Source organism: Uniformispora flossi (assembly GCF_049534875.1).
GTDB lineage: Bacteria > Actinomycetota > Actinomycetes > Streptomycetales > Streptomycetaceae > Yinghuangia > Yinghuangia aomiensis.
Genome location: NZ_JBMULZ010000018.1, coordinates 115,343 through 173,013, shown reverse-complemented (window position 1 = coordinate 173,013; position 57,671 = coordinate 115,343). Strand labels below are relative to the sequence as shown.

Genomic DNA, 57,671 nt, shown 5'->3' with positions numbered 1-57,671 from the left:
GCCGCCGGCTACCGGCGCTACGCCACCTACCGCCAAGCCGCCGTCGCGGGACTGTTCACCAACATCGTCTTCGGCGCGATGCTGTGCGCCATCATGCTCGCCGCCGCGCACGGCGGAAACACCCCCGGCGGCTACACCGCCGCCCAGCTCGTCGCCTTCGTCTGGATCGGACAAGGGCTGCTCAACGTCGTCTACATGTGGGGCTGGCGCGAATTCTCCGACCGGATCACCTCCGGCGACGTGACGTCGGACCTGCTGCGCCCGGTGGACCCGATCGCCGCGTACGCCGCCGCGGACCTCGGCCGCGCCGCCCAGGCGATGCTGTGGCGCTGGCTTCCGCCGGTGGTGTTCGGCCTGCTCGTGTACGACATGTACATTCCGCACCGCGTCGCCACCTACCCGCTGTTCGCGGCCTCCGTCATCCTGGCCGTCGTGGTCAGCTTCGGCGGCCGCTACCTGGTCAACCTGACCGCGTTCTGGCTGCTCGACGTACGCGGCCCGTTGATGGTGTGGGGCATCGCCTCGGCCGTGCTGTCCGGCAACTACTTCCCGCTGCGCTTCCTGCCCGAGTGGACGCAGTGGCTGGCATGGGTGGCGACCCCGTTCCCGAGCCTGTTCCAGGCACCGCTGGACGTCGCGGTGGAGCGCACGTCCGTGGCCGCCGCCTCCGCGACCGTCCTGGTCCAAGCGCTGTGGGCGGTCGTCTTGTACGCGCTGTGCGTGCGCGTGCAGCGGCGCGGCGTCGTACGGCTGGTGGTGCAAGGTGGCTGACAGCGTGCGCGTCTACCGCGCACTCGTCGGAGCGCAGATCCGCAGCCAGAGCCAGTACCGGGCGTCCTTCCTGCTCGACGTCGGCTTCACCACGCTCTTCTGCGCGATGGAAATCGTGTCCGTACTCGTCATCTTCCGGGTCACCCCGGGACTGGGCGGATTCGACGTCCGCGAAGTCCTGCTGATCGCCGCCCTGTGCCAATGCGGCTTCTACTGCGCCGACCTGCTCGTCGGCAACGTGGAACTCGTCTCCAAGTACGTGCGCACCGGACTGCTCGACTCGGTACTCATCCGGCCCCGCAGCAGCCTCGGCCAACTCCTCGCCCTCGACTTCCCGTTCCGCAAAGTCGGCCGCGCCGTGCAAGGCGTGGTGATCTACGCCGTCGCGCTCTGGTGGGCCGGGGTCGCCTGGACACCCCCGCGCGCCGTGCTGGCCGTCGTGGCACCGGCCGCCACCACGACGCTGTTCGCCGCGGTCTTCGTCGCGGGCGCGACGGTCGCGTTCTGGTGGATCGACTCCGGCGAATTCGCCAACGCGTTCACCTACGGCGGGCGGACGTTCGGCTCGTACCCGATGGGCATCTACCCGCTGTGGCTGCGCGACGTCTTCGCCTACGGCCTCGGCATCGCCTTCGCCGGCTACCAGCCCGCCCTCGCCCTGCTCGGCCGCCCCGACCCGCTCGGCACCCCCGCATGGGCGGCCTGGCTCAGCCCCGCGGTCGCCGCCGTCGCCTGGGCCGCGGCACTCGCACTCTGGAACACCGGCATCCGCCACTACCGCAGCACCGGCTCGTGAGGAGGACCCGACGATGACCACCACGACCACCACGAACACCCTCGCCGTCCACGCCCAAGGCCTGCGCAAAGACTTCGAGGTCAAACGCAAAACCGGTCGGCTGCGCCGGGAAACCCGCACCGTCTCCGCCGTCGACGGCGTGGACCTCGCCGTCGCCCACGGCGAAACCGTCGGCTACATCGGCCCGAACGGCGCCGGAAAATCGACCACGCTCAAAATGATGACCGGCATCCTCACCCCCAGCGCCGGCGACCTGCGCGTCTGCGGCCTGGAACCGGTACCGCGGCGCCGGCAGCTCGCCCGACGCATCGGCGTCGTCTTCGGACAACGCTCGCAACTGTGGTGGGACCTGCCGCTGCGCGAGTCGTTCCGCCTGCTCCGGCACGTCTACGGCGTTCCGGAAGCCGACCACGCCCGCCGCTACGCCCAATGCCGCGACATGCTCGACCTCGACGAATTCCTCGACACCCCGGTACGCCAGCTCTCGCTCGGCCAGCGGATGCGCGGGGAGATCACCGCGGCGCTGCTGCACGGCCCCGACGTGCTCTTCCTCGACGAACCGACCATCGGCCTGGACGTCGTCAGCAAGCAGTCCCTGCGGACCTTCCTCGGCGACCTCGGCGCGACCGGCGACGTCACCATCGTCCTCACCACCCACGACCTCGCCGACATCGAACGCCTCTGCCCGCGCCTGATCGTCGTCGACCACGGCCACGTCGTCCACGACGGCACCCTCGCCGCCCTCCACACCCGCTACGGCTCCCGCCGCCGGGTGGTCGTGGACCTCGACCGCCCCTACGACGAGCTGCCGCACGTCGCCGGGGTGAAGGTGGAGCAGGTCGAGGACGACGGCCACCGGCTGGTCTTCACCCTGGACGGGGTCCCGGCCGGCGCCCTCATCGCGAGCCTGGCCCAGCTCGGCGGCCTCCGCGACGTCGCCGTACAGGAGCCGGACATCGAGGAGGTGGTGGCTCGGTTGTATGCGGCGGCGTGAGCGGGCGGTGGCTCGGTGGTGTGCGGCAGCGGGGAGGGCGTCCGTGCGTCGGTTGTACGCGGGGGCGTGACGGCGCCGGGCTGCACTCGGCGGCGTGGGGAGGTCGCGGCTCGGCTGTATGTGCGGGCCTGGGAGGTGGCGGCGCGCTGATACGTGGCGGCGTGAGGTGGAGTGGTGAACGGGGCGTGGGGTGATGGGGCGGGTCGCTGTGGTGAGCGCGGGCGAGCAGGGGGAGTGAGGCGGTGCTGTCGGACGGGCGGCGGGCGCGGGCCGGAACGGTCCGCGTCGCCGCCCCCGCGTCGCCGCCCCCGCGTCGCCGCCCCCGCGTCGCCGCCCCCGCGTCGCCGCCCCCGCGTCGCCGCCCCCGCGCGCCCCGGAGCCCTGCCAGCCTCCGCCTGCCCGCACTGTCGAGCCGGTCGTGTCGGTCTCAGCGTCGGTGCCCGGTGTGGCGGGAAGTGCCCTACCTCCGCATGTGCCCGCGTCCTGGAACGGTAGGTTGGCCCCTTGTGTCCGGCGCCGGGGTCGGATGCCCGGAGGGCGGGGTGGTCCCGCTGCTCGGCGGTCGGGCTGCTGCCTTCGCCCGGGCGATCGACGACGAGGGAGAACCGCCGTGCTCATGAGGGACGCGCGCGCCGCGCTGTGTGATTACGGGCGGCGGGTGGTCGAGCGCGGGTACGTCGTCGGGAGTTCCGGGAACCTCAGCGTGCGGGACGGCGACCTGATGGCGGTCACGCCGACCGGTGTGCAGCTCGACCGGCTCCGGCCCGAGGACTGCCCGGTCGTGGATCCGGCGGGACGGGTCGTGGACGGACGGCTTGCGCCCTCGTCCGAGACGCCCATGCACTTGGCGCTGTACGACACCGCACCCGACGCGAGCGCGATAGTGCACACGCATTCGGTGTTCGGCGCGGTCGTCGCCACGACCCGCGAGGTCCTCCCGGCTATTCACTACAACGTGCTGCTGTTCGGCGGGCGTGACGTGCGGGTCGCGGACTATGCCACGTACGGCACCGCGGATCTCGCCCGCAATGTCCGAGGCGCACTCGCCGGCGGGCGTACCGCGGCGTTGCTGGCCAACCACGGCGGGGTCACGCTCGGGACGGATCTCGACGAGGCGTTCGAACGTACGAGCATCCTCGAATGGCTGTGCGAGGTCTACGTCCGCGCCTGCGGCATGGGCACGCCGCGGATCCTCGACGACGCCGAACTCGCGGACGTGGAAGCCCGGATGCAGGGCTGACCCCGCCACCCGCAGGGGTGAACCGGGACGAGTTGAGTACGCGTACCCAGGCGCCCCGACGCCGCCCCGGCACAGACTGGTCGCATGACGAAACACGCGGTCGGCGATGTCTACCGGGACCCCGCGCGCTTTGCCGACGGACCGTACGGCCCCCGCGACCCCGGCTCGCCGCCGCCCGGCGCGCCGCGGCCGCACGGCCACTACACCGTCGAATTCGACCCCGAGCGCGGAGCGTTCCTGGTCTATCCGGTGGACCCCGCACAGGCCTACGCCGATCCCGCGCACGACCACGCGGCGCCCGAGCGCTCCGGGAGCACCGGCGCCGTCGTCGCGACCCTGCTGGCCCTGTGGCCCGCCACGCTCTTCGAAATGCTCGTGCTGCCGATGCTCGCGGGACTATCCGCCGCGCACGACGGTGCGGGCAGCGGCGAAGTCGCCGCGATGACGGCCGCGTTGCTCGGCGCGCCCGTCGTCGCGACCTGCGGCACCATCGCCGTGTTCACGCTGCGCGGCACCGCGCGCCGGTGGGCCGTGTTCGCGTGGGGCGTGGCCCTCGTCATGATCTGGGTCGTCGTCGCCGGCGTCGCCTCGGGCGGTGGTTACCCGAACTGACGACGCCGGCTCGGGCGTGCCGCGGGGTCAGCGGTACACGTCGACGACGATCCGGCTCGGGTTCGTCAGCGGCATCGTGCGGACTTCCTTGACCGTGCCGCGGGTCGCGACGCCGACGTTGAGGTGGCCTTCGAAGTCGCACGTCACCGCGAAGCCGGTGACGCGCGCCAGGCCGGGCGTGAGGACCAGCCGCGGACCGGTGTACGTCGGGTTGCCCGACGCGTCGTGTGCCGTGCCCGCTGCCTGCACCTCGAAGAACTGGTCGCCGGGCAGCGGGATTTCGGCGCCGGAAGCACAGTTCGTGAGCGGGGCCGGGCCGCCCGAGATGCCGTACGCCGGGACGCCGCCGGAGAAGTCGAGGACGACACGGTCGAACGTCGGGTGCGCGCCGGAGCGGATGTTCGTCAGGTAGCTGTCCGCCGCGGCGACGGACACGGCCGTCCGGGCGGGCGCCGCGCCGGCCGCGGTGGGCAGGAACGCCGCCGCGGCGAGGGCGAATGCGGCCGCGGTACGGGGATCGGGTGCGGCGGGACGTGGGCGGGAGCATGAGTCCTCCTGCTGCGTGGTGCCGGTGGATTCCGACGGGGTCGCCGTCGGACGCGGAGGCCGTGGCGGGGCCCGCGTACCCGTGACGACGCGATGGCACCGCCGTCGGGTTGCTCCGGAGAATAACGATTCTGCACGGAATGTCCGCATGATCCGCGACGTGTCGGACGCACACGTTTTATGGGGCACGCGAACGATCACCCGCACTCACCCCTTGCGCCGAACGCCTCGTCACTCGTGCGGATGAATAGGGGCGTTCCGGCTGGCGCGGGGCGGGCGGGAGCGCGAGCGTACTGGCGGACGGGTCGCCGCCTGGCGTCCCGTCACTCGTATTTTCGGGAGGCTGTCTCATGGATCGGCGCCGCGTCGGATCCTGGTGTGCCGTGGTCCTGTTGGCCGCCGGAGGGGCCTCCGCGTGCGGCGGTTCGCGCGACAGCGTCGCCCCGGCAGGCAGCGTGCCGTCCGGCGCGACCCCGGCCGCGGCCGACGAGGGCGCCAAGGCCCAACTCCCGCGCGGCGGCGCCCCCGGACGCCCGGCGGGCCACCCGACGGGCCCCCAGCCTCTGCACAGCGGCGTCCCGCTCCCCCCGCAGGAAGCCGCGTCGGTACGCCCCGAGGAACCGTCGTTCGTCCCCGGCGAAGTCCCGCCCACCGCCCCGCCGGCAGGTGCCCCGACCCCCGACGCATCACCCACCCCGGCCGCACCTCCGCCGGCCCCCACGGCGGCACCCCCGACCCCGCCGGCCCCACCGACCGGCAACCCGTCGCCGGAACCGACGGGGGCCGGCCCCAAGCCGTCGGGGGCGACGGGCTGAGGCAGGGCGACGACGAGGCCGGGCTTTACGGCGGACTGACGTTCCACGCCGTCGGCAGGTCCGCCTCGCAGAACACGCAGACATAGAAGTCGTCGCGCACCACGTTGACTTCGCGGCAATCGACGCAACGGCGGAAGACCACCGCCGGGGTGAACCCTCCCGGGTGGGAGATCCCGAGACGCCCGAGTGCCGCTGCCACGACCGACCACGAGGTGATGTCAGGGCAGTAGCCCGTGGAGTGGTTCGTGACGTACGAGGCGGACCAAGCGCCGGTGAAGGCGATTTCCCCGGCCGCCCCCACCGGCTCGCCCCCGGCGCAGGCGACGTGCTCGCTGCGCCGCGGTGCCAGGCGCAGAAAGCCGTCGGTCGTGACGACGTAGGTGAACGGCTCGGCAAGGTCCTGCGGGGTCTGCGTCGACAGCCACTCGGCGAAGTCGCCGGGCTCGGCACAGCGGAACCCGGCGGGGCCGGGGGCGTGCCGGAGTTCGGGCGGACCGACGTAGGAGTAGCGCCGCACAGTGGCCGGGGTCGCGTCGTCGCCGAGCGCCTGCCGTTGACGCGTGGGCGCGACGAGCGGCCGAGGCGGTGGCGCGTGCGGCAGCGACGACCCGCCCGGCGGGTCGGCCGGCAGTCCGGCCGGCGAGTGCCCGTCCGCCGTCGTCACCCCGTCAACCCCTACAACCGCGGCCGGTCCGACCGCGACATCCAGTACAGCTGCTTGTGATGCCCGCCGGTTTTCTCGATCTCCTCGAGGCGGGTCCTTGCTTCGTCCTCGGTTTCGTACGAGGCGAGCAGGAACCGGGCGCCGTTGTCGTCCTGGCGCCATACCTGCCAGCGGATCGGTTTCTCCATGCACGGATTATGGACCGTCCGCGCCGCTGCCGGGCCAACGGGCGGCGGTCCCTCGTTCGGGTGATTCGGCTCAAGGCGTCGGGTCGGGGCCGTCGTGGTCGGCTTGCATGGATTCATGGGAAATCTTGTGAAGGTTCCGGTGAACGAACAGGCGCACCAGACGGGTTCCTCCCTGACGGCGGACGCCTTCGACGTCGCCCTGGCCGACCTCCTTGCTGCCGAAGCCGCCGTCGGCGACCGGGCCGCGCACCGCCCCGGTGTCGAACTCGTGCGTCTGGAGCCGGTGCTCGCGCCGGGGGCCGGGCCCGATCTGCCCGGGATACGGTCCATGGCGACCGCCTTGGCGGGGCCGGGCAGACGGGCGGACACGCTGCGCCGCGTGTCCGAACTGGCCTTCCTGCTGGCCGGGCTGGCCGAGTTGGGGCGGCACGCCCTCGTCGCCGACCTGAGCGAACTCGCCGTCCGGCACCTCGCGGCGAATCCGGCGCTCGCCGCCAACCCGCAGGACTGGGTGTGGGACGCCGCCGTCGACCTCGCCGACCTGCACGCTACGGCTTGCGCGCGGACCGGGCGTCCGCCGATGCGGATGCCGGCGCCACTGGGCTCGCCCCGCGCCGCAACGGCAGTTCTCGCAGGGACAGGGCCAGCACAAATCCGATGAGCGCGACCGGCACGCCGGTTGCGAACACCCAGGACAGCGCGTCCGCGAAGGTCGACAGCACCGCGGCGTGCGCGTCGGGCGGCAGCGCGTCGATCCGGTCGCGGGTCAGCGACGAATGATCGCCGCCGAGGGCGTCGGCCGCCGAATCCGGCAGGCCCGCCGCGAGACGATGGGTGAACACCGCCCCCAGGATCGCCACCCCGAACGACGAGCCGATCGACCGGCTGAACGAGTTCAGTGCGGTGGCCACCCCGAGATCGCGGTGCTCGACCGCGTTCTGCACGGCCAACGTGGTCACCGGCCCGATGGTCCCCAACCCGAGGCCCAGCACGACCAGCGCGATCAGCAGCCGCCAGTAGGGGCTCGCCACCCCGAGCGTCGTGAGCAGCGCCAAGCCCACCGCGGCCAGCAGCGTGCCGCCGACCGGGAAGCGCTTGTACTTCCCTATCCGCGTGATGATCCGGCCGCACACCGTCGAACACACCAGCATCGACAGCAGCATCGGGGCCAGCAGCAGGCCGGACGCCGTCGGGCCCCTGCCGTGCACGATCTGCTCGTACATCGGCAGGAACGTCCCCATGCCGACGAACAGGCAGCCCGTCACCAGCGTCAACGGGCACGCAATCCGCACCACCGCGTTGCGCGACAGCAGATGCAGCGGCACCAACGGGTCCGCCGCCCGCGTCTCCGCGAACACGAACAGGCCCAGCAGCCCGACCGCGCACACCGCCAGGATCACGATCGGGGCGGACAGCCACGGATAGGTCGTCCCGCCCCACGTCGTGCACAGGATCAGCGCCGCCGTCCCGCCCGCCAGCAGTAGGCCGCCGAGGAAGTCCAGGGGTTTGCGTTCGCGCCGCTGGGTCGGCGGGCGCAGGACGAAGCTCGTCACCACCAGCGCCACCGCGCCGAGCGGCACGTTGACGTAGAACACCCAGCGCCACGAGAGTTGCTCGGTGATCAGACCGCCCAGCAACGGACCGGACACCGACGACAGAGCGATCACCGAACCGATGAGCCCCTGATAACGGCCGCGTTCCGCGGGCGGCACGAGGTCGCCCACGATCGCCTGCGCGTTGCTCATCAAGCCGCCCGCACCGAGCCCCTGGAGGGCGCGGAACGCGATGAGCGCCGTCATGCTCCCCGCGACGCCGCACAGCACGGAACCCGCGAGGAACACGCAGATCGCCGTCTGGAACAGGTACTTGCGGCCGAAGATGTCGCCGAGCTTGCCGTACACGGGCGTGGAGATCGCCATGGCCAGCGTGTACGCCGTCGTCACCCAGGCCAGGCGGTCGAGGCCGCCGAGGTCCGAGACGATCGTCGGCAGCGCGGTGGCGACGATCGTCTGATCGAGTGAGGAGAGCAGGATGCCGAGCATCAACCCGCCGAACGTCAACAGGATCTGGCGTCGGGTCAGGGGTGGAGGCGGTGCCGTGACGCCGGCGGATTTCCCTGGGGGCATGGCCGCAAGCTAGTTGCAGTGTGCAACGAAGTCAACGAACCGATGCGGTGGCGCGGAACGGGGAAACCGGCGCCGACCTGCCGCTTCACTGGTGCGGGGACGGCCGCGTCGGGGAGGAGGCAGCCGTTCCCCGGACTACGCGGCGGCGGTGGGAGCGGGCTGCCAGCCCTTCTGGCGGAGCAGGTCGACGATGCCGTCGACACCGTCGCCGCGCAGCCGCTCGACGACGCGCACGCCGTCGATCCGCGCCTTCATGTCGGCCGGGCTCAGGCCGCGGGCGATGCATTCCTTGGCCAGCTCGTGCTGGTTCGGCAGCAGCCCGGCGGTCAGCCACGCGTGCACCTGCGCCGCGCTCAGGTCGAGGCGCACCCACGCGGCGGCCATCTCGGAGCGCCACTCCGGGGTCGTCCGCGGGTCGATCTGCTTGATGACCCGGCTGATGTCGAGCTGCCGGTTCGCGCGCAGGTCGGGGACCTGGTGCGAGACGGACGGGCTCGGGATCGACGCGCGGCCCGCCGGCGCGTTGCGCGGCTGATTGCGGCCCTGCGGCAGGTTCGCCTGCCGGGAATCGGAATTGCGCTGGGACCGCGGCATCGGGGTCGCGCGGCGGCGCGGCTGGCGGCCTTCGAGCAGGTTCGCCAGCATGAGCCGTTCGAGCGCGTCCAGGTTGTCGTCCACCCGCATCACCCTTCCGTGAGACTGAGCGGCGGCTTCGAGAGACCGCGGCGACCATCCTGGCCCCCGGCTCCGACACCGCCACGCGCGGCTATGGGCGCACCCTCCTGGATGCGCCGCCACATACGCAGACGCTCCGGTCTTGCCCACGAACAGTGAGGTTCACACACGCGATCGATCAACCTTTCGCGGACATGTGACGATCCGTCAATCTGCTTGCGCCCCGGCGCGGTCCCGCATGCGCCGTGGCGTACGCCCTGGCGCGCCCACACGCGCATTTTGCGGGCGATGCGCAGGCAACCGGTCACCCTACGTGCTGTTTCCTGCCGAACACCGCAGGTCTGGTGTCGGTCATGATCCGACCCCCGTTCGGGGCATTAGGCTGGACCACCGCGCGAGGAGGTGGGCCCCGTGACACTGGGATACGACAGGTCCTGTTGGTTCACGCTGCCTGCCGAGCCCGCCGCCGTGCCCCAGGCACGCCGGGCACTGGCGGACCATCTGGCGTACTGGGGCCTCCCGCAGAGCCACGACCTCGGGTACGGGCTGCGCCTCATCGCCTCCGAACTCATCACCAACGCCGTCGAGCACGCCGCCGTCGTGTCGCCGGAGATCGTCGTGACGCTCACCGTGCACGACGGCTGGCTGTGGCTCGGGGTGCGCGACCGCCACCCCTACCGCCCGGTGGCGCTGTTGGAGACCGTCGACGACACGTCCGGCCGCGGCCTGCTGATCGTGCGGCAGATCGTCGACGAGACCGGCGGGCAAATCCACATCGAAGCGCACCCGGACGGCAAGACCCTGTGGGTCATCCTGCCGTGGCCGGTCGCCTGACCCGCCGCCGCCGCACCCCCCCCGCCGCGCCCGGCCCACCCCCGCCGGCCCCCTTCCGCACCGCTTCCGACCCACCGATGATCCACCGGACGGGTGACTCTGCCGTTCCGCGAAACTCCTCGGCCCGTTCGGGCGTTGAGCCGTCGGGCACACGGCAGGTGGCTGCGGCTGATCGGCGGGGAAGGTATGGGTTACGGTTCTCCGAAGTCTTCGTCCGGTCACCGGCCGGTCACCCGTGCCGCACACGGGAGCCCGACCGCGACGCACGTGCGCCGAACGCCACTGCGCGAGATTTTCCGCACGCCCCCGTGAACACCGCCCCACCGCACGGCCGTTGTCGATCAGGGGAGGTCTGCAGCACAGATGTCGCTTTCCGGTCAGGCGCCGACGACCAACGTCGCGGCGGCCCCGCGTCCCGGCCCGTCCGCCGGTTCGCCCACGCTGCCCCCGCAACCGGACGAACCCGAAGTCGAGCGGCCCGCCGACGCGGCGCGCGCCGCGGACCGGGCCGCCGTCGAAGCGCTGCTGCGCTGCCGGCTGCGCGAAGAGAACACACCGGTGCCGGACGGCCCCGAGGTGCGCCTCGCGCTGGGCGGCGAGCGGCCCGGCGGCGCGCCGGTGGTGCTCGCCGCGGCGCTGGCCTACCGGTCGCCCACCGGATGGCACCGGTTCGGCGCGGTCCGGCGCGGCACCGAGGCCGGCGGCACCGCCGAGGTCGGCGCCGCGGAACTCGCCGCGCTGCTGGCCGCCGAGCACGCACCGCAGAGTGCCGCGGAGTTCGCCGCGCGCGTCGCGGACTCGGTGGCCCGGACCACGTCTCACCTGGTCGTCCGGCGCGCCGAATTCGCGCTCGGCGGGGCCGCGTCGGCACATGTGTCGGCGGCCGGATCCGAGTTCCTCGACGCCGAACAGGCGCTCGTGCTCGGGCACCCTTTCCACCCGACACCGCACAGTCGGCAGTACGTCGACGAGCCGGAGGCAAAACGGTTCTCCCCGGAGCTGCGCGGGCGTTTCCCGCTGCACTGGTTCGCTGCGGACCCGGACGTCGTGCGCCTCGACGCGGACCTCCTCGGCCCTCTTCCGGAGATCTTCGCCGCGCTCGCCGGGCCCGGTCTCGACCGCCCGCCCGGCACCGTGGTCTTCCCCGCGCATCCGTGGCAGGCGCGCGAAGCGGTGGTGCGGCCGGGGGTCCGGGCGCTCCTCGACGCCGGGCACCTGCACGACCTCGGCCCCGCCGGGCCCGAATGGTCGCCCACGTCGTCGGTCCGCACCCTGTACCGCGCCGACGCCCCGGTGATGCTCAAGACGTCGCTCGGCGCCGAGATCGCCGATTCGCGGCGCGAGAACCTGCACGCCGAAATGCGCCGCGGCCTCGCCGTGCACCGCATCCTGGACGCCGGCCTGAAACGCGTCCTGCACGGCGCGCACCCCGGCTTCGACGTGCTGCGCGACCTGGGCTGGCTCACCCTGCGCGGGCCCGGCGCGGAGGGCGAAAGCGGCCTGGAACTCGTGGTGCGCGACAACCCGTTCGGACCACGCGACCGCGTGCTGTGCGTGGCCGGGCTCACCGCGGCGCGCCCCGACGCGCCTTCCGGGCGGTCGCTGCTCGGGCGCACCATCCATGCCCTCGCGCTGCACACCGGCCGCCCGCTGACGGAGGTCGCGGAAACGTGGCTGCGGCGCTACCTCGACGTCGTGGTGGCGCCGGTGCTGTGGCTGTATGCCGACTACGGGCTCGGTCTGGAAGCGCACCAGCAGAACATGCTGGTCGTGCTGGACGGCGACGGCTGGCCGATCGGCGGCCGCTACCGCGGCAACCAGGGCCACCACTTCTCCGCGACACGCGGCACGACGCTGGCGCGCTGGCTGCCCGCCGAAGTCCGCGACGACCCCGCCACGTGGGCGACCGACGCGGTCGTCGACGAACGCCTGGGCTACTGCGTCGGCGTCAACAACGTGCTCGGCCTGGTCGGCGCGATGGGCTCGCAAGGCCTGGCCGACGAGGAGCATCTGCTCGGCCACGTGCGCGCGTTCCTCGCGCGGGTCCGCGCCGGGCAGGCGGACCGGGACGCCGGCGACCTCATCGCGACGCTCCTGGACGCGCCCACGATCCGCTGCAAGGCCAACCTGCGCACCCGCGTCGCCGGGCTCGCGCACCCGTGCGACCCGGCCGCGAACCGCACCGTGTACGTGGCCGTCCGCAACCCGATCGCGGAGGGCTGACCTGCCGAAAGCCCGTACGAGGGACGCGCGGCGGGAGGATTCTGGGTTACGTTCGGCGTGTGCCGACCGGCTCGCGCCGAACGTCCAGGAGGGTACGTGCCGCTGCCCGACTACCCCGAACTCAACGGACCCGCATGGCAGGAGGCCGCCGCCGGACTCCTGATCGCGCTGCTCGCCGAGTACGCCGAGACCGGGCTGCTCGTCCCGCAGCCGGACGAACCGGCCACGGGGACGGACCCGGCGGCGGACGGCGACGGGTCGGCGGATACGGCGGAAACCGGGCCCGGAACCGCGCCGGAAGCCGAGCCGGGCGCCGAGCCGGGCAAAGAACGAGGCAAAGAGCGAGGCAAGGAGCCGGGCAACGAGCCGGGAGCCGAGGCCGACGGCGCTCCGGCATCCGGCGCCCCGGCGGACTTCGCCCCCGGACCCGACCCGGATGCCGAGGCCGGCCCGGCCCGCTACCGCCTCCACCTCGCGAGCCATGCCGTCTACTCGTTCCGCGCCCGGCGAGGCGCCTGGGGCACGTGGCGGATCCAGCCGGGCTCGGTCCTGCGGGTCGCCGACGGCGGTGCGGCGGCCGCCGAGGACCCGGCCCGGTTCGTCGTCGACGCACGCGCCGAACTCGGCCTGGACGAGGGCGGCGCGGCCCGCCTGGTCCGCGACGTCAACGCCGCCGTGGTCGCCGCGGTCCGCGACACCGCCCGGGACCGGCCGAGCGCCGCCGAGGCGGCCGAACTCCCGTACCTCGACCTCGCCGCATGGTTGCGCACGCTGCCGCGGCCGGACGGTGCCGATCCGGCGTTCGCGGCCACCGACACGGCCCGCTGGGCGCCCGCCGCCCGCAACCCCGTCCGGCTGCCGTGGGCGGCCGTGCACCGCGGCATCGGCCTGTGGCGCGGCGGTGCCGAGGCCGACGAACAGCGGCTGCTCGGTGAGGAACTCGAACCGTCCACCCGCCGCCGATTCACCGCCAAGCTCCGCGACCGCGGCCTCGACCCGGCGGACTACCGCTGGCTGCCCGTGCATCCGTGGCACTGGGACGCGACCGTGCTGCCGCTGTTCGCCGCGGACGTGGCGCACGGCCGGATCGTGCCGCTGGGCGACGGCGGCCCCGACCGCTACCTGCCGCACGACGGCGGCCGGGTGTTCACCAACCTCGACCGGCCCGGCCGCCGCGACGTCGTCCTGCCGCTCGCCGAACCGGGCGCGGACCCGGCCGCCCGGACCGCACCGCCGCATCCTGCGGCGGCCGCGTGGTTCGCCGAACGCCTGCGCGCCGACGCGTTCCTGGCCGAGACCCGCACGGTCGTCCTGGCCGACCTGGCGTCGGCCGCGGTGCGCCACCCCGACCTCGATCCGCACGCCGACCTCGGCCTGTTCGCCGCCGCCTGGCGCGAACCGCTCGCCGCCCGCCTCGAACCGGGGGAGCGGGCCCGCCCGCTCGCCGCGCTCACCCACCGCGACCCGGCCGGGACCCCGCTGATCGCCGAACTCGTGCGGCGCTCCGGCCTGGCCCCTCGCGAATGGCTGCGCTGGCTGTGCACCGCCACGATGCCGCCGCTGATCCACCTGCTCTACCGCTACGGGCTGGCCTTCCCGGTCACCGGAACCTCGCTCGTCCTGGTGTCCGACGCCGCCGAAGTGCCCGCGCGCCTGGTCCTGCGCGGTGCCGGAAGCGCGCCGCTGCTCTGCCACGGCGCCGGCGGACTGCCCTTTCCGGAAGCCGCCGGACTGCCCCTGCCGGGCAGCCGTCCCGCCGACGGTGCCCGGCTCCTCGCGGCCGCCTTGTTCGACGGCCCCATGCGCCGGATCGCGGCCCTCGCGGTCGACGAACTCGAAGTATCCGAAAAGGACTTCCGGGAACTGGCGGACGACGAGATCGACGGGTACCGCAGCCGGTTCCCCGACCTCGCCGAACGCCATGCCCTCTTCGGCCCGATCGAGCCCTCCCGGGTTGCGGAAAGTCCCTTGGACGCAAGCCAATTCGGCTACCTACTCTGGGACGGCGTACCGCAACCGCGCGGGCACACCAGGGGGACTGCATGCCGTACACCGCCGAAATAAGCCGGGCGCACCCGGGCTGCCTGGTCTTTCTCGTCGACCAGTCCAGCTCGATGTCCGACCCGATCGGCACCGCGCCCGGCAGCGACTACGGCGCGGCGCTGCCGCGCAAGGCCGACGTGGTCGCCGACTCGCTGAACCGGCTGCTGTTCGAGTTGTCGGTGCGGTGCGCGAAAGAGGAAGGCGTCCGCGACTACTTCCACATCGCGGTCATCGGCTACGGCGCCGCCGTGCAGCCCGCACTCACCGGCCTGCTGGCCGGACGGGACGTCGTCCCGCTCAGCGAAATCGTCGCCTTCCCGGCCCGCTTCGACTCGCGGCTGAAGAAGGTGTCGGACGGCGCCGGAGGGCTCGTCGAACGCACCATCGAATTCCCCGTCTGGGTCGAACCCGTCGCGTCCGGCGGCACGCCGATGTGCGAGGCGCTCCGCTACGCGGGAAAGCTCGTGCAGGGCTGGGTCGACCAGCACCCCGACGGGTTCCCGCCCATCGTGCTGAACCTGACCGACGGCGAATCGACCGACGGCAACCCGGCCGAGGCCGCGACCCGGCTGCGCTACCACGTGACCGGCGACGGCGAAGCGCTCCTGTTCAACCTGCACATCTCCGGCAACCGCACCGACCCGATCCAGTTCCCCGCGCCGGGCGACCCGCTGCCCGACCAGTACGCGACGCTGCTGTCCACGATGTCCAGCGAACTCCCGCCCGGCATGCGCCGTTATGCCGCCGAACAAGGCCAGGACGTGGCCGACGGGGCGCGCGGCTTCGTGTTCAACGCGGACTTGTCGGCGGTCGTGCAGTTCCTCGACATCGGCACCCGCGCCGCCGACCTGCGGTAGCGGCATGCGCGCCCATGTGACGGTTCTGGCGCTGCACAAAGGCGGCGGCGAACCGCACGAATACGAGGACGCCGCGTGGGTCGGCAGCAGCACCGCCACCGGCGAGGCCCGGTCGATCATGCCGCCGCCGGGGCCGACGTGCCGGCGCGGCGGTGTCGGCCGGGTCGCCACCCTCCGCGCGGCGGTCGCGGACGGCGCGTCGTCGAGCCTGCTGGCCCGGCGCTGGGCGCAGTTGCTGGTGCGGGAGGCGGGCGCCGCGCCGAGCGGATTGCTGCGCACCGAGGCCGGGTTCGCGGACGTCCTCAACCGGGCGGCGGACCGCTGGCCGGACCACATGAAGGAGTACACGCGGCTGCGGGAGCTGCGCGGCAAGCCGATCACGTGGTTCGAACGCCCCGGCCTGGAACGCGGCGCGCACGCGACACTACTGGTCGCCCACTTGGCGGCGCACCGGTGGCAGCCGGGGCGGGGCACGTGGTCGGCGGTGGCCCTGGGGGACTCGTGCCTGTTCCACGTCCGCAACGACGCGGTGCGGGTGGCGATGCCGGTCGACGCGGCCGAGGACTTCGGCAACACACCACCACTGGCGGCGAGTTCCGGCCAAGACCGGGACCTGGCCGCGTCGCACGCGACGCTGGCGCGCGGCACGTGGCTGCTTGGCGACCGCTTCTACCTGGCCACGGACGCGATGGCCGCGTGGTTCCTGCGCCAGTGCGAACACGGGCGCAAGCCGTGGGACCTGCTGCGGGCACTCGACTACGCGACCCCGCGGGAGTGGACGACGTGGGTGGAACGGGAGCGTGCGTCGGGCGGGCTGCCCAACGACGACGTGACACTCGTGCGCATCGAGCCGCGGTGAGGTGAACGTGGCCGGCCAGGGGGAGGCTCGGGCATTTCCGACGGGCGCCGACTACAGCGAGTCGCTGCGGGACACGACGCTGTGCTTCGCCCATCCGGCGATCGCGCAGGGCACGGTCGAGATGGGGCCGCTGCGGATGCCGCGGGCGGTGTCCGGGAACTTCGGCAGCGTCTTCCGGGTGACGTCGGCGCGAGGGACGGGCACCTACGCGGTCAAATGCTTCACCCGCGCGGTGCCGGACCGGCTGCGCCGGTACCGCGCCATCGGCGACACGGTCGCGTCGTTGCCGGGGGGCTGGCGGGTCGACGTCGAGTACGTGCCCAACGGTGTGCTGGTGCGGGGGGACTGGTACCCGGTCATCCTCATGCGCTGGATCGAGGGCACGGCGCTGATCACATGGCTGGAAAGCCATCTCGGCGACGCTGCGTCGATCGACGCGCTGGCCGACCGGTTCGCCGCGGTCGTGGGTGAGCTGGAGGCCGCGGGGATCGCACACGGGGACCTGCAGCACGGCAACGTGGTGGTCGAACCGAACGGCGCACTGAAGCTGATCGACTACGACGGCATGTACGTGCCGTCACTCGCCGGACTCCCGGCCGCCGAGCAGGGCCACCGCAACTACCAGCACCCGAAGCGTGGTTCGGGCGACTTCGGCCCGGGCCTCGACCGCTTCTCGGCCCACGTGATCCACCTGAGCCTGAGGACTCTCGCCCGCAAACCGCAGCTGTGGAAGCAGTTCCACGAGGAGGGCGGTGAGCACCTCCTGCTGAAGGCGGAGGACTACACGTCCCCGGCTGCGTCGGACCGCTGGGCGGCGATTGCCTGCGCCGTACCGGAGCTTGCCGACGCCTACGCACGACTGGCGTTCTGGGCGGCGCGGCCGGTGGGAGAGGTGGGGGCGCTGGGTGGGGGTGGGACGCCGGACCTGCGGAGCGAGGCGGTGGGACGCGGGGGCGGACTCGGGGTTCCGCCTGTCCGAGCGGCGACGCCGGCGGCGCCGGGGTTGCCCGGGTGGCTGGCCCAGGCGACAGGGCTGGGGGAGCGTGGCGGTTCGCAGCCGGCGCGGGCGGCGGGGCTGGGGACGGCGGGCGGACGCCGGACCCCAGGGAGCGGGAGTGGCGGCGGTTCGCCCGCGTCCCCGGGCGGCTCGGGCGGCGAGCGAACGCCTGCGGCAGCGCGGGGACAGGGGAGCGCGCAAGCAGGGGCGGGGGCAGCAGGTCCGACGCTCCCCGCGCCCACGGCCTCGAATTCCTCGACGGCCAGCGGGCGTCCAAGCCCGGTGGCCGGTGGGCAAGGAAGCCCGGGGGGCGGGCCCGAGGCGGGGCCCCGGGGTGGTTCACCCGCACAAGCAGGCGAGTCGGGTGGTTCGTCGGGCCGGACGAGCAGTCATGTCGGTCCTGGGGCCGGCTCGACACCGGTCGGCGGCGCCGCTTCCCGGTCCGGTCCGCCGTCCTCGTCCGCCGGCTGGGCGGTTCCGCCGATTGCGCCTCGTCTGCGGGCGCCGGGAGGCAGCTCTGCCGGGCCCTCGCCCGCGGGCTCGTCCGGCGCGTCGTCGGCCGGTGCCTCCGCATCCCCGCCCTTCGTCGGCCGGTCCGCCGCGCCTTCCCCGCCCACCTCCTTCTCCCACATCCCCGCCTCCGTCCGCTGGACTGCCCGCCTTGCCGCCGTCGGTCTTCCCGTTCTCGTCCTGGCGGCGGTGTTCGCCATGGCCGGGGCCTATCCGTCGTTGGTTCTCGACATCGTCGTGATCCTCGCCGCGTCGGCGGCGGTGCCCGTGGTGCATCACCGGCTGCGGGCGGCCTACGTGGCGAGTTCCGAAATGCAGACGCGGGACGCCATAGCGGCCGAGCAGGCCGCCGCCGAGACCGACCACACGGTGTCCCTGAGCGTCGCGCGGCGGCATCGGCGCCTGCTGGACGAAGCGCAGGAGCAGTTCGACAAGACCGTGGCCCGCTTCGACGCCGAAGCCGCCGGACTCGCCGCGCGCAGCCGGACCGCGCGCGACGCTGCCCAAGCACGCCTCGACGGGCGGCTCCGCGACCTGCAGCGCCGGCGCGACGCCCTCGACGCGTCCGCCGCCCGCGAGGAACTCCAGGCCCTGCGCGACCTCCAGGAGCGTCTGCTGCGCGACGCGCTGGCTGCCGAGCCGCTGCCGGCGGACCTCCTCGGCGAACGCCGCACGGCCCGGCTCGCCGACGAAGGCATCTCCACCGCGGCCGACTTCACGCGCGTCACGTCCGTGGTCCCGACGCAGGCGAAAGAGCGCCTGCAAGTCGTGGTCACCGGACCGCGCGGGTCGGTGCGGGTCGACGGCATGGTCCCCGCGCTGGCCCGCGCCCTCCAGGAGTGGCGGGACAACCTCGCCGACGACATCCGCACCCGCCTCCCCGGCGCGCTGCCCTACGCCGACGCGCAAGCCCTGCACCGGCGCCGTGCCGAGCACCGCCTCGACCTCGCCCGCCAAAGCCACGACGCCCGGACCGCGGCGCTGCGCGAGTTCGCCGACCTGGACGCGGACGCCGACGACCGACAGCGGCATCTCGAACGCCTGCAAGTCGCCGAGACAAGCGCCGCCGCCTCCGTCGTGCGCGCCGCCGAAGACCGGCTCGCGGAAGCGCGAGCCGCGGTCAACCAGGCCCACGCGCGGCTCGGGCTCGCCTCGGTGGCGGTCGCCGCCTGCGGGCGCCTGACGTTCCGCCGCTATCTCGCCGACGCGTTCGTCGGACGCTGAACTCCCGCTCACCGGCACGGAACGCCGTCGTCTCGCCCGGGTAAATCTCTCAAGCGCTCGACTGAATCATGTCTTGTGTCACACGTGTCGACGCCACCAGGCTGCGGTGCGCACGGATACCCCGGAGCCGTCCCCATGCCCGAAGGAGATCGTCATGCCTCCCGGATCCGCCGTTCCCCGCCGACGTGTCGGCCTGTCCCTCGCGCTCGCCTTGCTCGCGTCGTTCCTCGGTCTGGGCACCGCGACGACGTCGCATGCCGCCACCAACGCCAATCCCGCATCGGTGGTGTGGGAGGCCTATCCCGACACCGACGCGTACCCGCACAACAGCACCGACCCGGTGAAGCGGGTCATCGACATCGGCATCAACTCGCCGTCGACCGACGCCGCCGTCAAGTGGGTACGCGTCCTGCTGCCCGTCGGCTGGTCCAAGACCGCCACCCGCACGTGGCCGACGCTGTGGCTGCTGCACGGCGGCGGGGACGACCACACCAGCTACACCACCAACACGCACATCGAGGAGATGACCGCGGACAAGGACGCCATGGTCGTCATGCCGCAGACCAGCAAGTGCAGCTCCTACACCAACTGGTGGAACTACGGCGACGAATCCCAGCCGCCCAACTGGGAGGACTACGTCGTCGACGAGGTCAGCCAGATCCTCGAATCCCAGTACCGCGCCAACGCCCAGCGTGCCGTCCTCGGCATCTCCATGGGCGGCGGCGGCGCGATGATGCTGGCCGGAAAGCACCCCGGCCACTTCAAGGCCGTCGCCGAACTCAGCGGCGCCGTCAACATGCTCCACTGGGACGCCGACGAACTCCTGCAAGGCCCGAGCGTCGTCAAGTGGGGCGCGGCGGCGTGCGACGTGCCGGTCGACTGGAAGCGCATCAACGGCGAACCCGGCTACCCGTTCTACACGACCGACCCCACCGACCTGCGCCAGCAGCGCCTGTGGAAGGAGAACAGCGCGATCGGCAACGCGGCCGGACTGCGCGGCACCCCGCTGTACGTCTACTACGGCAACGGCTCCGACGCCCCGCGCAACTGGACCTGGACCGGCACCGCCACCACACCCCGCATGCCCGCGGCCCGCTGCACGAGTCCGGCCGCCGGCAACGACGGCATCGCCGCGTTCGTCGAACGCAACATCCGCGCCCAGAACCGGGACTTCGTCGCCGAACTCGGCAGCCTCGGCATCCCCGCCACCGTCTGCGCCGCCGCCGGCCAGCACGGCTGGGACTACTGGGAGCCGGAGATCTGGACGGCCTTGCCGATGCTCCTGAGCGCCATCGGCGCGTGAACCGCGGCGGGGGCGGTGCGCTTGCCGCGCACCGCCCCCGCCTTGCCGGCGTGCGGACCTACAGGCCCGGTATCCGGTTGTTGCGGAACAGGTCGACGAACAGCGCGTGGTCCGCGCGCGTCCGCGCCGCGTAGTCGTGCGCGAACGCGGTGAGGTGCGCGACGAACGCCTCCTCGTCGGGCTCGATCGCGTCGCGGATCGCGTGCTCGGTGGAGAACGGCACCAGCGAGTGCCCGCTGCCCGCTTCGTCGGCCACCGCGTGCATCGTGGCCGTCGCGCGGGCGAGGTACTCGACGACGTCCCGGATCGCGGCCGGCTCGTTGAGCGCCGACCAGTCCAAGTCGTTGGCGTACGGCGACACTTCGGCGACAAGCTGGCCGATGCCGCCGATGTCCGTGTACCCCAGCCACGGGTCCGCGTGGGCTTGCAGCGCCCGCTGCGAGATCACCGTGCGGTGGCCCTCGTGCGCGAAGTAGGAGCGCACCGCCGGGTCGGTGACGTGCCGGCTCACCGCCGGGACCTGGCCCTGCTTCATGTACAGGATCACGTCGTTCTCGAGGGCCTCGGTGTTGCCCTCGATGAGCAGGTTGTACGACGGCAGGCCCGCGCTGCCGATGCCCACGCCGCGGCGCCCGACGACGTCCTTGACCTCGTAGCGCTCCGGCCGGTCCCGGGTCGAGTCCGGCGTCGTCGCCAGATAGCGCCCGAAGGCCTCCAGAACGGTCTTGCGGGTCTCGTCGTCGAGCGGGAACGCGCCGCCGGACATGGCGAAGCGGCGGTCGTAGCCGGCCACGACGGTCTGCTGGTCCAGCAGCCCGACCCGGGTCTGCAGCCGCGCCTGGTGCAGCACGTCGAGCAGCGGGCCGGACGCGGTGCTCAGCGTCAGCGCGGTCTGCGCGCTCGCCGGGTCGTCGGTGAGCAGGATGATCTGCTTGCGGTAGGCGCGCGCGTACGCGCCGACCAGGTCGCCGATCACCTCGTCGCTGAGCGCCTTCGCGTACCCGATCAGCGCGAGGCTCGCGACGAAACGCTGGACATCCCAGACAAAAGGACCGACGTAGGCCTCGTCGAAGTCGTTGACGTTGAAGACGAGTCGCCCGTCGGCATTGAGGTAGGTGCCGAAGTTCTCCGCGTGCAGGTCGCCGTGGATCCACACGCGGCCGGTGCGGTCGCCGATGTAAGGGTTGGCGAGCCCGGCGAGCCCGTCCATGTCGGCGTAGTACAGGCACGCCGTGCCGCGGTAGAACGCGAACGCCGACGCCGCCATCTTGCGGAACTTGACCCGGAACGCGGCCGGGTCGTCGGCTATCAGGCCGCCGAAGGCCGTGTCGAAGACCTCCAGTATCCGCGCGGCCCGCTCGTCGCTGCTTTGGTCGAACACCCGTCCACTGCCCCTTCCGGTCTGCCGGAGGCACAGCTTGTCACCGCGGGCGCGCCGGGAGAACGCCGGGGGAGACGCGCTGCCGGGTCACAGCCGGACGTCGACGCCGTCCCGGGTGCCCCAGCGGCTGATCCGGGTAGACGTCGCCATGGCGTACCGGTAGTGCCCGAGTGCGCCGTCCGGCCCAGCAGCGTGTGCGGACGGGCGCATGCGGAGGGCCCGCTGCGTGCGGACAGCACACGCAGCGGGCCCTCCGGCCGATCAGGCGGTCAGCCGTTCTTGCCGGCCCCGCCGTTCGCGGCCGCGCCGCCGGCCGCCGCCTTCGTCGAGTCCGGCAGGTCCTTGGTCTGCGGCCGGTCGCCCGTCTTCGGCATTTCGACCGCGGCCATGCTGCCCGGAGCGGCCAGGGTGTTCCACACCGGCGCGGTGACGATCGCCTTGAGCTGGTCGGTCGTCAGCGGCGGGTCGGTGCGGACCTCCTTGCCGGTCTTCTCACCCGCGGCGTTGCTGGTGTTCGCGTAGATGGCCACACCGTCGGTGCGGGACAGGCTCGCGCTCCACTCCTTGGCACCCCGGCCGTTGATGCCGGCCTTGCCGTCGGCGGTGCTCTCCGACGCCGGGTACTCGCGATTCTGCTCGAGACGCAGCGTGCCGTTCGGCAGGGTCTCGTTCTTGCACCAGATGCCGGTGCCCGCGGTGAACGTCCAGCAGGTGTTGTCGCCCGCGGTCGCGCCCGGACGCAGCGCCAGGGACAGCGTCGTGGCCTTGCCGTCGCCCGGGTCGACCAGCGCCTGCACCGACACGCTCGTGTCGCCGCGCGGCCCGGTGTCGGCGTCCCGCAGCTGCACGTCGGACACCGTGTACCCGGCCGGCAGCAGCTGCTTCAGCGCGTCCAGCGCCGCCTGCGCGGTGAGCTTGGCCGGCTGCGGCGCGGCCTGGGCGGCCGCCGGGGGCTGCGCCGCGACGGACGCCTTCTGGTCGCCGCCGCTGCTCGTGGAGAGCACGGCCGTGCCGACGCCCGCCGCCGCGACGACCGCGAACGCCGCCCCCGCCACCTGCATGCGGCGGAGCGACTGGAACTTCTTGCCGCGCGCCATACCGCCGCGCACAAGGGCGGCCGTCGGCGGCTGGAACGCGGACGTCGCCGCGTGCATGGCCGAGGACAGGCTTTCCGCCTCGGGGGTTTCGTACTGGTTGGTCATCGGGTCACCGTCTCCTGGGTGCGTCCGGATGCGTGGGTCGCGCGCTGCCGTACGGCACGGCGCGCGGAAGTGCTCGGGGTGTGGTCCCGCCGTACGGCCGTTCCGGCGGGCCCGGCCCGCCCGGAACCCGGGCCGCGGCCACTGCTGTCTCGTGTGGGGCGGTCGGCGCTCACGCCGCCGCCAGGTGCTGGAGGTCGGTGCCCAGGACGCCGCGCAGCCGCTCCAGTGCGCGCATCGTCCGGTTCCGCACCGCACCCTGCGAGCAGCCCATCTGCCGGGCCGTCTGCTCGACGCTCAGGTCCTCCCAGTAGCGCAGCACCAGGACCGTGCGGTCCTTGGGGGACAGCTGCGCCAGTCCCTTCAGCAGGGTCATCCGCAGTGCCGGGTCGAGTTCCCGGCCCGCCGCCTCGGGGATGCTGCCGTACGCGGTCTCGGTGCTGCTGCGCCGCCGCCGCCAGGACAGGTAGCTGCGGGTCAGCACGGTGCGTGCGTACGCGTCGGGGCTGTCCGCGGCCTTCACGCGCTTCCACGACCGGTAGAGCTTCCCGAGCGTGATCTGCACCAGGTCTTCCGCGAGATGCCAGTCGCCGCTCAGCAGCCACGCCGTGCGGAAAAGCTGTGCGCTGCGCGCCGTGGCGAATTCCAGGAATTCGTCCGGGTCTGTTGTCATCGCCTCGCCCTCGTCGCCGTATGGCTCGTTGTGGTGCTTTCTGGGCCGCTGTGGGCCTACACCCGTTCCGACGCTGCGACGGCGGAGGCGTGTCACACGGTCGGCGGAAATTTCTCCGCCGGGTCGTACGCTGGTGCGCAATCGATCATCCTCGAGGAGTCGCAGTGGGCATGCAGCCGGTGGCCGGACAGGACGTGGACCGCGTCTGCAGCCGCACCCGCGGATGGGTCAGCGAAGCGGTGCGCAAGGTCAACGCGGACGCGAACCGCTCGGCGGACACCCACCTGCTCGTCTATCCGCTGCCGCCCGAGTGGGGCATCGACCTGTACCTGAAGGACGAGTCGACGCACCCGACCGGCAGCCTCAAGCACCGCCTGGCCCGCTCGCTGTTCCTCTACGGGCTGTGCAACGGCTGGATCCGCGAGGGCACCACGGTCATCGAGGCGTCGTCCGGGTCGACCGCGGTGTCCGAGGCGTACTTCGCGCGCATGCTCGGCCTGCCGTTCATCGCGGTGATGAGCAAGAAGACCAGCCCGGAGAAGATCGAGCTGATCGAGTTCTACGGCGGCACCTGCCACCTCGTCGACGATCCGGCGACGGTCTACGACGTCTCCCGGCGCCTCGCCGAGGAGACCGGCGGCCACTACATGGACCAGTTCACGTATGCCGAACGCGCCACCGACTGGCGCGGCAACAACAACATCGCCGAGTCGATCTTCGGCCAGATGGCGGAGGAGCGGCACCCGATCCCGACGTGGATCGTGGTCAGCGCGGGCACCGGCGGCACCAGCGCGACGATCGGCCGGTACGTCCACTACCAGTGCCACGACACGTGCCTGATGGTCGTCGACCCGGAGAACTCGGCGTTCTTCGACGGCTGGACGGGCCACGACCCGGACTACACGGTCAACGCCGCCTCCCGCATCGAGGGCATCGGCCGGCCGCGCGTGGAGCCGAGCTTCGTGCCCGAGGTCGTCGAACGCATGCTCAAGGTCCCGGACGCGGCGTCCATCGCCGCGATGCGGCACCTGCACCGGCTGACCGGCCACAAGGCGGGCGGGTCGACGGGCACCAACCTGTGGGGCGCGCTGCAGCTCGTCGCGGAAATGCGGGCGGCCGGACGCACCGGGTCCATCGTCACGCTGCTGTGCGACGGCGGCGAACGCTACGCCCACTCCTACTACTCCGACGACTGGCTTGCCGAACAGGGCCTGGACATCGGCCCGTTCACCGATGCGCTGGAACACCTCCAGGCCACGGGGGAGTGGCGGGCACCCTGACGGGGAGCCCGAACTCGCCGCTACGCTGCCGGGTATGAGCGGGAATATCGCGTACGACCGGCGGGAACAGCTGGAGAAGATCCAGAGCGGCCTCATGCCCGGCGAGCAGGTGATCGCCGTCTACGACGCGATCGGCGTGGGCACCGGCTTCATCGGCCTGACCGACCGCCGCGTGATCATCCAGGACAACAGCTTCGTGGGGAAGAAGATCGCCATCACGTCGATCCCCTACTCCAAGATCAGCAGCATCTCGATGGTGTCGAACAAGTCCTTCGCGGGCTCGTTCTTCTCCTCCGGCCACATAGCGATCGGCGTCGGCCACCACAACTACGAGGTCGAGTTCCGCGGCGAGGAGAAGAGCAAGCACGTCCACAACGTGATCCTGCATTACATCTCGGGCTGAGGCCCGGGCGGGAAACCCCGGCGGGCGCAGGCGGCCAACGAAGGCTCGGGGAGCCGAGCGACGGGTGGACGGGGGATCGGCGGGGAGACCGGCGCGACCGGAGCGGGGCGGGGAGCCGAGAAGGCATCCGGGCGACGGGCGTCGCAGTGCACGCGGCCCGGCCCACGCCCTCGGCTCGCCAGGGGGCGCCGCCGGATGCTGCTGCGCTCCTGCGCGCACGTGATCGCCGGAGCGGAGCCGCGACGACGGCCGGGGCCGTCCGCGACCTTCCACCCAGCGCACGAGGTGCGGGTGTGCAGGCGACGCGGCCGGTCCAAGCCCCAGCGGCTGCGCTCCGGAGCTCCGGCGCCCGCCCGGCCGTCGCCCCAGACTGCTCACTGCCGCAGCCTTTCGCACCCGGCCTGACGTCATCGCCCCGCCGGAGTAGCCGGCCGCCGGCGGGTGGCGGCCGACGCCATTCCGCGTTCGCCCAACGCCGTCTGGTCTCGGTCGCTCGCCCGATAGGCCGTTCTCCGGGCGTCATCCGGTTCTCTGCTCCTCAGTTCGGCCGGCCCGCCACCAGGATCCGCAGCAGCTCGGTCAGCTGCGTGCGCTCGTCCGCGGTGAGGGCGGTGAACCAGGTGGACTCGCGGGCGGCGTGGGCGGTGAAGGCCTCGGTGATGGCTGTCCGGCCGGTAGGCGTGAGGGCCACGAAGACGGCGCGCTTGTCGGCGGGGGTGCGGCGGCGTTCGACGTAGCCGTCGCGTTCGAGGGTGTTGACGGCATTGGTGAGCGCCGAGCGGGACATGACCGACAATTCGGCGAGGCGGGCGGGCTGGGTCGGGCCGAGGATCCACAGCTTGAACATGATCCGGAAGCCCGGCAGCGTCCAGCCGCGCGGCCGGTGCACGGCCGCCTCCAGGTCGGCGATGAGCATCGACGCGAGGTGCAGCAGCTGGTAGCCCAGCTCGAACACGTCCGGATCCGCGCCCGGGGCCAGCGCCGGAAGGCGGTCGCGGGCATGCGCGGCGTAGCGGACGTCGGGCAGGTCCGGCAGTCCGGCGGCGGTCGGCGCGGGCTCGGGGAGCGGCTGGTCGGCGGGGGTGTCGTGGGGCACGCGTCTCATCCTGCCAACCGTGCTTGCGCAATCGGCGCGCCCGCACCACCATGGCCATGTTGTTATGGCTGAAACAAAAACCGCCGGACAAAAAACACAGTGTTCCAAGGAGGCTCCGTGCGCGTCGTCGTCGCCGGAGGTGGGATCGGCGGACTGACCGCCGCGTTGTCGCTGCACGCCGCGGGCATCACGGACGTGGCAGTTCTGGAAGCCGCTCCCGAGCTGCGCCCGCTCGGCGTGGGCGTCAACGTGCTGCCGCACGCGGTCCGGGAACTCACCGAACTCGGCCTGGCCGAGCGGCTGTCCGGACAGGGTGTGGCAACCGCCGCACTCGCCTACCACAACCGGCACGGGCAGGCGATCTGGTCCGAGCCGCGCGGTGTCGCCGCGGGCTACACGTGGCCTCAGTACTCGGTGCACCGCGGCACGCTCCAGATGATGCTGTTCGAGGCCGTGAACGAGCGGCTCGGCACGGAGTCCGTGCACACCGGCGCCGCGGTCACCGCCTTCGAGGACACCCCGGACGGCGTCCGGGTCAAGCTCGCCGACGGCCGCACCGTCGAGGGCGACGTGCTCATTGCCGCGGACGGCATACGCTCCGCGGTCCGCGCCCAGCTGTATCCGGACGAGGGCGCGCCCCCGTGGAACGGGCTGGTCCTGTGGCGCGGCACGACCCGCGTCCCCGCGCCCGCGTTCCTCGGCGGCCGCACGATGATCATGGCGGGCGACGGCGTCGAGAAGTTCGTCGCCTACCCGCTCACCGACACCCCCGACGCGGACGGCACCGTCCTCCTCAACTGGATCGCCGAGCGCCCCCTGGAGTCCGCGCCGCGTGCCCCGGGCGACTGGAACCGGCCCGCCGACCCGGCGGACATCCTGCGCTACTTCGGCGGCTGGCGGTTCGACTGGCTCGACATCCCCACCGTCATCGCCGGAGCCGAGGCCGTGTTCGAGTACCCGATGGTCGACCGCGACCCGCTGCCGCGCTGGACGCACGGCCGCGTCACCCTGCTGGGCGACGCCGCCCACGCGATGTACCCGAACGGTTCGAACGGCGCCTCCCAGGCGATCCTCGACGCACGCGTCCTCGCCCGGGAATTGGCGACCCGCCCGATCGACGAGGCGCTCGCCGCCTACGAGGCCGACCGCCGCCCGACCACCGCGGCCATCCAGCAGGCCAACCGCGGCCAGGGCCCGGAGATCGTCATGCGCACGGTCGCCGAGCGCGCGCCGGACGGGTTCGCCGACATCGACGACGTGCTGTCGCTGGCGGAGCGCGAAGCGGTCGCGGCCGCGTACAAGAAGACCGCCGGGTTCGACCCGGAGATCCTCAACTCGCGCGCCTCGTACACCGTCGCGCCGGAGGACCGCCGGTGACCGCCGACCCGGCGCGCCCCGGCCTGGACCTGCTGGCCCGCTTCCGGATCCACGTCGACCCGATCCAGAACCTCGGCGAAACCCCGTGGGGGAACCGCCGCGTGGTGCCGATCGCGGGCGGCAGCTTCGACGGGCCCCGGCTGTCCGGCGAGATCCTGCCCGGCGGCGGCGACTGGCAGGTGATCCACGCGGACGGCGCCGCGGACATCGACACGCGGTACACGCTGCGCACCAAGGACGACGCGCTCGTCCACCTCACCACCACCGGACTGCGGCACGGCCCGGCCGAGGTCCTCGCCCAGGTGGCCCGCGGCGAGGACGTCGACCCCGCCGAGTACTACTTCCGGCTGGTGCTGCGGTTCGAGACCGGCGACGAGCGCTACGCCTGGCTCAACACGACCCTCGGGATCGCCTCGGCGATGAAGACGCCCGAAGCCGTCGTGTACGACGCCTACGCCGTGACCTGAGCTACTCCCCGGCGGGGATCCGCTCGATCGTGACCGGCCCGGCGGCCTCCGGCGCGGGCGGCTCCACCGCCTCGTCCTCGCCCTCGTCGTCCTCGACCGGTGCCGGATGCCAGCCGACCAGGAACAGCGCCGTGACCGTGCACACCGTCAGCCCGATGACCAGCGGCAGCAGCAGGTGCGGCGAGTCGGCGCCGGTCAGGGGCGCGTCGGCGGGTGCCAGACGCACCGAGATCGCCGTCATGCCCATGTAGTGCATGCCGCCGACGGCGACGCCCATCGCGAGGGCCGCGCCCGCGATCGAGCCGAGGCTGCGCACGTTGAGCGCCGCGTACAGGGCGATCGTCGCGGCGACCACCGCGACCATCACCGACAGGGCGACGGTGCCCGGAGCGTACGACGCATGCCCGCGCATGCGCAGCGCCGCCATGCCCATGTAGTGCATCGTCGCGATGCCGCACCCGGTGACGGTGCCGCCCGCCGCGAGGACCAGCGGCCGCCCCGTGTCGCGGGCGGCGATGCTCAGCCCCGCGCCGACCACCGCGACGGCGACGACGAGGCCGGCCAGCGTGAGGGCGACGTCATAGCGGATCGGGGTGCCGACGACGGCGAAGCCGAGCATCGCGACGAAATGCGTCGCCCAGATCCCGGTGCCGCCGATGGCGAACGCGCCGAGGGCGAACCAGCGTCGGCGGGCCCACCCGTGCGCGCCGTGGGCCCGCGTGGTGCACACCAGGCCGAGCGCGGAACCGACGCAGGCGACGAGATACGCCGCGATCGGGGTGACCGGCCCCGCGGAGAACTGGTCGATGTGGGCCACCGGGGTCAGGCCGCCTTCGTCAGCGGGTCGCCCGGGTCGCCGGGGTCGTGCGGGGCCCGGCGGACCACCAGCACGGCGGCGTCGTCCGACATGCGGCCGCCGGTGTGGATCGTCACGTCCGTGATGAGTTCGTGGGCGATGCGCTGCGAGCCGTGGTGCGCCCAGCGGGCCAGGCGTTCGCCGAACGGGTAGAAGCCGCCGGCCGGGTCGCGCGCTTCGGTCACGCCGTCGGTGACCACCACGAGCACGTCGCCGGGGACGTAACTCACCCGGTATTCGGCGTACTCGATGTCGTCGTACAGCCCCGCGGTGCCCAGCGGCGGGGCGTTGACGGGGAGTTCGAGTTCGACCGCGCGTCCGCCGCGCAGGTGCACCGGCGGCGTGTGCCCGCACGACAGCATGCGCAGATGGCGAGGCTCGTCGAAAGCGAACAGGACGGCGGTGGCGAAACGTTCGTCGGCGGGTCCGGCGCGGTCCTCGTCGAGCTGCGCTATTCGCTCCTCCAGCCGGGCGGCCAGACCGGGCAGGCTCGGCTCGTAGTGCGCCGCTTCGCGAAAGCACGCCATCAGCGTGGCCGCGGTGGTGATGGCCCCGATGCCTTTGCCGCGCACGTCGCCCATGAGCACGCGCATGCCGTGCCGGGACCGCACGACGGCGAACATGTCGCCGCCGACTTTGGCGTCGGTGTCGGCGGGCAGGTACAGCGCCGACACTTCGTAGCCGGGCAGTTCGGCCGGTATCGGCTCCAGCACCGCGCGCTGCAGGATCAGCGTGGCCGAACGGGCTTTGCCGAGCTGCGCCGCGTGCCTGGCGCGAGTCGCGGACCCCCAGACGCCGACCGCGCCGAGGCCGACGACAACCCCCAGATGGATCGCCTTCGCGGCGGGCGTGGTGTGCTCGAAGTGCAGGATGAGGACGGCGGCCAGCGCGGTCGCCGCGGTCGCCAGGCGGACCGTCGCGGCCACCGGGCACAGCGCGGCGAACAGCGGTGGTACGACGCCCAAGGCGACCGCGCCGGGAACCGAACGGTCCGCGACGACGTCCACCACGAACAGGAAGAGCAGCATCAGATATGCCGCCACGGACACGGCCGCCGGCGGCCAACCGCGGCGCGCGGTACCAGAAGGCCCTTCGACGACGGCGCCGTCCGGCGGCGCCGCACCCGGCGCCGGCCGGTCCGACGACGGTGCGTCGTCCGTGCACTCTTCCAGTCCTTGCCGCGTCACAGCGCTCACCCTATGGGGTGATGTCCCGGTGGGGATCAACGCCGGGGCCCGTCAGCGGGCGCCCGCGGCCTTTTCGGCCACGGGGGTCGAATTCGCGTCAGGCGCCGCCATCGTGGACGCCGCGTCGCGGTCCCGGATCAGCAGCGCGAACACCACGCCGACCGCCGCCATGAGCGCCGCGGCTGCGAACGCCCAGTGGTAGGCCGAGTATTGGGGCTGGAGGCCGTGCGGGGTCACGGTGAAGATGCCGATCCCGGACAGCACGCTGCCCAGCACCGCGACGCCGATCGCCGCTCCGAGCTGCCGCTGCACGTTGAACAGCGTTGTGGCGGCGCCCATTCGAGGCAGCGGGACGGCCGCGAAGGCCGCCGTCTGGGACGGCATGAACACGTGCGAGAGGCACAAACCCGTGACGAACAGAATGGCTCGAACCCACCACAGGTTCGTGTCGGGGCCGACCTGCGTGAGCAGCGCGATCATCACCGCCGTGCCGCTCAGGCCCGCGGCGATCAGCCGGCGCGGGCCGACCTTGGCGTAGTAGCGCGACACCAGTTGGGTGGCACAGATGATGCCGAGCGCGGTCGGGAACGTGGTCAGTCCGCTGTCCGTGGCCTCCAGGCCGCGGGCCTTCTGGATCATCACCGGCAGCACGTACACGGTGCCGAGGAAGCCCGCCGACGAGGTGACCGTGACCATCGTGCACGTGAAGAACAGCCGGTTGCGGAACAGCGACAGGTCGAGCATCGGGTGCTCGGTGCGCGACTCGACCACCACCAGCAGCCCGAGCAGCGCCAGGCCGCCCAGGCCGGTGCCCACGATCAGCGGCGACGACCAGCCCTTCTGCGCGCCCTCGGTGAGCGCGTACAGCGCGCTCGCCAGACCGGCGCCCGCGAGCACGAAGCCGGGCAGGTCGAACGGCCCCACGCCGGGCTGGCGCTGCTCGCGCAGGCACAGCGCGCCGAACGCGAGGGCGGCGACGCCGATCGGGACGTTCATGTAGAAGACCCAGTTCCACGACGCGTGGTCGACCATCAGGCCGCCGATGATCGGGCCCAATGCGGGTGCCAGCGCGGTCGGCACGATCAGCACCCGGGACGCCCGCATGCGCTCGGCGGGCGGGAACGCGCGGAACATCATCGCCATGCCGACCGGCGTCAGCAGCCCGCCGCCGACGCCTTGCAGCACCCGGAACGCGACCAGCTGGCCGAGGCTCTGCGCGAGCCCGCACAGCGCCGACGCCACGGTGAACAAGGCGAGCGCGAACAGGAACACGCGCTTCATGCCGAAGCGGTCGCCGAGCCAGCCCGCCGCCGAGATGAACACCGCCAGGCTCACCAGGAACCCGACGTTGACCCCGGCCACCGACGACGCGGACTGGCCGAACTCGGTCGCGATCGCCGGAATGGCGACGTTGACGATCGTGGAGTCCAGCACCGTCATGAACATCGCGGCGACGAAAACGACGCTGATCGCGATCTTCTGGTCGAGCTGGGCGAGGCGGGAGACGAGAGTGGTGGGTTCGTCGCGCATGGAGGGCCCCCGGCGGCTCCGTCGGTTCGGCTTGCGGAAACACGTTCTACCGCAGTGGCGTCCCGATGTCCGCATCGTTGGCCAAGCAAATACCCTCGGCGACCGCCGAAATTCGCGCCGGGTGACGGGAGGTTCACGCAGCGCCGCGTACCGGAAGTCCCGCTTTGCGGTAGATCCCGTCGATCAGGCGCATCGTCTCCACGGCGTCCGCCGCGGGCGTCGCCGGCGGCGTCCCGCGCAGTACCGCGTCCGCGAACGCCTGCAGCTGGTACTGGTACGACGACGTCTTGGCGGCCTGCCCCAGATGCTCGCGGCGCTTGCGGCCGCCCGCCTCCACGGTGAACCGGTAGCGGTACTGCGGCGCCACATAGTTCGACACGGAGACGGTGCCGCGCTCGCCGAACACCTTCGCCGTCATCGCGAGCATCCGGCGCGACAGCATCGAGCACCGCACTTCGGCCGTGGCGCCGCCGGGCAGCGCGAACGTCGCCTCCATCGCCCGGTCGATCCGCCGGTCGCGGCGCAGCGTCGTCGCGCGGGCGTCGACCACCTCGATCCGCGCGCCCGCGGCGGTGGGGGCCAGCATGCGGAGCGCGTTCACCGGGTAGCAGCCCGCATCCATGAGCGCGCCGCCCGCGAGGTCGTAGGCGTAGCGGATGTCGCCGAGGGCCGGCAGCGGGAAGCACATGCTCGCGGAGATGTGCCGGACCGGGCCGATCTCGTCCTCGTCGAGGATCTCGCGCATGCGCCGGGCGACCGGGTGGTACCGGTAGTGGAAAGCCTCCATGCACACCAGTCCGGTGCGCTCGGCGGCCGCGGCGACCTGGCGGGCCTCCGTCTCGTTCGCCGTCATCGGCTTCTCGCACAGCACGTGCTTGCCCGCTTCCAGGGCGCGCATCGTCCACTCGGCGTGCAGGCCGTTGGGCAACGGGATGTAGACGGCGTCCAGCTGCGGGTCGGCGAGGAGGTCGGCGTACGAGGCATGCACGGTGCGTATGCCGTGCTTGCGCGCGAACGACTCGGCCCGGTCCGCGTCCCGGGCCGCGACCGCGGCCACGGTCACCTCGGGTATCAGCCGTCCCGGTTTGACCAGCGCCGCGGGCGCGATCCGTGCCGCGCCGAGCACCCCGATCCGCATCCGCTCCATGCCGCCCCCTACGGGCCTGGGATCCTGCGGGGAACCGCCGCGATCCACGATGCCGCGCCGCCTTCGGCGGCGTCCGCGGCATCGTAGGGCCGGGCGGGTGCGAAAGACATGCCCGGCGGCACGCCGGACGGCGGTCCGCGGTCCAGGCGTCCGGCGTCGTAGAGTAGAGTTCTCTCGACATCAAGATAAACGTAGGGCCTTGCCCCGGCCGCCCCGGGAGCCGCGGCAAGGTGTCCGAGATAGGAGCACTCGTGTCCGCGAACAGCTTCGACGCCCGCACCACGCTGAACGTGGGCGACGAGTCGTACGAGATCTTCAAGCTGGACAAGGTCGAAGGCAGCGCCCGCCTGCCCTACAGCCTGAAGATCCTGCTGGAGAACCTGCTCCGCACCGAGGACGGCGCCAACATCACCGCCGACCACATCCGGGCGCTCGGCGGCTGGGACCCCAACGCCGAGCCGAGCGAGGAGATCCAGTTCACGCCGGCCCGCGTGATCATGCAGGACTTCACCGGCGTCCCCTGCGTCGTCGACCTCGCCACCATGCGCGAGGCGGTCAAGGAACTGGGCGGCGACCCGGCCAAGATCAACCCGCTCGCGCCCGCCGAGATGGTCATCGACCACTCCGTCATCGCGGACGTCTTCGGCCGCCAGGACGCGTTCGAGATCAACACCGACATCGAGTACGGCCGCAACAAGGAGCGCTACCAGTTCCTGCGCTGGGGCCAGACCGCGTTCAACGAGTTCGCCGTCGTGCCGCCCGGCACCGGCATCGTGCACCAGGTCAACATCGAGCGCCTCGCCCGCACCGTCATGGTCCGCAACGGCCAGGCCTACCCGGACACCTGCGTCGGCACCGACTCGCACACCACGATGGTCAACGGCCTCGGCGTGCTCGGCTGGGGCGTCGGCGGCATCGAGGCCGAGGCCGCGATGCTCGGCCAGCCGGTCTCGATGCTCATCCCGCGCGTCGTCGGCTTCAAGCTGACCGGCAAGCTGCAGCCCGGCGTCACCGCCACCGACCTGGTCCTCACGATCACCGACATGCTGCGCAAGCACGGCGTGGTCGGCAAGTTCGTCGAGTTCTACGGCGAGGGCGTCGGCGCGGTACCGCTGGCCAACCGCGCCACCCTCGGCAACATGTCGCCGGAGTTCGGCTCGACCTGCGCGATCTTCCCGATCGACGCCGAGACCATCAACTACCTGCGCCTGACCGGCCGTCCGGCCCAGCAGCTGGCGCTCGTCGAGGCGTACGCCAAGGAGCAGGGCATCTGGCACGACCCGGCCCGCGAGCCGGAGTACTCCGAGTACATCGAGCTGGACGTGGCGACCGTCGTGCCGTCGATCTCCGGCCCGAAGCGCCCGCAGGACCGCGTCGTGCTGTCCGAGGCCAAGGCCAAGTTCCGCGCCGCGCTGCCGGACTACGTCAAGGACATCGACGAGGCCGAGGTCGAGTCGTTCCCGGCGTCCGACGCCCCCGCGCTGAACGGCACCCGCGCGTCGAAGCCGACCACCGTCACGGCGGCCGACGGCAGCACCTACACGATCGACCACGGCGCCGTCGTGATCGCATCGATCACCTCCTGCACCAACACCTCGAACCCGTCGGTCATGCTGGGCGCCGCCCTGCTGGCCAAGAAGGCGGTCGAGCGCGGCCTCAGCGTCAAGCCGTGGGTCAAGACCACCCTCGCCCCCGGGTCGAAGGTCGTCATGGACTACTACGAGAAGGCCGGCCTGCTCCCGTACATGGAGAAGCTGGGCTTCAACCTCGTCGGCTACGGCTGCGTGACCTGCATCGGCAACTCGGGCCCGCTGCCCGAGGAGGTCTCCGCCGCGGTCAACGCGTCCGACCTGGCCGCGGTGTCGGTGCTCTCCGGCAACCGCAACTTCGAGGGCCGGATCAACCCGGACGTGAAGATGAACTACCTCGCGTCGCCGCCGCTGGTCGTCGCCTACGCGATCGCCGGGTCGATGGACATCGACATCACCACCGAGGCGCTCGGCGTCGACGCCGACGGCAAGCCGGTGTACCTGGCCGACATCTGGCCGTCCGACCAGGAGGTCGCGGACACCGTCGCGTCCTCGATCGACCAGGACATGTTCATCGCGTCCTACGCCGACGTGTTCGCGGGCGACCACCGCTGGCAGTCGCTGGAGGTGCCGACGGGCGACACCTTCGAGTGGGACCCGCAGTCGACGTACGTGCGCAAGCCCACGTACTTCGAAGGCATGACGATGGACCTGACGCCGGTCACCGACATCTCCGGCGCCCGCGTGCTCGCCAAGCTCGGCGACTCGGTCACCACCGACCACATCTCGCCGGCCGGCAACATCAAGGCCGACAGCCCGGCGGGCACCTACCTCGCCGAGCACGGTGTGGAGCGCAAGGACTTCAACTCGTACGGGTCGCGCCGCGGCAACCACGAGGTGATGATCCGGGGCACGTTCGCCAACATCCGCCTGCGCAACCAGATCGCGCCGGGCACCGAGGGCGGCTTCACCCGCGACTTCACCCAGGCCGACGGTCCGGTGTCGACGATCTACGACGCCTCGGTCAACTACCAGGAGGCGGGCATCCCGCTGGTCGTCCTGGCGGGCAAGGAGTACGGCTCGGGCTCGTCGCGCGACTGGGCGGCCAAGGGCACGTCGCTGCTGGGCGTCAAGGCGGTCATCGCCGAGTCGTACGAGCGCATCCACCGCTCGAACCTCATCGGCATGGGCGTCGTCCCGCTGCAGTTCCCGGCCGGCCACACCGCCGACACGCTGGGCCTGACCGGCACCGAGACCTTCGCGATCGCGGGCATCACCGAGCTGAACGAGGGCCGGACCCCGAAGACCGTCAAGGTCATCACGGACACCGGCGTCGAGTTCGACGCGGTCGTCCGCATCGACACCCCCGGCGAGGCGGACTACTACCGCAACGGCGGCATCATGCAGTACGTCCTCCGCTCCCTGGTCACCAAGTAACCCTGTGACCCGAAGGGCGCTTTCACCCGCGCCCTGAGCACCACCCGCTCCACACCGGGCCGGCTCCCTCACGGGGGAGCCGGCCCGGCTGCGTTACCGACCGGGCGCGGCGGCTTCCCCTGCCGTGTCCGCGTCGCGCCCGGCTGCCCGCCACCCTCCGTTTCCCCTCGTCACGGCACGTTCCCGGCGGTGGTTTTCGGTCGGGGTGCGGTGGGTTTTCGGTCAGGGAGGGGTCATAATCGAATGTATGTACGAAGAGCGCGGACAGGGTGCGGCCGGGGGCGCCGACGAGCGGCCCGGGTGGGAGCGGCCTGGGCGCTTCGAGCGTGCCGGGGGCGGGCAGGACGGGGTCGCTCCGGCCGGATGGCCGCGCGGGGTGCGGCCGCCGGGAGTGGAGGGCTGGTCGGAGACGGCCGTCACGTGGCTGTACGACCTGTGCCCGCCCGGTTACCGGCGCCACGACGTGCTCAAGCGGCACCCCGAGCTGCTCGCCCGCATGGCCCGCCAGCACGTCGAGGCGGCCCTCCAGGCCGCCCGGCACGGCTACGGCACCGCGCGCGCCGACCTGCGCGACCGCGTCGACATCCACGTCGTGGAAGCCCTGCTGCGCATGTACGAGTACGAAGGCTCCCGCGCCGCCGCCCTGGAACGCGAGGTCGCCCTCGTCGAGCAGGCGCTGATCGGAAAGCGCTGGAACCCGCGCCTGTGAACCGGTACCCCCGTTAGGCCTCCCGCTGTCCGCCAAACAGGTCGTGTTGGGTGGATTGTCTGATTTTCCGTGCAGGATCGGGCATGCACTTCCCCTGAACCCGGAGGGATCCGGCAGCAACGGATCCGCTCTCCGTACCCGGTGCCAGGGAGGCCTGCGTGACGACGGCTCTACTACCCGTCCGGCGGCTGCTCCGGCGCGGCCCGGCGGTGGTCCTCGCCGTCGCGCTGGTCCTGTCCGCCGGCGCGTGCGGCAAAGCCAAGCAGGCGGAGAAGACGCAGAAGGGCGGCGGCACCGGCGCCAGCGTCGAACAGGGCTTCAAAGTCGGCCTCCTGCTGCCGGAGAGCAAGACCGCGCGCTACGAGCGGTTCGACAAGCCGTTCTTCGAGGCCCGGGTCCACCAGCTCTGCCCCAAGTGCGAAGTCCTGTACGGCAACGCCCAGCAGCAGACCAACATCCAGCAGCAGCAGGCCGAAGCGTTGTTCACCAACGGCATCGACGTCCTCGTGCTGGACTCCGTCGACACCAAGGCCGCCGCGTCGATCGTCAGTTCGGCCAAAGCCAAGGGCATTCCGGTGATCGCCTACGACCGCCTCGCCGAGGGCCCGATCAGCGGCTACGTCTCGTTCGACAACGAGACCGTCGGCCGGCTCCAAGGCACCTCGCTGGTGGACGCCCTCAAACGCGGCGGCGACCCCAAGCGCGGCCCGATCATCATGATCAACGGATCGCCCACCGACCCCAACGCCGCCGAGTACAAGCGCGGCGCCCACAGTGTCCTCGACGGGCAGGTCATCATCGGCCGCGAATACGACACCCCCGACTGGTCCAACGACAAGGCCCAGCAGGAGACCGAGCAGGCGATCACCGCGCTCGGCGGCCCGGGCCGGGTGATCGGTGCGTACGTCGCCAACGACGGCATGGCCGGCGGCGCGATCGCCGCGCTGAAGGCGGCCGGCTTCAACCCCGTCCCGCCGGTCACCGGTCAGGACGCCGAACTCGCCGCCATCCAGCGCATCGTGGTCGGCGACCAGTACATGACCGTCTTCAAGCCGTACCTCCCCGAGGCGAACGCCGCCGCCGAGATGGCGATCGCCGCGGCCACCGGCGAGAAGATCCCCGCCAACACCACGAAGAACAACGGCACCGTGACCGTGCCCGCGACCATCCTCACCCCGATCCCGGTCACCAAGGGCAACGTCGCGACGACCGTCGCACAGCCGCCGTACTACACGGTCGCCGAAATCTGCACACCCGACTTCGCCGCGGCCTGCAAAGCCGCAGGCATCGGCTGACGAGGAGGCGGTGACCATGTCCGACGTATCCACGCGCCCCACCGACCCGGTCCTGTCGCTGCGCGGCATCTCCAAGCGCTACGGCGCCGTCCAGGCCCTCAGCGACGTCGAACTCGAAGTCGGCCGCGGCGAAGTCGTCGCGCTCGTCGGCGACAACGGCGCCGGCAAGTCCACCCTGATCAAGGTCATCGCCGGCGTCGGCCCGCCGGACAGCGGCGAAATCCGCTGGGAGGGCCGCAAGGTCAACATCGGCAAGCCGCACGAGGCACAGGCGCTCGGCATCGCCACCGTGTACCAGGACCTCGCGCTGTGCGACAACCTCGACGTCGTCGGCAACCTGTTCCTCGGCCGCGAGATCAAGCAGGGCGGCTTCATCCTCGACGAAGTCGGGATGGAACGCCAGGCCACCGAACTGCTGCGCACGCTGTCCGTGAAGATCCCCAGCGTGCGCATCCCGGTCGCCTCGCTGTCCGGCGGCCAGCGCCAGAGCGTGGCGATCTCCCGGTCGCTGCTCGGCGAACCCAAGATCGTCATGCTCGACGAGCCCACCGCCGCCCTCGGCGTCGAACAGACCGCGCAGGTCCTCGACCTCATCGAACGGCTCCGCGACCGCGGGCTCGGCGTCATCGTCATCAGCCACAACATGGAGGACGTGATGGCGGTCGCCGACCGCATCGCGGTGCTGCGCCTCGGCCGCAACAACGGCGTCTTCGACACCCGCAGCGTGACCCAGGAACAGCTCCTCGCGGCGATCACCGGTGCCAGCGACAACGTCGTCTCGCGCCGCCAAGCCCGCAAGAGCCGCGATCAGGAGGAAGGCGGCCGTAATGCCTGACCCGCGTGAACCCGTCGACCCCCGCGACCCGGACGACCGCCGCGGCGGCCTCGATCCGGACAAGCCGCGCGACGTCCCGAACGTCCCCGTCACCCCCGGAGGCCCCGAACAGCCCGAACCGGGCGGCGCGGAACTGCCGCCCGGTGCCGCGGTCAGCCAGGTCGACCCCCGGATCCTCATGCGGCAGGAAGGCTTCGCCGGCTACTGGACCGAGTTCAAACGCCGCGTCCGCGGCGGCGAACTCGGCTCGCTGCCGGTCATCTGCGGCCTCATCGTGATCTGGATCGTCTTCCAGAGCCTCAACGACCGCTTCCTGTCCGCGCAGAACCTGTCCAACCTGTCCATCCAGATCGCCTCCACCGGCCTCATCGCCGTCGGCATCGTCTGGGTCCTGCTGCTCGGCGAGATCGACCTGTCGATCGGCTCGGTCAGCGGCGTCAGCGCGGCCATCCTCGCGGTCCTCAACATCAACCACGGCTGGAGCGACGCCGCCGCGATCGCCGCCGCCGTCGGGGTGGGATGCGGCATCGGCCTGATCCAAGGCTTCTTCTTCGCCAAGATCGGCGTGCCCGCGTTCGTCGTCACCCTCGCCGGGCTCATCGGCTGGCAGGGCCTCCAGCTGTACATCCTGGGCTCCCAGGGCACCATCAACCTGCGCTACAACAGCAGCATCCACAAGCTGACCAGCTACTACTTCGAGTACGTCGCGGTCGGCTACGGCATCGCGGGCGCCTGCGTCCTCGTCTACGCGGTCTCGCGCTACCTGCAGTACAACCGCCGCACCAAAGCCGGCCTGCCGACGATCCCCATCCAGGACATCGCCTTCCGCACCGCGGTCCTCGCCGTCATCGCGTTCGCCGTCGCTTATGTCCTCAACCAGTGGTACGGCACGCCGCTCGCCCTCGTGATCTTCCTCGCGTTTGTGATCGTGGGAGACCTGATCCTGCGACGCACCGCCTACGGCCGGAAGATGTACGCCGTCGGCGGCGGCGTCGAAGCCGCCCGCCGGGCCGGCATCAGCGTCCCGCTCATCCGCATCTCGGCCTTCGTCATCTGCTCGACGATGGCCGCGATCGGCGGCATCTTCGCCGCCTCGCGCATCGTTTCCGCAGGTCAGAGCACGGGCAGCGGGGACGTCCTGACCAACGCCATCGCCGCCGCGGTCATCGGCGGCACCAGCCTCTTCGGCGGCCGCGGATCGACCTACTCGGCCCTCCTGGGCATGCTCGTCATCGGCTCCATCTCCTCCGGAATGGACCTCCAGTCCGTCAACTCGTCGGTGAAACTCATGATCACCGGTGCCGTCCTGCTCGCCGCGGTCGTCCTCGACTCGGTCTCCAGGCGCAGCCAGAAGGCCAGCGGCCGCGCCTGACCACCGACAAATCACCGCTTGATGACCGCCGCGAACCGGCAGGGCCGTGCCACGCGTCTAGACTCATTGAGTGCGTTTTCCCCCTCCGCCCGCGCGGTGGGCTACCCGACCGGGTGGGGCGGGGTGCCCGACCGATCCGGCCGGGGGAGGGCGCGAACCGCGATCGACCGATTGAGGAGGTACGGGTGGGCCTGCTGGAGAGCATTCGAGGACCCCGTGATCTCAAGGCGCTCTCTCCCGAGCAGCTCACCGTGCTCGCCGGCGAGATCCGCGAATTCCTGGTGGACTCGGTGTCCCGCACGGGCGGCCATCTCGGCCCCAACCTCGGCGTCGTCGAACTGACCCTCGCGCTGCACCGCGTCTTCGACTCGCCGCACGACAAGATCCTCTGGGACACCGGCCACCAGAGCTACGTGCACAAGATCGTCACCGGCCGGCACGACTTCGCCAAGCTGCGTCAGGAAGGCGGCCTCTCGGGCTACCCGAGCCAGGCCGAGTCCGAACACGACGTCATCGAGAACTCGCACGCCTCCACGGTCCTCTCCTACGCCGACGGCTTCGCCAAGGCGTTCCAGGTCCGCGGCCTCGACGACCGGCACGTCGTCGCCGTCATCGGCGACGGCGCCCTCACCGGCGGCATGGCCTGGGAGGCCCTCAACAACATCGCCGCGGCGAAGGACCGCCCGGTGGTCATCGTCGTCAACGACAACGAGCGCTCCTACGCGCCCACCGTCGGCGGCCTCGCCAACCACCTCGCCACGCTGCGCACCACGCGCGGCTACGAGCGGTTCCTCGACTGGGGCAAGGGCGTCCTCGGCCGCACCCCCGTGGTCGGCCAGCCCGTCTACGACATCCTGCACGGTGCCAAGAAGGGCCTGAAGGACTTCGTCGCCCCGCAGGGCCTCTTCGAAGACCTCGGCCTCAAGTACATCGGCCCGGTCGACGGCCACGACCCCGAGCAGATGGAGCAGGCGCTCCGCAAGGCCAAGGGCTTCGGCGGCCCGGTCATCGTGCACGCCCTCACCCAGAAGGGCCGCGGCTACGACCCGGCGCGCAACGACGAAGCGGACCAGTTCCACGCCGTCAACCCCATCCACCCGGAAACCGGCCTTCCGATCGCGAAGGCCTCCGGCGCGTCGTGGACCTCGGTCTTCGCCGACGAGATGGTCAAGGTCGGCGCCGAACGCGACGACGTGGTCGGCATCACCGCGGCCATGCTCATCCCGGTCGGCCTGCACAAGTTCGCCGCCGCCTACCCGGACCGCACGTTCGACGTCGGCATCGCCGAACAGCACGCGGTCACGTCCGCGGCCGGCCTCGCGCTGGGCGGCCTCCACCCGGTCTTCGCGGTCTACGCGACGTTCCTCAACCGCGCCTTCGACCAGGTCCTCATGGACTGCGCGCTGCACAAGTGCGGCGTGACGTTCGTGCTCGACCGGGCCGGCGTCACCGGCTTCGACGGTCCCAGCCACAACGGCATGTGGGACATGTCGATCCTCCAGGTCGTACCGGGCCTGCGGCTCGCCGCACCCCGCGACGCCGCCCAGGTCCGCGCCCAGCTCCGCGAAGCGCTCGACGTCGACGACGCGCCGACCGTCGTCCGCTTCGCCAAGGGCACCGTCGGCCCGGAGGTGCCCGCGGTCGGCCGCATCGGCGGCATGGACGTGCTGCGCCGCACCGGACCGGAGCGCAACGGCGGCGGCGAGGGCGGCGACGTCCTCATCGTCAGCGTCGGCACCATGGCCGAGGCCGGCATCGAGATCGCCGACCGGCTCGCCGACCAGGGCATCGTGTCCACCGTCGTCGACCCGCGCTGGGTCAAGCCGGTCGACCCGGAACTCCCCAAGCTGGCCGCCCGGCACCGCCTGGTCGTCACGCTCGAGGACAACAGCCGCATCGGCGGCGTCGGTTCCGCCATCGCGCAGGCGATGCGCGACGCCGGCGTCGACGTCCCGCTCCGCGACTTCGGCATCCCGCCGGAGTTCCTGGACCACGCCGCGCCCGGCTCGATCCTGTCCCGCATCGGTCTGAACGCGCAGGACATCTCGCTCCAGGTCGTCGGCGAGGTGGCCCGGCTGGCGGCGGACACGCCGCCGGGGGAGACGGCGAAGCCCGTGTCGTAGCAAGGCGGCACGGCCGTCGGGGTTTTCCCAGCGTCCGCACCGCACGATCGGCCCCGCCCGGAAGAGCTTCCGGGCGGGGCCGATTGCCGTGCCGGGGCGCCGCGCGGTCGGGCATTCACCCGGACGCGCCGAACGAAGAGCCGTTCAATTGCCGCACATCGGTAAATCATGACCTGGTCTCTGCGTACCGGCGGGCCAGGAGGTGCAACCGATGGTCACTGCGAGTCCGTTCCGGACCAAAAGCGTCGAACAGTCGATCCGCGACACGGAAGACCCCGAACACGGGCTCAGGCGTGCGCTGTCGGCGCTCGACCTGACGGTGTTCGGCGTCGGCGTCATCATCGGCACCGGCATCTTCGTCCTCACCGGCACCGTCGCCCGGGACACCGCGGGGCCCGCCGTCGCGCTGTCGTTCGTGGTCAGCGGGGTGGTGTGCGCGCTCGCCGCGCTCTGCTACGCGGAGTTCGCGTCGACCGTGCCGGTCGCCGGGTCGGCGTACACGTTCGCCTACACGTCCATCGGCGAACTGCCCGCGTGGATCATCGGCTGGGACCTCATCCTCGAACTCGCCCTCGGCGCCGCGGTGGTCGCGGTCGGCTGGTCCGGCTACGTGCAGTCGCTGCTGGCGTCCGCGGACGTCCACCTGCCCAACGCCATCAACGGCGGCACCGACAGCAACTGGGGCTTCAACCTGCCCGCGTCGCTGCTCGTGCTGCTGCTGACCGCGGTCCTGATCTTCGGCGTCAAGCTGTCGTCGCGGCTGACCGCGATCATCGTCGGCATCAAGGTCGCCGTGGTGCTCGTCGTGATCATCGCGGGGCTGTTCTTCATCAAGGCCGACAACTACTCGCCGTTCATCCCGCCCAAGCAGGCGTCCACCGGTTCCGACTCCGGACTCAAGCAGCCGCTGATCACCTGGCTGAGCGGCTTCGAACCGAGCAACTTCGGCGTCATGGGGATCTTCTTCGGCGCGGCGACCGTGTTCTTCGCCTACATCGGCTTCGACATCGTGGCCAGCGCCGCCGAGGAGACCAAGAAGCCGCAGCGCGACCTGCCGATCGGCATCCTCGGCTCGCTGGCCATCTGCACGGTGCTGTACGTCGGCGTCTCGATCGTCGTCACCGGCATGGAGAAGTACACCGAACTGTCGATCAAAGCCCCGCTCTCCGACGCCTTCAAAGCCGTCGGCCACGGCGGCTATGCGTGGGTCATCAACATCGGCGCCGTCGCCGGCCTGACGTCGGTCACGATGATCATGCTGCTCGGCCAGACCCGCGTGTTCTTCGCGATGAGCCGCGACGGCCTGATCCCGCGCTTCTTCAGCCAGGTCCACCCGCACTACAAGACGCCCTACCGCTCGACCATCGCCCTCGGCACCGTGGTGGCGGTCGTCGCCGGCGTCATCCCCCTCAAGCAGCTCGCCGAACTCGTCAACATCGGCACCCTGTTCGCCTTCGTGGTCGTCGCCATCGGCGTCATCGTCCTCCGCCGCACCCGCCCCGACCTGCCCCGCGCCTTCCGGACACCGTGGGTCCCGGTCCTCCCGATCGTGTCGGTGCTGGCCTGCCTGTGGCTGATGATCAACCTCCCGACGGAGACGTGGTGGCGGTTCCTGGTGTGGATGCTGGCCGGGTTCGTGGTCTATTACGGCTACGGGTACCGCAAGAGCCGGTTGGGGCAGCGGGCGGCGGCTGCTGCGGGGGCAGGGGACGGACGCGGGTGAAGGTGTCGCCGGCGGGGCGCGGGTGCCTCACCGCGCAGGACCCGTGATCGGCCGTCGGTCGCTGACTGTCGACTGTTCGCGATCGGCGGCCGCTGCTGACCACCGCAACTGACCACCAAGCACCCGCGATCGATGACCCGCCACTGATGACCGGCCATTGGCCGATGACGATCCGCAACTACGACCGGCCGCCGGAACTCCGCCATTGGCCCGCAGGCCACCTGCCATCGGTCACCTGCCACCCTCTACCGCGGTATGCGCGACCGCTCGGACCAAGCTCTCGTCGGCGTATGGCTGCCACTCGGCACCTGCCGCCTGTCGCTCGGTCAGGTCGGGTCGAGGTCGGGACCGTCGCAGTCGGCGGAGTTCGTTGCCGCGGTGGTGGACCGCCGCGCGGGATTCAGCGCTGTCCGAATACGCCGGTGGTGCGGGCGGCAGCCACGTGCAGTCCTGTTGCCTTGTGCCGCTCCGCGCGGCCGCGGCCGTCCGAATGCGGGCCTGGACATTCGGTCACGCGAAACGGTAGTCGGGAGATTACTCTCGGTGGCCGTACGTCGGTAGCGTGGACGGGTGCCGAGTATCGCGCGACCCGCGCAGCTTCGACGCCGCACCGCCGCACGGGCCGCGGCCCCGGGGGCCAGGCCGGTCCGGGTACCGCGGCCGCCGCGCCGCCGGGCCTCCGCCGGATCCGCGCCGCGCACGGCCGCGGGCGCGACCGTCGCCGCGCCGTCGTCGGGACGGGGGCGACCGTGGTGGCCGACGCGTGCCGTGCCGACTGCCGTACTGCTGGCGGTGGTCGCGGTGATCACGCATGTCGCGGTCTTCCAGCGCGCGTTCTGGAACCCGGACGAAGGCTTCCTGGCCACCCAGGCCCGGATACTCGGCGACGGCGCGCACCTGTACGGCGGAGTCGTGGACCGCAAACCGCCCGTCGTGCCCTACCTGTACGCGGCGGCCTTCCAGCTCTTCGGTTCCGGCACCCTGTGGCCGGTCAAAGTGCTCGCGGTGGCGGCGCACTTGGCCACCGCCGTGCTGCTCGCGGTCTTCGCCCGACGCCGGTTCGGCCCGACGGCGGGACTGATGGCCGGCGTGCTCTACCTCGTGGCCAGCATCGGGCTGGCACCCCCCGACGCCATGGCGGCGAACTTCGAGACGTTCATGCTCCCCGCGTCCGTGGCGGCGATCGTGCTGGCCGATCGCGGCCGGTTCGCGGCGGCGGGGTTCGCGGCGGCGGTGGCCGCGCTGACGAAGCAGTCCGGGGGAGCGGTCGTGCTCCCGGTGCTGTGGGTGGCTGTGGTGGCGGCGGGGAGGGGGCTGGGCCGGGGCGGCGTTGGTGGTGGGCGGTGGCGGGACCGCGGCGGGCGGTGGGTGCCGTGGTGGGGACGGTGTCGTGGCAGAGCGGTTGGGGTGGTTGGGCCGAGGACGTTGGGGCTGCGCCGGGGCGGGGTCGGTGGTGGGGCGGCGTCCGGCGGCAAGGCGATGGGTGGCGTGCTGTGGGGTCGTGCGGTGCCGGGTGGCGTGGCGTTGAACGCTGCCGCATTCGGCGGCTCGGCGGCTCGGGACGAAATCGCGTCGGGACATGCGGCGTGGGGTGTCGGCGGTCGGCGGGGCGGTGGGGCGCCAGGTGTTGCCGGGGACGACAGCAGCGCGGTGGCGTCGGGTGACGGTGTGCTTCGTGGTGGGGTGTCGGGCGCCGCGACCCGGCTCCGTCTGCAAGCCGTGGCCTGCGTGTTGCTCGGGGCGATCGTGCCGTGGGTCGGAGTGGCGCTGTTGCTCGGTGCCGGGCGGTTCGTGTTCTGGGTGGTGACCGGGTCCGGGGGCTACCTGTCGCTCGAAGGCGGGTGGCTGTGGGCGGTGGCGCGGGCGTCCGGAAACCTCGGGATCGTCGCGGCGGCCGGGCTGCCGCTGGTGTGGGCGGCGTGGCGCGGGCGGCGGTTCCGGGCGGACGCCGACCTGTGGGTATGGCTGGCCGCGTCCGCGGTCGGGGTCGCGGCCGGGACGCGGTTCTTCGGACATTACTTCCTCCAGTTGCTGCCGCCGTTGGTCCTGCTCGGGGTCGCGGGCGTCGTCCGCGGCGCGCTGCGCTGGCGGACGGTGGCCGGGTACGCGGCGCTGTCCGCAACGGTGTTCGTGTACCTCGCGGCGACCTGGCCCCAGGTCCGGCTCGACCACATCCGCGGGGTGGCGGCGACCGTACGGGCCGAGACCCGCCCCGGCGAACCGCTGCTGGTCTGGGGCATGAACCCGGCGGTGTACTACTTCGCCGAACGCCCGCCCGCGACCCGCTTCCTCACCGCGGGCTTCCTGACGAACTTCGCCGGCGGACGCCCGGACTCCCAAATCGGCGAAGCGTATGCCGTGCCCGGCTCGTGGGCGCAGTTCACCGAGGACCTCGCCCGCACCCGCCCCGAACTCGTCATCGACGACTCCGGCAACGCCGCCTACCGCCCGGAACGCATCCCCCGCTTCGATCAGTTCCTCAAAGCCCACTACCGCGAACTCGAACGCCAGGGGGCGACGGTGATCTACCGCCGGATCGACCCTTGAGCGTGACGTGTCGTAGGGCGCTCGTGTGGTGTCACCGGTGGGTGGGGCGGTGTTCGGCATGGCCGGACCGCGGGTGGCCGACGCCCGGGTGAAGTCCGGCGCAGAGCACGGCGAAAGCCCGGTCTGCCGCGGTGGCGACGGCGTCGCGCGCGTGTGCCGCCGATTCGCCGGCCATGACGCGCCGTCGGAGTTCCCGCAGGAGCGCCCGGTGCGTGCCGGCGATGGTGCCGGCCAGGACAGGGGGGATCGGGGCGTCGGCGGGGGTTGTGGTGGCGGCGGTGGTGGTGAGGTCCGCTGCGGCGGGAGCCGGTGGTGCCGCGGCCAGGGCGGCGGCCAGTGCGGCTTCGGCGCGTTCGCCGATTTCGCGTTCGCGGGCGCGCAGGGCCGGGCTGTCCAGGACCACCTGCCAGAACGCCGGGGCGCCCGGTCGGAGGCCGAGCATGGGGTGGTCCTGGTCCAGTGCGGCCAGCAGATCGTCGCGGACCGGCGCGACGGGGCAGGTGCCCGGGGCACGGTCGCGGACCAGTGCCGCGAGGTGGTCTTCGACCTCTGCTTGGCGGTCGAAGAACAGGTCTTCTTTGGTAGCGAAGTAGTTGAACACCGTGTTGGTGGACACGCCCGCGTGCCGTGCCACCTCGGCGACGGTCACCCCGTCGAAGCCGTGCTCCAGGAAGAGCCCCAGTGCCGCGTCGGCGATGGCCGTCCGGGTCTGCTGCTTCTTCGTCTCTCGAAGGCCCATGGGCAGATGATAGTGTCACCACAAATTTGGTGTGACACCAAGATTTTTTGAGGTGTGTTCATGGCCTTCACTTTCGGCATCTATCCCGGCGGACTCCTCGGCGACGACCAGGGCATCGTCCATCCGGTCACCGCGGACGCGCCGGACCTCATCAACACCGCACTCGACGAACTCCAAGGCGACGCCGACCTGTTGACGGTGCGTGCGTACCGCTCGTTCGCGCCGACGGCGACGCCGCGGATACCGCCGACACCCGCCGACCCGCACTCGTACCTGCGGCGCGGCCGGATGCTCGACCTCGTCCTCCAATTCCGCGAACCGACCGGAAGCCTGGACGGCTGGACGGACTATGTCCGCGAAGCCGTGCGGACCGCGGGCCCGCGGCTGGCCTCGGTACAGATCTGCGAGGAGCCGAACCTCGACCTCCCGTCGGTTGATGGCAGCGTCCCGAACGTCTTGGTGGCGTTGGTTCGGGGTGTTGTCGCGGCGAAGGAGGAGGTTGCTTCGCTCGGCCTCGGTGCGGCAGTCGGCTTCAACGCGGTGCCGAGCTTCGACCCGTCCGACACCTTCTGGGCGGACCTCGGGGCCTTGGGCGACGACCGGTTCCGGCAGAGTCTCGACTACGTGGGAGTCGACTTCTTCCCCGACGTGTTCCGGCCCGTCGCCGCGGATCGGTTGGCGGAGACGGTTGCCGCGGTCCTCGGCATGTTCCGTACCGGCTTCCTGCCGCAGGCCGGCATCCCCGGGACGGTGCCGCTGCGGGTGTGCGAGAACGGCTGGCCAACCGGCCCCGACCGCACGGAGCGGCGCCAAGCGGAGACGCTCGAAACCGTCATCCGGGCGGTGGCCGCGTGCGAGAACGAACTGTTGGTCGACGGCTACTCGCTCTTCGCCCTCCGCGACGCGGACAGCAACGGGGACAGCCTGTTCGGCCATTTCGGCTTGCTCCGCGACGACTACACGCCGAAGGAGGGCTTTGGTACCTACCGCCGCCTCATCAAAGAACTGGGCTCAGGGCAGGTCGTGGCCGAGCGCTGACACCAGGCTTGTGAGACGGGGCAGGGCGGGGCGGTGTGAAGGTGACAGTGCGCGTACGAGTACGAGTACGAGTACGAGTACGAGTACGAGTGTGACGGCGACGGTGAGCGGGCGAGCGCGAAGGGCGAGGGGCGACGACACGGCCGAGGGGCGTGAGGGCAAGCGTGCGAGTGCGAGGGCGAGAGCGTGACGGCGAGTTCGGCTTTCCCGCGGTGTACCAAGGCGCGTTCGGTGACGGCCCGCCGTGGTGTCCTCCAGCGGTGGGCGCGCCGGGTGCCGAGCTGTTGGCTGTGGCTGTCCATGACCGTGGGCTCTGCGCGGCCGGGCGCCTTCCGGGCGCCTTCCGGGCGCCTTCCGGGCGCGTGGAGCGGTCGCGGCCCAGCGGCGGCCCGCGCGGGGCGTCCGGGCTTCCCGCCGCGCATCGTCGACCACGCGACTGCCGGGCGGGCGCCGCGCAGCAGCGTCGTGCGGTAATCCCCGTCCTGCGCCCCCGCGGATTCGAACAGCCCACACCCCAGCGCGTTCCCGCACTCGCGGGACAGTCGACGCGCGCCCCCCGGGGACGTGCGGGGGAAGCCGGTGGATGCCTGACCGTCTTCCCCGCGCGCCCGGTCTGGGGCGCGGCCCGCGAACCGGCGGCGACAGCGCGCCGACCCGCGAGCGTGCGAGCCTTCCCGTGAGCCCGTGAGCCCGTGAGCCCGTGAGCCCGTGAGCCCGTGAGCCCGTGAGCCCGTGAGCCCGTGAGCCCGTGAGCCCGTGAGCCCGTCACCGCCGGGTGGCGGTGGGGTGGTTCTACCAGAGCTGGTCGGTGTAGGTGTCCCGGCCGGGGATGGTCGGGATCCACGGGGCGGCGAAGGTCACCGTGCCGATGCCCGAGGCGTTGATCTGGTCGGCCCAGGCATGGAAGGCGTCCCAGCTGTCGCGGGGGTCGCCGGACAGGAAGTACAGCTGCATGCTGCGGGTGGCCGCGTTCGGGTCGCGCGGGACGAAGGCCGGGGCGTCGTCGGCGAGCGGTTCGGCGGTCCAGGCGGCCACCGACTCGACGGCGGAACCGTCCAGGAACTTGGGCAGGTTCGCGTCGAACCACGCTTCGAGGTCGGACTGTGAGACACCCTCGGCGCGCTGCACGGCCAGCGACACCATGCCCTGGTAGCCGTGGTCGAGGGCCAGCTCCAGCGGAACCGGGTCCTCGTCGCGGTACCAGCGCTTGTCGTGCAGGTACATCGCGGTGTGCGCGTGGATCCGGTTCGGGAATCCGCGGTCGTTGGCGTACAGCCAGTTGACCTGCTCCACGGCCCAGTTGTTCCACTCGGCCCACTGGCCGTCGTTGACCCAGTAGATCGCCAGGTACGAACCGGCGTCGATCGCCGGGACGACGTCGCTGTCCGCCGGGAAGCGCAGGTCCTTCAGCTCGCGGGTGGCGACCCAGCGCTTGCCCGCCAGCATGCCGGGGCCGATCATGCAGCCGGCATAGAAGTGGTCGCGCTCGTACCAGCGGTGGTACTCGACCTCGTGCCCCCGCTCCGGGTCGACCGCGGTGAACAGCATCCCGGTCGCGCGGATCGGGTACTCCTTGAAGCCCATGAACGATTCCTTTTCGTGCGAAGGACCTGACACTACGTCAGAAACGACACCGCTGTCAGCACCTGGTGACTTTCCCGGCGCCGGTCTCACCCCGCGCTGTTTCCGCCGCCCGCGGCGGCGTCCCGGAAGCGCGTGGTGCGGTGCACCGGGTCGGTGTCGATCTTGGGGATGACGTGTTCGCCGATCAGCCGGATCGACTCGAGCGCCTCGTCGATCGTCTGCCCCACCGGCAGCCCGAACGTCAGCTGGTCGACGCCGGTGCTCTCCCAGCGCTTGCACTGGCGCAGCACGTCGTCCGGGTCGCCTGCGATGGTCATGCCTTCGGAGAGCATCCAGTCGACGGCGGCCGGGTCCGGGTCGGGTATCAGCTCCGGCCACGCCGGCACCTGCGGCGGGTGCGGGAACGTGTCGTGGTACCGGAACACCAGGCTCTGCAGGTAGGTGTTCGCCGGCCGCATCATCACCTCGCGCGCCCGCTCGCGGTCCTCGAAGCAGATCGCGCTGCTGGTCACCATGATGTTGTCGTTGACGAAGGCGCCGATCGGCTCGGCGTTGGCGATCTCCGTCTTGTACGCCGTGAGCACCGGCTCCAGCTCCTTCGGCGACCCCACCGAGAAGCCCAGCACACCGAGGCCCTTGCGGGCGGCCATCGCATAGGACGAGGTGTTGCCGGCCGCGTACCACATCGGCGGGTGCGGCTTGGCGAACGGCTTGGGCAGGATCTTGCGCGGCGGCAGCGACCAGTACTCGCCTTCGAAGCCCTCGTATTCGTCCTGCAGCCACATCTTGGGGAACTCGGCGATCGTCTCTTCCCAGATCGGCCGGGTGCCGCCCATGTCGGTCATGCCGGGGTGGAAGCCGAGGATCTCGTGCGAGCCCGCGCCGCGCCCGGTGCCGAACTCGAACCGGCCGCCCGACAGGTGGTCGAGCATCGCGACGCGCTCGGCGACCTTCGCCGGGTGGTTGACCTTGGGCAGCGGGTTGAAGATGCCGGACCCCAGGTGGATCCGTTCGGTGGCGTGCGCGAGGTAGCCGAGCACCACGTCGTTGGCGCTGATGTGGCTGTACTCGTCGAGGAAGTGGTGCTCGGTGACCCACACGTACTTGAATCCGGCCGCGTCGGCCGCCTTGACCAGCTCGATCTCGCCCATGATCGCGCGGTGCTCGGCCAGCGGATCGGCCTCCTGCGCGCTCTTGGGGACATAGCCCTGAATAAAGATCCCGAACTCCATTGTTCGTCGTCCCTTCTTCGTGGTGGCTTGCCGGGGTGGAGGTCGTCGACGCCGGACCGACCGTGGCGGGCATCGTGAGCATCGACGTCTTGGAAGAGGGCGGGAGAGGCGCGGCCGTTCCGGGGTTCACTCGAACGGGAAACGCCGAAACACCGAAGCGCCGGAACACCGGAACGGAACACCGGAACACCGGATACGCAGGAGACGACGGATACGTAGGAAACGCAAGACACGTGGAAGACGCGGGAGACACAAGAGAACCGGGAGACGCAGGAAACAGGGTCACCACAGACCCCCCTCGGCGCGGGGACGACCGCAGTCGCCCCCGCCCCCCGCGGCCTCAGAGCACGAACACCCCGTCCTCGCGCCGCACCCAGCCGGACGCGGCCAGCGCCCCGCCGTCCACGTGCAGCGTGGTCCCGTTGACGAACCCGGACATGTCGCCCGCCAGGTAGACGATCGGCGCCGCGCAGTCGTCCGGCGTGCCCCAGCCGAGCGGCACCTTGCTGCCGTAGTCCTGCCCGCCGACCGCCTCGGACAGGCCCGCGTCGCCCGGCGTCGGGATCGCGTCCGGCGCCACGCAGTTGACCCGGATCCGGCGCGGCGACAGCTCCAGCGCGAGTGACCGCGTCAGCTGCTCGACGGCCGCCTTCATCGCCGCGTACACCGCGAAGCCGGGCGCGGCGCGGTGCGCCTCGATGCTGGTCACGTTGACGATCGAGCCGCCGTCGTTCATCAGCGGCACGCTGTGCCGGACGACGTGCGTGACGCTGGTGAAGTTCTCGTCGACCAGCGCGGTCTGGCCCTTGCCGCGCACGTCGAGGAACGGCGACCAGAAGCCGCCGCCCGCGTTGTTCACGAGGACGTCGAAGTTGCCCAGCTCGCGCTGCGCGTCCGCGAGGAACGCCGCGACGGAGTCCCGGTCGCGCACGTCCAGCGTCCCGACGTGCGCCTTGCGGCCCGCGTCGGCGATGGCCTTCGCGGTCTCGGACTGGTCTTCGCGGTCGCAGATGGCCACGTCCGCGCCGAATCGGGCCAGCGCGGCGGCGGTCGCCGCGCCGATGCCGCGGGCGCCGCCGGTGACGACGGCGACACGGCCGGTGAGCAGGGCGGAGGAAGGATCGAGAACCACGTCGTACCTCTTCTGGCAGGCGGCGGCGCCGCACGGGTGCCGCGGCGCACAGCTCACCATGCCATCTGACGCGGCGTCACTAAAGAGCGATGCGACGCGATTTCGATCGCGTTGCCGACCCCGGGCGCAGCCCGGCGGAAGCACGGGGCGGGCGGAATCCGGGTCTGGATTCCGTCGGCACGCGGCCGTACTGTGACCGCCAGTCAACGGCGGCCTACCGGAGGTTCACACGTGTCACCCGAACGCATGCCCGGACACATCGCCGTCCCGAACCTGATCGGCCTGTACGCCGAGGCCATCGACGACGGGGACTTCGAGAAGGTCGCGGACATCCTCGCCGACGCGGTGGTCACCAGCGAAGGCACCGACCGGGAAACCGTGGGCCGCGCCGCCGTCCTCGCCATGTACGAGGACTGGACGCTCCGCTACGAGGACGGCACGCCGCGCACCAAGCACGTCACCACGAACATCATCCTCGAGGTCGACGAGGACGCCGGCACCGCCGCGGCCCGCTCCTACTTCACGGTCCTCCAGGCCACCACCGGCCTGCCGCTCCAGCCGATCATCACCGGCCGCTACCGCGACACCTTCGTCCGCGTCGACGGCGCGTGGCGCTTCGCGACCCGCCACATGATCACCGAACACCTGGGCGACCTCAGCCACCACCTCAAGATCGCGCTCGGCTGACCGGAATCCCGCACCCTGCACCCGCACCCCGCACCCCGCACCCCGCAGCACCGCACGACCGAACCGACCCGAAAGGACGTCCCATGGGCAAGCTCGACGGACGCGTCATCCTCATCTCCGGCGCGGCCCGCGGCCAAGGCGAAGCCGAAGCCCGCCTGTTCGTCGCCGAAGGCGCGTCCGTCGTGCTCGGCGACGTCCTCGACGACGAAGGCGCCGCAGTCGCGAAGGACCTCGGCGACGCCGCCCGCTACGTCCACCTCGACGTCACCAAGGAAGCCGACTGGACGGCCGCCGTCGCCGAGGCCAACGCGGCCTTCGGCAAGCTCGACGGCCTGATCAACAACGCCGGCATCCTGCAGTTCGGCGCCATCGTGGACACCTCGCTCGACGACTACCTGAAGATCGTCAACGTCAACCAGGTCGGCGTCTTCCTCGGCATGCGCGCCGCCATCCCGTCCCTCGTGGCCGCGGGCGGCGGCACGATCGTCAACACGTCCTCGACGAACGGCCTCCAGGGCGTCGCCGGCATGATCGGCTACACCGCCACCAAGTTCGCGGTCCGCGGCATGACCAAGGCCGCCGCCCTCGAACTCGGCCACTCCGGCATCCGCGTCAACTCGATCCACCCCGGCGGCATCGACACCCCGATGGTCCGCCCGGACAACGTCGAAGGCCTCGTCTCCGACGACACCAGCTCCGGCGACATCTACGCCGCCCTCCCCGCCGGCCGCGTCGGCCAACCCGAAGAGGTCGCCAAACTCGCCCTCTTCCTCTCCTGCGCCGACTCCTCCTACTCCACCGGCTCGGAGTTCGTCATCGACGGGGGGATGACGGCGGGCCCGACTTGGGCGTAGGGACGCAAGGCAAGCCCATTTCCACGGCGGATTCCCTATCCAGGTAAGGGAGTCCGCCTTTGGGCATCCCCAAGCGGCCGATGCGCCGCGCTGTGGGTGATGTGCAGCATGATGGCTGCGTTCGCCACACAAGGGGAAGGCAGTTCGATGGCGCTCGTCGCAGTCGTGTACGTACCGCAGAAGTCGAAAGGCAACTTTGAGATCGGCTGCCGCAGGAGCATCTGGGGCTGGCGAGATTCCGCGTTGGACAAGGCCGGAGCTCGCGCGGAACTCCGGAAGCTCCGCACCGGCGATCTGCTTCTGCTGGGGTACGGAGGCCCGCAGCCGCGCGTTTCGGCCGGTGGATGGGCAGGCGCTGCCTTGGCCACCACCGTGTTGGCCCAAGTCACGAGGCCTCCTTACCGCGACACGACGCCCGTGTGGCCGAACCGGGACGAGGTTTTCCCCGAGCGCCTGGACTTCCGGATTCTCACCACGGAGGACCGGGTGACGTGGGCGCCGCAAGCCATGGAAGCCTTTCGCATGTCCGCGAACAAACAGGGCGTGGCCGTGTTGCTGCCGGAGGATGAGTTTGCGACGGATGCCGATCGCTATGACGCGGTTGCGGCTGACACATACATGGACGATGAAGCTCCCCCTGAGCGAATCCTCGACGTCGAGGGGCGTCTGAGCCGCTTGGTCCAGGCCGTCGTCCGGTGTGAGCAGCCGAAGCTCCGCGAATGGCACTTCCCCCGCGGCAAGTCGGAAGGGGACTGCGCGTTGTGCGGCCGCAGGCTGCCCAAACGGATGCTGCACGTCGCCCATGTCAAGAAGCGTTCGCAATGCGACGCCGGCGAACTCGTCGACACCGTCAACACGATGAAGGCCTGTGTCCTGGGCTGCGATGCGCTCTTCGAGTACGGATATGTCCGTGTGGACACGGAAGGCTACATCCACGCGTATTCCGACGGTCCGTCCGCGACGAACGACCTCGCGGCGGCCGCCCGGGCCCTCGACGGACGCCGCTGCACCGCACACAGTGAGATCAGCGCGGCGTACTTCGCCTGGCACAGCGCATCCTTCGAGCAGCAGGCGCGTCACTCTGCAAGGGAAACGAACCGCTGAGGCTCCCGAAGGACAGCCTCCGCAGCCTCGAACGAGGCGAGTCGCGCAGCCAACGTGGCCACCGCCAGACGTTCCGGCAGTGCTGTCGAGAATTTCAGTCCTGCGAGTGCCTTCCGGTCCACGTCCGGTTGGCACAACCGCTCGGCGGCGTCCTGGACGGCTCCGCGCCATGCGGCAGGAGACACGTCGCTCCGCAGCCGGAGGTAGTTGTCCGTGAAACGTTGAGACGGATCCGTAACGGCCGACAGCGTTGTGGCCAACGTTGCGTTGACGCGAAAGCCCGCCCAAGTCCACCAGCGGACGTCGCCGTTCGGCGAGCGTACGATCGTCGTCCCACCAGGGTGGACTTGCGCCAGATAGTGCTCACGTGCCGAAGCGAGGGCTTCCGCCGCTCTGGTGGTGAGCCGGGCCGGCGGATCCGCCCCCAGCAGGACGTCACGCAGCGAACGAGTCATCCGGTACGACAATCCCGACTGCGTGCCGCTATGCCACCTGGCTTTGCCCCCGCCGTCGACCGGTTCCACGAAGCAGCGCTTTCGGTTCCAGTCGATGTACGTCACACGCCAACTGCGCCCGGCCAACAACAGCAGCCGCGGCCCTGTCGTCTGCTCGGTCAGCAGTGCGGGATCTGTCGTGCCGATCTCGGTGCGCCCGGACAGGACCGTGAACTCCGGTGCTGCGGTGAAGACCGCAGTGAGATCCATGAAGTGCCGCCGCCCGAACTTGCGCTCGGCTTCCGGCCCGACGAACAACATGCCACCGTCCTCGTCGAGGAATCCGGCTGCGACGAGATGCCTGAGGATCGGCTCCACTCCGGCCTGCCGAAAAGGTGCGAGGCCGTTCCACCACGGCGCCCACGACCGATCGCCGACCTTGTTCTCCTGCAGACAGAGTGCCATCAGCTGCTGGGCCACGATGTGTCGCGGCTCCGGCGGGGCGACGACCGGCTCGACCCAGCCCTGACCCCAGAGGTGGAGCAGGCCGGCCGCTTCCAAGACGGCATCCTCGTCCAGTGCGAGGAACAGGCAGTTGCGCGTGCTGCCCGGGCGACGTCCGGTGCGGCCGAGCCGTTGCAGGAACGAAGCTACGGTCGTCGGCGCATCGACCTGGATCACCCGGTCCAGATCGCCGACGTCGATACCCAGCTCCAGCGTACTGGTGGACACGATTACACAGTCACGTGCCTCGGCGAACGCCTCTTCGGAGCGACGCCGTTCGTCGAGGGACAGGCTCGCGTGCGACAGGAAGGTGGCGACGCCTTTGGCGCGCAGCGACTGCCCGAGCTCTTCCACCAGCCGACGCGAGTCGCAGAAGACGAGACGCTTCTCGCCACGGTGGAGCGCCGCGATGACTTTGGCTGCGTTGTCGACCGAGCCCACGTGATCCAACTGGATGTCACCGGGCGGCGGAGTGGCGGCGAGGGTCGGCTCGGGGGCCGTCAGGTGCGGCGCTACCACTGTCGCGGTTCGGTGGCCGACCGCGGAACCCTGCAGCCAGCCCAGCAGTGCTTCCGGGTTGCCGACCGTGGCCGAGAGCCCCACGCGCTGGATCGGCCTGCCGATCAGGTGGGTGAGCCGCTCCAGGACGGCCAGCAGATGCCAGCCCCGATCGTCCCCTGCGAAAGCGTGCACCTCATCGACGACGATTGCGCGTAGCCCGGAAAAGAACGACCGGTGGTCGACATTGACGCTCACCAGCATCGATTCGAGCGACTCAGGGGTCGTGAGCAGGATGTCCGGACGGCTGCGCAGGATCCGCTTTCGCCGCGGAGTGGACACATCACCGTGCCACAGTTCGGCGCGGCGCCCCAGCCAGTCGGCGTACCCGGCAAGCCGGGGCTCGAGGTTGTTGAGCAGTGCCTTGAGCGGACACACATAGAGCAGCGAGGTGCCCTGCCAATTCTCCGCCGCCATCTTCGACAACAACGGGAAAGCCGCGGCCTCGGTCTTGCCGCCCGCCGTCGGAGCGAGCAAGAGGGCGTCGTCGCCGGCCAGAAGCGGATCGACCGCCGCCTCCTGCAACGGCCGCAACCCCGGCCAGCCGAGGGTGTTGACGATGTGGTGGAGCACGACGGGATGAAGCGAATCGACGGACATCGGGCCCCTCAGCGCTGCGGGGTCGGCATGGTGCGGAAGCCTACAGATCCAGCGGAACGTCGCCGGCGGAGGCTGCGGCGTTGCGCTCGACCTCGCTCATTTCGCCCATGCCGAGGGTCAGCGCGTAGTCGCGCCGCGGGTCGAATTCCGGAAAGAGGTCGACGCGGTCGAGGACGTCGCCGACGAGCTTCTTCAGGAACAGCCGCGGTGCCACACCGACCTTGTCGCCCAACCCGCCGGCGACGGCACGGGCGAGATCGGCGAGGTATGAGTCGTCGACAAGTTTGCCGAGCCGCTCCGCGGTCGTCGTGTCTTCGATGCCCGAGGCGTACAGGTCCCTTACGCGACCTCCCAGCTCGGTCAGCGACGCCACCGTGAAGCCGGATAGGCGGATCTGGATCGCGCGCGGGTTGTCGAACCGGCTGTCCGTGGAGAAGTCCGTGGCCAGCCGCTGCGCCAGCGGCGCGAGCCGCTGGACTCCCTGCGGCCCCTCGAAGAACGCCGGGGTGCCGGTAATAACGAGGTACAGCCCGGGGAACCGGCCGGAGTGCACCTCGTCGATGAGCTGCCGGAGCGCGTTGAGCGCCTTGTCGCGGGCGTCCGAGCGAACGCGTTGCAGCGTCTCCACTTCATCAAGGACCACGAACAGGCCCGGATGACCGCTGTCGCGCAGCACCGACAGCAGGCCCTGGACGAATCCCAAGGCTCCGAAGTGGTCGATGTCGCCGCGCACCCCGGCCGCACGGCGCGCGGCAGCAGCCA

49 protein-coding genes (2 of these 49 running past the window's edge) are annotated in these 57,671 nt (G+C 71.5%); 29 read left to right on the top strand and 20 right to left on the bottom strand.

Annotated elements, in window-relative coordinates; all coding sequences use genetic code 11:
* From ACPA54_RS31230 to ACPA54_RS31210, 5 genes are all read left to right on the top strand, one after another.
* Positions 1-771: the 3' portion of an ABC transporter permease gene (locus tag ACPA54_RS31230; RefSeq protein ID WP_423534763.1), read on the top strand. It extends 117 nt beyond the left edge of the window; only the last 771 of its 888 coding nucleotides appear in the window; the start codon falls outside the window, past its left edge; its stop codon occupies positions 769-771.
* Positions 764-1,567: an ABC transporter permease gene (locus ACPA54_RS31225; protein WP_423534762.1), complete on the top strand. Its 804-nt coding sequence runs from the start codon at positions 764-766 to the stop codon at positions 1,565-1,567. Before ACPA54_RS31230 ends, ACPA54_RS31225 begins: the two co-directional genes overlap by 8 nt.
* A 13-nt stretch (positions 1,568-1,580) precedes the next feature.
* Positions 1,581-2,561 (top strand): ABC transporter ATP-binding protein, encoded by a 981-nt coding sequence (locus ACPA54_RS31220; protein WP_423534761.1) that lies wholly within the window; start codon positions 1,581-1,583, stop codon positions 2,559-2,561.
* A 616-nt stretch (positions 2,562-3,177) separates the two neighbouring features.
* A complete protein-coding gene (locus ACPA54_RS31215; protein WP_345675517.1) occupies positions 3,178-3,801 on the top strand; it encodes a class II aldolase/adducin family protein in 624 nt (207 codons plus the stop codon).
* A gap of 84 nt (positions 3,802-3,885) precedes the next feature.
* Positions 3,886-4,413, top strand: coding sequence for a hypothetical protein (locus tag ACPA54_RS31210; RefSeq protein ID WP_423534760.1), 528 nt, complete (start codon positions 3,886-3,888; stop codon positions 4,411-4,413).
* A gap of 27 nt (positions 4,414-4,440) precedes the next feature.
* Here the strand turns inward: ACPA54_RS31210 and ACPA54_RS31205 are convergent, their stop codons facing one another.
* The 3 genes from ACPA54_RS31205 to ACPA54_RS31195 form a co-directional block, all read right to left on the bottom strand.
* Entirely contained in the window at positions 4,441-4,848 is a 408-nt protein-coding gene (locus ACPA54_RS31205; RefSeq protein WP_423534759.1) for an AMIN-like domain-containing (lipo)protein, read from the bottom strand.
* Between the two features lie 951 nt (positions 4,849-5,799).
* The gene (locus tag ACPA54_RS31200; RefSeq protein WP_423534758.1) at positions 5,800-6,438 is read right to left on the bottom strand and encodes a hypothetical protein; all 639 of its coding nucleotides are present in this window, start codon (positions 6,436-6,438) and stop codon (positions 5,800-5,802) included.
* 11 nt (positions 6,439-6,449) lie between these two features.
* On the bottom strand, positions 6,450-6,626 hold the full coding sequence (locus tag ACPA54_RS31195; RefSeq protein ID WP_345675318.1) for an SPOR domain-containing protein: 177 nt from the start codon (positions 6,624-6,626) through the stop codon (positions 6,450-6,452).
* 115 nt (positions 6,627-6,741) lie between these two features.
* Between ACPA54_RS31195 and ACPA54_RS31190 the strand changes: the two genes are divergently transcribed.
* On the top strand, positions 6,742-7,287 hold the full coding sequence (locus ACPA54_RS31190; protein WP_423534757.1) for a hypothetical protein: 546 nt from the start codon (positions 6,742-6,744) through the stop codon (positions 7,285-7,287).
* On the opposite strand, the gene ACPA54_RS31185 is transcribed toward ACPA54_RS31190, so the two are convergent.
* Positions 7,175-8,752, bottom strand: coding sequence for an MDR family MFS transporter (locus ACPA54_RS31185; protein WP_423534756.1), 1,578 nt, complete (start codon positions 8,750-8,752; stop codon positions 7,175-7,177). The two genes, ACPA54_RS31190 and ACPA54_RS31185, sit on opposite strands and share 113 nt — an antisense overlap.
* Positions 8,753-8,887: 135 nt before the next feature.
* Positions 8,888-9,430, bottom strand: coding sequence for a hypothetical protein (locus ACPA54_RS31180; protein ID WP_423534755.1), 543 nt, complete (start codon positions 9,428-9,430; stop codon positions 8,888-8,890).
* 408 nt (positions 9,431-9,838) lie between these two features.
* Between ACPA54_RS31180 and ACPA54_RS31175 the strand changes: the two genes are divergently transcribed.
* From ACPA54_RS31175 to ACPA54_RS31145, 7 genes are all read left to right on the top strand, one after another.
* Positions 9,839-10,261 (top strand): ATP-binding protein, encoded by a 423-nt coding sequence (locus ACPA54_RS31175; protein WP_345675314.1) that lies wholly within the window; start codon positions 9,839-9,841, stop codon positions 10,259-10,261.
* A 363-nt stretch (positions 10,262-10,624) separates the two neighbouring features.
* Positions 10,625-12,484, top strand: coding sequence for an IucA/IucC family protein (locus tag ACPA54_RS31170; RefSeq protein ID WP_423534754.1), 1,860 nt, complete (start codon positions 10,625-10,627; stop codon positions 12,482-12,484).
* A gap of 96 nt (positions 12,485-12,580) precedes the next feature.
* Entirely contained in the window at positions 12,581-14,548 is a 1,968-nt protein-coding gene (locus tag ACPA54_RS31165; protein ID WP_423534753.1) for an IucA/IucC family protein, read from the top strand.
* Entirely contained in the window at positions 14,527-15,384 is an 858-nt protein-coding gene (locus ACPA54_RS31160; protein ID WP_423534752.1) for a VWA domain-containing protein, read from the top strand. The genes ACPA54_RS31165 and ACPA54_RS31160 overlap by 22 nt, the downstream gene beginning before the upstream one ends.
* Before the next feature lie 4 nt (positions 15,385-15,388).
* Entirely contained in the window at positions 15,389-16,243 is an 855-nt protein-coding gene (locus ACPA54_RS31155; RefSeq protein WP_423534751.1) for a hypothetical protein, read from the top strand.
* A 7-nt stretch (positions 16,244-16,250) separates the two neighbouring features.
* Positions 16,251-18,974, top strand: a complete 2,724-nt coding sequence (locus ACPA54_RS31150; protein ID WP_423534750.1) for a hypothetical protein — start codon at positions 16,251-16,253, stop codon at positions 18,972-18,974.
* A gap of 154 nt (positions 18,975-19,128) precedes the next feature.
* Entirely contained in the window at positions 19,129-20,277 is a 1,149-nt protein-coding gene (locus ACPA54_RS31145) for an alpha/beta hydrolase (protein WP_423534749.1), read from the top strand.
* 58 nt (positions 20,278-20,335) lie between these two features.
* Here ACPA54_RS31145 and ACPA54_RS31140 read toward each other — a convergent pair whose 3' ends face one another.
* The 4 genes from ACPA54_RS31140 to ACPA54_RS31125 all read right to left on the bottom strand — a co-directional run bounded on the left by ACPA54_RS31140 (position 20,336) and on the right by ACPA54_RS31125 (position 23,530).
* A complete protein-coding gene (locus ACPA54_RS31140; RefSeq protein ID WP_423534748.1) occupies positions 20,336-21,658 on the bottom strand; it encodes a DUF2252 domain-containing protein in 1,323 nt (440 codons plus the stop codon).
* Between the two features lie 87 nt (positions 21,659-21,745).
* Positions 21,746-21,868 carry a hypothetical protein gene (locus tag ACPA54_RS31135; RefSeq protein WP_423534747.1) on the bottom strand — a complete coding sequence of 41 codons (123 nt, stop codon included), beginning with the start codon at positions 21,866-21,868 and terminating at the stop codon, positions 21,746-21,748.
* A gap of 59 nt (positions 21,869-21,927) precedes the next feature.
* Positions 21,928-22,860 carry a hypothetical protein gene (locus ACPA54_RS31130; RefSeq protein ID WP_423534746.1) on the bottom strand — a complete coding sequence of 311 codons (933 nt, stop codon included), beginning with the start codon at positions 22,858-22,860 and terminating at the stop codon, positions 21,928-21,930.
* Positions 22,861-23,029: 169 nt separating this feature from the next.
* A complete protein-coding gene (locus tag ACPA54_RS31125) occupies positions 23,030-23,530 on the bottom strand; it encodes a SigE family RNA polymerase sigma factor (RefSeq protein WP_423534745.1) in 501 nt (166 codons plus the stop codon).
* A gap of 170 nt (positions 23,531-23,700) precedes the next feature.
* Between ACPA54_RS31125 and cds1 the strand changes: the two genes are divergently transcribed.
* Both cds1 and ACPA54_RS31115 read left to right on the top strand, forming a co-directional pair.
* Positions 23,701-24,810 carry an L-cysteine desulfhydrase Cds1 gene (gene cds1, locus ACPA54_RS31120; RefSeq protein ID WP_423534778.1) on the top strand — a complete coding sequence of 370 codons (1,110 nt, stop codon included), beginning with the start codon at positions 23,701-23,703 and terminating at the stop codon, positions 24,808-24,810.
* 34 nt (positions 24,811-24,844) lie between these two features.
* A complete protein-coding gene (locus ACPA54_RS31115; RefSeq protein ID WP_423534744.1) occupies positions 24,845-25,213 on the top strand; it encodes a PH domain-containing protein in 369 nt (122 codons plus the stop codon).
* Between the two features lie 538 nt (positions 25,214-25,751).
* On the opposite strand, the gene ACPA54_RS31110 is transcribed toward ACPA54_RS31115, so the two are convergent.
* Positions 25,752-26,309 carry a MarR family winged helix-turn-helix transcriptional regulator gene (locus ACPA54_RS31110; protein ID WP_423534743.1) on the bottom strand — a complete coding sequence of 186 codons (558 nt, stop codon included), beginning with the start codon at positions 26,307-26,309 and terminating at the stop codon, positions 25,752-25,754.
* Positions 26,310-26,426: 117 nt separating this feature from the next.
* Between ACPA54_RS31110 and ACPA54_RS31105 the strand changes: the two genes are divergently transcribed.
* Together ACPA54_RS31105 and ACPA54_RS31100 are read left to right on the top strand one after the other, a co-directional pair.
* On the top strand, positions 26,427-27,686 hold the full coding sequence (locus tag ACPA54_RS31105) for a flavin-dependent oxidoreductase (protein ID WP_423534742.1): 1,260 nt from the start codon (positions 26,427-26,429) through the stop codon (positions 27,684-27,686).
* On the top strand, positions 27,683-28,153 hold the full coding sequence (locus ACPA54_RS31100; protein WP_423534741.1) for a DUF3237 domain-containing protein: 471 nt from the start codon (positions 27,683-27,685) through the stop codon (positions 28,151-28,153). Before ACPA54_RS31105 ends, ACPA54_RS31100 begins: the two co-directional genes overlap by 4 nt.
* Position 28,154: 1 nt before the next feature.
* On the opposite strand, the gene ACPA54_RS31095 is transcribed toward ACPA54_RS31100, so the two are convergent.
* The 4 genes from ACPA54_RS31095 to ACPA54_RS31080 all read right to left on the bottom strand — a co-directional run bounded on the left by ACPA54_RS31095 (position 28,155) and on the right by ACPA54_RS31080 (position 32,873).
* Positions 28,155-28,970 carry an MHYT domain-containing protein gene (locus tag ACPA54_RS31095; RefSeq protein WP_423534740.1) on the bottom strand — a complete coding sequence of 272 codons (816 nt, stop codon included), beginning with the start codon at positions 28,968-28,970 and terminating at the stop codon, positions 28,155-28,157.
* 5 nt (positions 28,971-28,975) lie between these two features.
* Positions 28,976-30,196, bottom strand: a complete 1,221-nt coding sequence (locus ACPA54_RS31090) for a PP2C family protein-serine/threonine phosphatase (RefSeq protein ID WP_423534739.1) — start codon at positions 30,194-30,196, stop codon at positions 28,976-28,978.
* 51 nt (positions 30,197-30,247) lie between these two features.
* Positions 30,248-31,726, bottom strand: coding sequence for an MDR family MFS transporter (locus ACPA54_RS31085; protein ID WP_423534738.1), 1,479 nt, complete (start codon positions 31,724-31,726; stop codon positions 30,248-30,250).
* 133 nt (positions 31,727-31,859) lie between these two features.
* Positions 31,860-32,873: a Gfo/Idh/MocA family protein gene (locus tag ACPA54_RS31080; protein ID WP_423534737.1), complete on the bottom strand. Its 1,014-nt coding sequence runs from the start codon at positions 32,871-32,873 to the stop codon at positions 31,860-31,862.
* 251 nt (positions 32,874-33,124) lie between these two features.
* On the opposite strand from ACPA54_RS31080, the gene acnA reads away from it, so the two are divergent.
* From acnA to ACPA54_RS31040, 8 genes are all read left to right on the top strand, one after another.
* Positions 33,125-35,839 (top strand): aconitate hydratase AcnA, encoded by a 2,715-nt coding sequence (gene acnA, locus ACPA54_RS31075; RefSeq protein ID WP_423534736.1) that lies wholly within the window; start codon positions 33,125-33,127, stop codon positions 35,837-35,839.
* Between the two features lie 247 nt (positions 35,840-36,086).
* A complete protein-coding gene (locus tag ACPA54_RS31070; RefSeq protein ID WP_423534735.1) occupies positions 36,087-36,548 on the top strand; it encodes a hypothetical protein in 462 nt (153 codons plus the stop codon).
* A gap of 158 nt (positions 36,549-36,706) precedes the next feature.
* Complete coding sequence (locus ACPA54_RS31065) at positions 36,707-37,843, top strand: substrate-binding domain-containing protein (RefSeq protein ID WP_423534734.1); 1,137 nt, start codon at positions 36,707-36,709, stop codon at positions 37,841-37,843.
* Between the two features lie 16 nt (positions 37,844-37,859).
* Positions 37,860-38,678 (top strand): ATP-binding cassette domain-containing protein, encoded by an 819-nt coding sequence (locus ACPA54_RS31060; protein ID WP_423534733.1) that lies wholly within the window; start codon positions 37,860-37,862, stop codon positions 38,676-38,678.
* Entirely contained in the window at positions 38,671-40,050 is a 1,380-nt protein-coding gene (locus tag ACPA54_RS31055; RefSeq protein WP_423534732.1) for a sugar ABC transporter permease, read from the top strand. The genes ACPA54_RS31060 and ACPA54_RS31055 overlap by 8 nt, the downstream gene beginning before the upstream one ends.
* A 185-nt stretch (positions 40,051-40,235) precedes the next feature.
* Entirely contained in the window at positions 40,236-42,173 is a 1,938-nt protein-coding gene (gene dxs / locus ACPA54_RS31050; RefSeq protein WP_423534731.1) for a 1-deoxy-D-xylulose-5-phosphate synthase, read from the top strand.
* Between the two features lie 211 nt (positions 42,174-42,384).
* Positions 42,385-43,896, top strand: a complete 1,512-nt coding sequence (locus ACPA54_RS31045; protein ID WP_423534730.1) for an amino acid permease — start codon at positions 42,385-42,387, stop codon at positions 43,894-43,896.
* 768 nt (positions 43,897-44,664) lie between these two features.
* A complete protein-coding gene (locus tag ACPA54_RS31040) occupies positions 44,665-46,443 on the top strand; it encodes an ArnT family glycosyltransferase (RefSeq protein ID WP_423534729.1) in 1,779 nt (592 codons plus the stop codon).
* A 31-nt stretch (positions 46,444-46,474) separates the two neighbouring features.
* Here ACPA54_RS31040 and ACPA54_RS31035 read toward each other — a convergent pair whose 3' ends face one another.
* Positions 46,475-47,182 carry a TetR/AcrR family transcriptional regulator gene (locus ACPA54_RS31035; RefSeq protein WP_423534728.1) on the bottom strand — a complete coding sequence of 236 codons (708 nt, stop codon included), beginning with the start codon at positions 47,180-47,182 and terminating at the stop codon, positions 46,475-46,477.
* 60 nt (positions 47,183-47,242) lie between these two features.
* Here ACPA54_RS31035 and ACPA54_RS31030 point away from each other — a divergent pair, with 60 nt between their 5' ends.
* On the top strand, positions 47,243-48,220 hold the full coding sequence (locus ACPA54_RS31030; RefSeq protein WP_423534727.1) for a hypothetical protein: 978 nt from the start codon (positions 47,243-47,245) through the stop codon (positions 48,218-48,220).
* A 792-nt stretch (positions 48,221-49,012) separates the two neighbouring features.
* Here ACPA54_RS31030 and ACPA54_RS31025 read toward each other — a convergent pair.
* The 3 genes from ACPA54_RS31025 to ACPA54_RS31015 form a co-directional block, all read right to left on the bottom strand.
* The gene (locus tag ACPA54_RS31025; RefSeq protein ID WP_423534726.1) at positions 49,013-49,804 is read right to left on the bottom strand and encodes a hypothetical protein; all 792 of its coding nucleotides are present in this window, start codon (positions 49,802-49,804) and stop codon (positions 49,013-49,015) included.
* A gap of 86 nt (positions 49,805-49,890) precedes the next feature.
* Positions 49,891-51,036, bottom strand: coding sequence for an LLM class flavin-dependent oxidoreductase (locus ACPA54_RS31020; RefSeq protein ID WP_423534725.1), 1,146 nt, complete (start codon positions 51,034-51,036; stop codon positions 49,891-49,893).
* Between the two features lie 340 nt (positions 51,037-51,376).
* Positions 51,377-52,168, bottom strand: coding sequence for an SDR family oxidoreductase (locus ACPA54_RS31015; RefSeq protein WP_423534724.1), 792 nt, complete (start codon positions 52,166-52,168; stop codon positions 51,377-51,379).
* A gap of 231 nt (positions 52,169-52,399) precedes the next feature.
* Here ACPA54_RS31015 and ACPA54_RS31010 point away from each other — a divergent pair, with 231 nt between their 5' ends.
* The 3 genes from ACPA54_RS31010 to ACPA54_RS31000 all read left to right on the top strand — a co-directional run bounded on the left by ACPA54_RS31010 (position 52,400) and on the right by ACPA54_RS31000 (position 54,813).
* A complete protein-coding gene (locus ACPA54_RS31010; RefSeq protein ID WP_345675284.1) occupies positions 52,400-52,855 on the top strand; it encodes a nuclear transport factor 2 family protein in 456 nt (151 codons plus the stop codon).
* Positions 52,856-52,938: 83 nt separating this feature from the next.
* Positions 52,939-53,709 (top strand): SDR family oxidoreductase, encoded by a 771-nt coding sequence (locus ACPA54_RS31005; protein WP_423534723.1) that lies wholly within the window; start codon positions 52,939-52,941, stop codon positions 53,707-53,709.
* Positions 53,710-53,856: 147 nt separating this feature from the next.
* A complete protein-coding gene (locus ACPA54_RS31000) occupies positions 53,857-54,813 on the top strand; it encodes a hypothetical protein (RefSeq protein ID WP_423534722.1) in 957 nt (318 codons plus the stop codon).
* On the opposite strand, the gene ACPA54_RS30995 is transcribed toward ACPA54_RS31000, so the two are convergent.
* Positions 54,786-56,909, bottom strand: coding sequence for a DEAD/DEAH box helicase (locus tag ACPA54_RS30995; protein ID WP_423534721.1), 2,124 nt, complete (start codon positions 56,907-56,909; stop codon positions 54,786-54,788). The two genes, ACPA54_RS31000 and ACPA54_RS30995, sit on opposite strands and share 28 nt — an antisense overlap.
* A 40-nt stretch (positions 56,910-56,949) precedes the next feature.
* Positions 56,950-57,671, bottom strand: partial view of a BREX system ATP-binding protein BrxD gene (brxD, locus tag ACPA54_RS30990; protein ID WP_423534720.1) — the 3' portion only. It continues 619 nt past the right edge of the window; 722 of the gene's 1,341 nt are visible here — the last part of the coding sequence; the start codon falls outside the window, past its right edge — the gene reads right to left on this strand; its stop codon occupies positions 56,950-56,952.

Excerpts from the sequence above, each read along its gene's own strand:
- ACPA54_RS31115 (WP_423534744.1), top strand. The coding sequence starts at position 24,845 with ATGAGCGGGAATATCGCGTACGACCGGCGGGAACAGCTGGAGAAGATC.
- ACPA54_RS31130 (WP_423534746.1), bottom strand. The coding sequence starts at position 22,860 with ATGACCAACCAGTACGAAACCCCCGAGGCGGAAAGCCTGTCCTCGGCC.
- ACPA54_RS31020 (WP_423534725.1), bottom strand. The coding sequence starts at position 51,036 with ATGGAGTTCGGGATCTTTATTCAGGGCTATGTCCCCAAGAGCGCGCAG.
- ACPA54_RS31195 (WP_345675318.1), bottom strand. The coding sequence starts at position 6,626 with ATGGAGAAACCGATCCGCTGGCAGGTATGGCGCCAGGACGACAACGGC.
- ACPA54_RS31030 (WP_423534727.1), top strand. The coding sequence starts at position 47,243 with ATGGCCTTCACTTTCGGCATCTATCCCGGCGGACTCCTCGGCGACGAC.
- ACPA54_RS31215 (WP_345675517.1), top strand. The coding sequence starts at position 3,178 with ATGAGGGACGCGCGCGCCGCGCTGTGTGATTACGGGCGGCGGGTGGTC.
- ACPA54_RS31160 (WP_423534752.1), top strand. The coding sequence starts at position 14,527 with ATGCCGTACACCGCCGAAATAAGCCGGGCGCACCCGGGCTGCCTGGTC.
- ACPA54_RS31170 (WP_423534754.1), top strand. The coding sequence starts at position 10,625 with ATGTCGCTTTCCGGTCAGGCGCCGACGACCAACGTCGCGGCGGCCCCG.
- ACPA54_RS31210 (WP_423534760.1), top strand. The coding sequence starts at position 3,886 with ATGACGAAACACGCGGTCGGCGATGTCTACCGGGACCCCGCGCGCTTT.
- ACPA54_RS31125 (WP_423534745.1), bottom strand. The coding sequence starts at position 23,530 with ATGACAACAGACCCGGACGAATTCCTGGAATTCGCCACGGCGCGCAGC.
- ACPA54_RS31005 (WP_423534723.1), top strand. The coding sequence starts at position 52,939 with ATGGGCAAGCTCGACGGACGCGTCATCCTCATCTCCGGCGCGGCCCGC.
- ACPA54_RS31135 (WP_423534747.1), bottom strand. The coding sequence starts at position 21,868 with ATGCGCCCGTCCGCACACGCTGCTGGGCCGGACGGCGCACTCGGGCAC.
- ACPA54_RS31190 (WP_423534757.1), top strand. The coding sequence starts at position 6,742 with ATGGGAAATCTTGTGAAGGTTCCGGTGAACGAACAGGCGCACCAGACG.
- ACPA54_RS31060 (WP_423534733.1), top strand. The coding sequence starts at position 37,860 with ATGTCCGACGTATCCACGCGCCCCACCGACCCGGTCCTGTCGCTGCGC.
- ACPA54_RS31145 (WP_423534749.1), top strand. The coding sequence starts at position 19,129 with ATGCCTCCCGGATCCGCCGTTCCCCGCCGACGTGTCGGCCTGTCCCTC.
- cds1 (WP_423534778.1), top strand. The coding sequence starts at position 23,701 with ATGCAGCCGGTGGCCGGACAGGACGTGGACCGCGTCTGCAGCCGCACC.
- ACPA54_RS31155 (WP_423534751.1), top strand. The coding sequence starts at position 15,389 with ATGCGCGCCCATGTGACGGTTCTGGCGCTGCACAAAGGCGGCGGCGAA.
- ACPA54_RS31025 (WP_423534726.1), bottom strand. The coding sequence starts at position 49,804 with ATGGGCTTCAAGGAGTACCCGATCCGCGCGACCGGGATGCTGTTCACC.
- ACPA54_RS30995 (WP_423534721.1), bottom strand. The coding sequence starts at position 56,909 with ATGTCCGTCGATTCGCTTCATCCCGTCGTGCTCCACCACATCGTCAAC.
- ACPA54_RS31055 (WP_423534732.1), top strand. The coding sequence starts at position 38,671 with ATGCCTGACCCGCGTGAACCCGTCGACCCCCGCGACCCGGACGACCGC.
- ACPA54_RS31080 (WP_423534737.1), bottom strand. The coding sequence starts at position 32,873 with ATGGAGCGGATGCGGATCGGGGTGCTCGGCGCGGCACGGATCGCGCCC.
- ACPA54_RS31000 (WP_423534722.1), top strand. The coding sequence starts at position 53,857 with ATGGCGCTCGTCGCAGTCGTGTACGTACCGCAGAAGTCGAAAGGCAAC.
- ACPA54_RS31045 (WP_423534730.1), top strand. The coding sequence starts at position 42,385 with ATGGTCACTGCGAGTCCGTTCCGGACCAAAAGCGTCGAACAGTCGATC.
- ACPA54_RS31085 (WP_423534738.1), bottom strand. The coding sequence starts at position 31,726 with ATGCGCGACGAACCCACCACTCTCGTCTCCCGCCTCGCCCAGCTCGAC.
- ACPA54_RS31220 (WP_423534761.1), top strand. The coding sequence starts at position 1,581 with ATGACCACCACGACCACCACGAACACCCTCGCCGTCCACGCCCAAGGC.
- ACPA54_RS31185 (WP_423534756.1), bottom strand. The coding sequence starts at position 8,752 with ATGCCCCCAGGGAAATCCGCCGGCGTCACGGCACCGCCTCCACCCCTG.
- ACPA54_RS31070 (WP_423534735.1), top strand. The coding sequence starts at position 36,087 with ATGTACGAAGAGCGCGGACAGGGTGCGGCCGGGGGCGCCGACGAGCGG.
- ACPA54_RS31035 (WP_423534728.1), bottom strand. The coding sequence starts at position 47,182 with ATGGGCCTTCGAGAGACGAAGAAGCAGCAGACCCGGACGGCCATCGCC.